We start from the raw sequence: 55,813 nt of genomic DNA on the forward strand, positions 1-55,813 counted from the left end.
GCTCGCTCGCCGGCGAATGGGGCCCGAAAGGCATCCGCGTCAACTGCATCGCGCCCGGCCTCGTCAAGACCGACTTCGCCCGCGCGCTGTGGGAAGACGAAGCCATGCTGAAGCGCCGCACCGCCACCACGCCGCTGCGCCGCATCGGCGAGCCCGACGAGATCGCCGGCGCCGTGGCCTATCTCGCCTCCGACGCGTCGAGCTTCATGACCGGCCAGACCATCGTCATCGACGGCGGCGTGACGACGGCGGCGGTGTAGCCGTCACTTGTCCCGGCGTAGGCCGTCGCGTTCGGCGAGCGCGCTTTCGATGGCGCGCACGACGATCAGAGCCGATCGCTCGTCGAGATGCACACCATCGGCCCAGCGCAATTGGCCCCGCGGCGGATTGATCGGTAGCCACAGCGACTGATCCGGAAAAGCTGCGTGGACAATCGCCTTGCTCATGGCGACGAGGCGGGAGTCCTCGATCCCGGCCTCGAACGGAATCTCGATCAGGAAGGCACGGGATCCACGCCGCTGGACGTCGTCGATCAGCTCTCTGGTGCGCGCGACATTGACGCGCACCGGCCCTGTCGCCTCACCTTCATTCATCTGTCGCAGCGCCAGGTCGAGATAGGCCTTGTTGTCGAACGTGCTCGGCGGTTCCTTGAGCAGGCGATCCTGCTCGGCGCGAGCCTGTGCGGGATTGGGCGGCGCGTGATTCCACCTCTCATAGGCCGCAACCGCTGTGCGCACGGGGCGCAGGAACGGCGCTTCCGCGCGCGCGCTACCGGAGAATTGTCCGATCAGCTCGCTGTCGGGCTCGCGCGATAGGACGTTCGTCTCGATCAGGATAATCTTCGGCAAGCTCGGCTGTTTCGCGAGGATCTCGAGGACGGTGACCGGCGAGCCTCCGGCCAGCGCGAGATTGCGGAAGCGGGGAAGCGAGAAATATTCCTCCTTGAGACGCCAGGCGACCGAGCTGCCGACCAGCACGACGTCTGGGACCGGCTCTCTCAGATAGCGATTGAGGGTGATGCGGCTGCCGTCGCGGGTCGTGACCGACGGCTGCTCGAGCGCGGAGCCGAACCGCGCGGTGGCAAGACCGCAGACCAGCAGCAGCGCGACGGCTGCAGCCGCACATCTGATCAACCATGGAAGTCCGGACATCTGTGCCATCATCAGAACTGGAAATAGATGAAGGCGGCGTCTGGCCCCGCCTCGAGATAGGCCAATGCCGCAAGCGCACCATAGAGATACGGCTCCCATCGCCGCAACCTGCCACTGGCGAGCGCACCGAGGCCGAGATGCTGGATGAGAACGGGAAGGGCGTAGAGCAGGGCCATGCTACGAAACAGTTTTGTCGGATTGGGATTGTCCGTCGGCGTGAACATGCCTGCGAGGTAGCCGAGCGCGTGATCGAAGCTCGGCAGCTTGAAGAAGATCCACAGCATCGTCACGCAGAAGAAGACGACGCCCACGCGGGCGACGCGCACGACAGGGCCGGCTTCGCCCAGCACCTTCAGAAACGGCCGCTCGACGACGAGCAGGAGGCCGTGCAGCATGCCCCACAATGCGTAGCTCAGGCTCGCGCCGTGCCAGAGGCCGCCAAGCGTCATCACGATCATCAGATTGAGGCCGGTTCTAGCCGGTCCCTTCCTGTTGCCGCCGAGCGGGATGTAGAGATAGGTCCTGAGCCAAACGGACAACGAGATGTGCCAGCGCGTCCAGAACTCGGAGAACGAAGCCGAGATGTAGGGCAAGTCGAAGTTGACCGGCAGGCGGTAGCCGAACAGCAGCCCGAGGCCGAGCGCGATTGCCGAATAGCCGAAGAAGTCGGCATAGATCTGGTAGCTGTACAGGAACACGAGCAGCCAGCGGTCCTGCGTGGCCACCGTCTCGTAGAGCGGATAGTCCATGTAGGACGTCATCTCGTTGAGATTGTTGGCGACGTAGAGCTTGAAGAAGAAGCCGGTCAGGATCCATTTGGCGGCTTCCGCGAAATCGACATTGGAGAGCTGTTTGGGGACGATCTGCGGCATAAACTGGCCCGCGCGCGTGATCGGTCCCGACACCAACTGCGGAAAGAAGATGATGTAGAGGAAGACGTCCCGCAGCGTCGGCGGCCGTTTCTCGCGCGTGAGGTCGACCAGAAGGCTGATGTTGTGGAACACGAAGAAGGAGATGCCGATCGGCAGCGGCAGCCGCAACAGGAAATCCACCGGCGCGAAGCCGATCGGGTAAGCCGTGGACGCATCGACGAGCAGAAATTTGTATTTGAAGAACGCCAGCAGCGCGAGATTGAAGACGATTCCAGCCGGCATCCAGATCGCGCGGTTGTCGAAGGCCAGCACCAGACAGAGATGGGTCCCGAGCACGGCGAGGAGCAGCAGAGGCAGCAGCGCTGGCTGACCCGAACCATAGAACACCAGGCTCGCAAGCACCAGCAGCTGGACCTGGAAGCGGCGTAAAGGCGGCAGATAATAGGCGCCGAACACGATCGCGACGAAGAGGCCAAACTGAAAGGAAGTGAATGTCATGTCGCCCCGATTTACCCGGCCCGGCATGTATCATCTTCGCTCCCGCTGTCCTAGCCTCCCGGCTCGCCCGGGCGGTGCACCGTCAACCGCCTTGGCGGGCGTGGCGGCCTTGACCTTCCCGCTCTAATCCGCTCCTTTTGGCGCAACACAATGAACGCCACCAAGAGAACGCCAAGGTAGCTACCATGTCTTTCGTCCTCGCCATCGACCAGGGCACCACCTCCTCGCGCGCGATCGTGTTCCGCAGCGACATCTCGATTGCTGCGCGTGCGCAAGCCGAGTTTCCGCAGCATTTTCCGGCCTCGGGCTGGGTCGAGCACGAGCCGGAGGACATCTGGACCTCGACCGTGATGGTCTGCCGCGATGCGATCGCGCAGGCTGGCATCAGCGCGAAGGACATCGCCGCGATCGGCATCACCAACCAGCGCGAGACCACCGTGGTGTGGGACCGCGCCACTGGGCAGGCCGTGCACCGCGCCATCGTCTGGCAGGACCGGCGCACCGCCGACATCTGCGCGAAACTCAAGGCCGACGGCCGCGAGCCTGTCATCTCCGAGAAGACCGGCCTGATTATCGATCCCTATTTCTCCGGCACCAAGGTCGCCTGGATCCTCGACCACGTGCCCGGCGCGCGTGCCCGCGCCGCGCGCGGCGAGCTGATGTTCGGCACCGTCGACTGCTACCTGCTCTGGCGCCTCACCGGCGGCAAGGTCCACGCCACCGACGCCACCAACGCCTCGCGCACGCTGCTGTTCAACATCCACACTGGCCAGTGGGACGACGAGCTCCTGGAGATCATCGGCGTGCCGCGCTCGATGCTGCCCGAGGTGAAGGATTCGTCCGCCCGTTTCGGTGAGAGCGTGCCCGACCTGTTCGGCGGCGCGATCGCGATCTCCGGCATCGCCGGCGACCAGCAGGCCGCGACCATCGGCCAGGCCTGCTTCCGCCCGGGTATGATGAAGTCCACCTACGGCACCGGCTGCTTCGCGCTGCTCAACACCGGCACCACGCCCGTGGTGTCGAAGAACAAGCTGCTCACCACCGTCGCCTACCAGCTCGACGGCAAACGTACCTATGCGCTCGAAGGCTCGATCTTCGTCGCCGGCAGCGCGGTGCAGTGGCTGCGCGACGGCCTCGGCATCATCAAGCACGCCGCCGAGACCGGACCTCTTGCTGATCAGTCCGACTCCATGCAGAGCGTCTATCTGGTCCCCGCCTTCGTCGGCATGGGCGCGCCCTACTGGAATCCGCGCGTGCGCGGCGCGCTGTTCGGCCTCACCCGCAACACGGGACCTGCCGAGCTCGCGCATGCAGCGCTGGAGAGTGTCTGCTACCAGACCTTCGACCTCTGGGCCGCGATGCGCGCCGACTGGCCGAGCTCGGAAACCGCCAGCGTCGTGCTGCGCGTTGACGGCGGCATGACCGCGTCGGACTGGACCATGCAGCGCCTCGCCGATCTCCTCGATGCGCCGGTCGATCGCCCCGTGATCCAGGAGACCACCGCCCTCGGCGCCGCCTATCTCGCCGGCCTCAATGCCGGCGTCTATCCCGAGCCGACCAAATTCGCCGACAACTGGCGCCTCGAGCACCGCTTCAAGCCGAACATGAGCGAGGCGACGCGCGAGCGGAAGCTCGCGGGCTGGGCGCGGGCGGTGAAGGGCGTGCTGGCGAGCGACGAGGGGGCGTGAGCGCGCCTAAAGCCGCGATGAAAGTGCGGCGAAGGAACGCGGCCCCAAACCCTACCGTCGTCTCGGCGAAGGCCGGGACCCATACCCGCAGGGAGAAGTTTTGCGAAAGCTCGGAGTGGGCGTCTTCGCGCCACGAACAGTCGTGGTTATGGGGCCCGGATCTGCGCTTACGCTTGTCCGGGACGACAATGGAGTGTGTAGCGCCGCTCTGGAGCCTCTCGCGATGAATCGGAACAAGCACGAATGATCCTTCCCGACGGTTATTCCGACATCCCCGCCGGCAAGATCGCCGCCGTCGTCACGCATCTTGAGATGACCGCACCTCCTGCGCGCCGTGACGATCCTCCCGGCGCCTGGACCCTGCGCAAGGCCGACGCGCCCGCGCTTCATTGGTATCGCGATCTCTTCCGCCGCGTCGGTGAGGATTGGCTGTGGTTCTCGCGACCGCGCATGAACGATGCCGAGCTCGCCGCAGTCATCCACGCGCCGGGCGTCGAGGTCTACGCCCTGGTCGCGGACGGCCGCGACGAGGGCCTGCTGGAGCTGGATTTCCGCGAGGCCGGCCAGTGCGAGCTGGTCTATTTCGGCGTCACCGCCGGCCTGATCGGGACAGGCGCCGCCCGCTTCCTGATGAACCGCGCACTGGAGCTGGCCTGGTCGCGCGAGCTGCACCGCGTCTGGGTGCACACCTGCACCTTCGACCATCCCTCCGCCGTCGAATTCTATCAGCGCTCCGGCTTCCGCCCCTTCCGCCGCCAGATCGAGATCGCCGATGATCCACGTCTCGATGGCACGGCGCCGCGGATGGCGGCGAAGCACGTGCCGATTATCGAATAGTGCGCGGCTGCCGCCCCACCGTCATTGCGAGGAGCCCTTGCGACGAAGCAATCCAGGCTGTTTCCGCGGAAAGATCCTGGATTGCTTCGCTGCGCTCGCAATGACGGAGTGTGGGCGCCGCCCTCGCTCTTCGAATCGGCACATCAACGCGTGATGGCGCCGTAGCCCCGACGGAGCCAAGCGTAATCCCAGACGATGTCCCCGCATTCCGCTCCATGCGCGCTACGCCTCGCTCCTCGCCGTCATTCCGGGGCGCGCCACTTGGCGCGAGCCCGGAATCCATTTTGTCCGCATGAGACGGTGCACGATGGATTCCGGGTTCGCGCTCCGCGCGCCCCGGAATGACGGCAAGCCGCGAATTCGTAGCCCGATGGAACGCAGCGAAATCCGGGGCGGTTTCCCCGCATTCCGCTCCGCTCCATGCGGGCTACGGCTCGTCAAAACAACTCCTGCTTCCCCCTTGCCAGCGAGAACCCGTGCTGCATGGCGTTGAAGCAGGTGAGCCCCGCCTGCTCCGAGCGGCACGTGAACCCCGCCCGCCGCCACACCTCGCCATAGGCGAGCACCGGCAGCGATGGGTCCATCACCGTGTCGCCGGCGCAGATGCGCTCCGCGTTGCCCTTCGCGCTCATCTCGAAGGCGTGGCCGTAATCGAGATCGCAGTCAGCGGGCCGGCGCGGGCGCGTCTCCATGTTCAGGATGTCGCAGCGGAGCACGCCTTGTCCGTTGTCGATGAAGAACTGGCAGACGATGTTTTTCGACGGCCCTCGGCGCTTGCGGCGCCGGCTCCGATCAACAGAAGCAGGGTCGATGCCAGGACGACGGCGCGGAGCCCGATCATGCAATCCCGCTTGAGACTAGCCGTCGAACTTCACCGCCGTGGTGTTGGCGCCGCAGAGCAGCACTGCGACGCGTTCGCCGGGTGAGGGACGATAGCGGCCGGACAGTAGCGCGGCAAATGCGGCTGCGCCGCCGGGCTCGGCCACGAGACGCAGGCTCGACCACAGCGCTGCCTGCGCCTGCCGGATCGCCTCGTCGCTGACCAGAACGACCCGCTCGACATGGGCCTGCGCGATCGGGAACATCAATTCACCGACGCGCCGCGGCGCGAGGCTGTCGGCGGCGAGGCCGCCGGCCGGCGCATCGACCGGTGCTCCCGCCGCGATAGCGGCGTGCAGGGTCGGTGACTGCTCCGGCTCGATCGCAACAACACGCGTCCTGCCAGCGTACCACGCCGCGATGCCGCCGATCAGGCCGCCGCCGCCGACCGCCACCAGCAGCGTATCGATGCCGGGCGCGTCCTGCTCCAGCTCCAGGGCGACGCTGCCCTGGCCGAGCAGGGTTTCGGCCTGGTCGTAGGCGTGAACGGCCATCGCACCGGTCCGTGCGACATGCGCTTCGCTCGCGGCGAGCGCATCGGCGTAGCGGCTGCCCGCGATCACGAGTTTCGCACCATTCCCCTTGATCCGCTCGGCCTTGGCTGGCGAGGTGATGTCGGGCACGAAGATCGTGGCGGGGATGCCGAGCCGCTGCGCCGCGTAGGCGACCGCCGCCCCGTGATTGCCGCCGGATGCGGCGACCACGCCCGCCTCCGGCACCGGCCGCAGCAGCAGGTTGGCAAAAGCGCCCCGCGCCTTGAAGGATCCGGAATGCTGCAGCATCTCGAGCTTGAACGTGATGGGTGCCGCCGGCAGGCCGAAATCGGCAAGATCGGCCATAACGAGTGGCGTGCGCCTTATGTGCGGACGAATGACGGCCTCGGTCGCCGCAATCCGCTCCCGCGTGATGTCCATTGTCGCTGTCATGATGCCGTTCCTTATAGCGCATCGGAGAGTTGACATCAATTAGGTAATTAGCAAAATGACTAAATGAAAGTCACTGTCGCCCTGCGCGCGCTGGCCAACGAGCGCCGCCTGCAGATCCTGGACTGGTTGCGGGATCCGCGGAAGCATTTTCGCGAGCAGGCCGATGGCGATCTGGTCGATGACGGCGTCTGCGGATTGCTGATCGCAGAGAAGCTCGGTGTCAGCGCGCCGACCCTGAGCGAGCACATGCGGGTCCTGACCGCCGCAAAGCTGGTGCGCGCCAAGCGGATCAAGCAGTGGACGATGTACAGGCGCAACGAAACCGCGATCGCCGCCATCAAGCGCTCGATCCAGGACGGCCTTTGATCGCGCAGATGTTGCTGCAGGCGACGTTGCACCCGACGCAATGCTCCATTTCCATCTTCTTTCTTGCGCCGCGCCGATCTTGTCGTGGAAACTGACCGGCCCTGCCGTGTTCCAACGAGTGAGCGCGAACCATGTTCCTGATCGGCCAATACGACTCCCCCTTCGTCCGCCGCGTCGCGATTGCGCTACGGCTTTACGGGCTCTCCTTCGAGCACAGGCCGTGGTCCACCTTCGGCGATGCCGACAAGATCGCGCCCTATAATCCGCTGCGCCGCGTCCCGACGCTGGTGCTCGACGACGGCGAGGCGCTGATCGAGAGCGCGATCATCCTCGAATATCTCGATGAGCTGGTCGGCGAGGGCAAGGCGATGCTGCCGCGCAGCGGCGCCGAGCGACGACAGCACCTGCGCATCTGCGCGCTCGCTTCCGGTCTCGGCGACAAGGCGGTGAGCCTGCTCTATGAGCGCGTGCTGCGGAAGGAGCAGCTTGCGCTGTGGGTCGAGCGCTGCCAGGCGCAGATCGGCGACGTGCTCGGCGTGCTGGACGCCGAGCGCGCCAAGGTGACGACGCCATACTGGCTGGGCGACCGCATTGGCCACGTCGATATCGCGGTGGCCTGCGTCGTGCGCTTTACCCGCGAGGCGCATCCGCAATTGTTCGACGCGGCGCGCTATCCGGCGCTCGCGGCGCATGCCGAGCGCTGCGAGGCGCTGACGCCATTCCAGGAGATCGTGCAGCCGTTGGCACCGCCGAAGGGGTGAGCCGCATCAAGCGCCTCTATGCGAACCCGACCTTGATCAGGATTGTCAGGAAAAGACCTCCGACGACCGCGCAGACCGCGGCACCGATCAGCGGCCCCAGCGCGCCCTCCCGGCTCGCAGGCTCCAGCACCGCATGTCCCGGTCGTTCCGGATCGTAATAAACTTTGACGTTCTGCCCGGGACGATATTTCGCTGCGGCCTTTTCGGCGACCTCGCGCAGCCCGGAGATCATGGTGCCGCCCCAATCGACCTCGGTGCCGATGAAGTCGCGCTTGTCGACCCTGTAGGCGTAGCGCAGGTCGACCTGATAGCGGTGCTGGAGCTTGCTGGACCGCGACTTGTCGTCGTCGTCGCTCTTCTCCTCGATGATTTCCTCGATCACGTCGCAACGGGTGACCCTGCCAGCCGCGGTCGGCCAGCGCAGGCTGGCGCTCGCCAGCCGGCGCGTCCGGACATACTCTGCGACGCAGAACACGCCGCCTACGAGCACGATGATCGGCAACGCGAACGCGAACAGCGGAACGCCGTTGTTTGTGTAGAGCACGTGACCCGCGAGCGAATGCGCGGTGAGGGTGGTGGCAATGAAGCCGAACACGATTGTGAACGCCACCAGTGCCGCGACGTTCTGCGCGGCAGCAGGTTCGAGCAACGCCTCGGTCGGTTGCTTCGGATCGACATGGACGTCGACATGCGCGCCGACCGGATATCGTCCGATCAGTTTTGCGGCCAGTACCCTCGTCGTGATGGCGGGGCCGCCGACAAAGACCTTGTCGCTTTCCAGCTCCTGGCCGCCGGCCTGATAGCGATAGCGGATGACAGGCTTGGCGTCGTTCCGATCGTCCGAGGCGTGCGTCGCCGGCTGATCGACCCTTGAGATCGTGATGATGCCCTCCACCTTGTCCCAGCTCCGCGCGGCCTGCATCCGGCCCCGCATGCGGACCAGATTGAACAGCATCAATCCAAACAGCAGCACCGAGATGCCGGCGGCGATCTGCGTCCACATCAATTGTTGGGCGTCCAGCATCCGATTCCCGGCTCCTCGGCGGCGATCGCCATTGGTCGCGGCGAGCGCGCGTTGCGTTCACGGCACTGCCGCCTTTTCGGGAGATCGTGCAATCGCTGCTGCCGCCGAAGGCAGGACTATCGCATGTGACTTCCTGGCGGGGGCCTGAGCGCACGCCTCGTCCTTCGAGACGACTGCTTCCAGCGGTCTCCTCAGGATGAGGCTGAGGGGCATCTTTGCCGGTCGAAATTGCTGCCGCGCACTCCGTCCTCATCCTGAGGGCCCGCCAAAGGCGGGCGTCTCGAAGGATGGGCCGCAGCGCAACGGCCTTAAATGCGATTGCCCTGCCGCCGAGGGGATGAAGCGCGGAACGCAGGCCTTATTTCCGCGAACAGGGCTTGATCTCGCCAGCCGCGGTGTTCAGGACGATCGGATTGGGCGACAGTCTTATGCCGAAGAACAATTGAGAGCCGGACACCTTGTCGTCCGCGCCCTGATGGACGTCCAGGTCGAGTTTCGCTGCGATCTCGGATGTCAGCTTGGCCTTCTCCTCCATCGAGATCTTGTTGTGATATTTGATCTCGTAGACGACATCGGCCTCCAGAACGGACCGCGTCTGGCACACGACGCCGCCACTCGACACGTTCTGGGCCACCGCGTCCTCGCATTCCGCCTTCAGCAATGCGTTCCGGGCCGAGATCAGCGACTCGTCGGAAATCAGCAGGATGTTGGCGTTCTCGAGCTTGAGGTTGACCGCTTCGACCTGCTGCATCCCGGCGACAGCCGACAGCTTCTCCCTGACCTCGGCCGAAACGTCGAGTTTCTTCTCGAGCGTTTGCTTCAAGTCCCGGTCGACGGTCCGTGATTTCTGGATCTTGCTGGCCAGGAGCGCAGGGTCGACATCGCAGGTCGGATGCAGTTCCAGCCGGCCGTTGCTCAGATACTCGATCGTGTTGATCGTGCCGGGACCGCCGAACGTGCTCGGCGGCACCACCTCGAAATATCCGGTCTCGGAGAGGATGGCCGTGATCGTCTGCTTCTTGCGCGGGATTCCGACGAAGACTGCGACCATCACCAGGCCGATCGCGACAAATACCCCGCTACCAAGCCAAAGCCATTTGCGGCTGGCTATTTTCCCGGGCAGCACAACTGACTTCGTTCGCCGCATGGCACGTAGCCTTTCGGACAGTCCGCCGCGGCAATCGTGGGCAGGACGACAAGGGCGATCGCGGCGACGAACAGTGCAATGAACTGCTTCATATGTTCGATCCCAAGCAAACCGTCGGTTTGAAGGTAGTAGGCCGATAGATTAGCGAATCAAGGTTGAGCGGACAAGTGAACGAGTTCACACGCGGCGGGTTCCGTTGATGCGTGGGCCGTTGAGGCGGAGCGTTGCCAAGGGACACCGCGTCCAAGAATTCGTGCAGCGGTTGGCGCTACATGTAGGCTCCCCAATGTCGTCCTGGCGAAAGCCAGGACCCATTACCCCAGGGAGCAGTTTGGCGAAGATTCGTTGTTCGGTATTGCTAGCGATACCCACCGATGGATCACGCGGTATGGGTCCTGGCTTCCGCCAGGACGACACCGAAGGTGTGGTGCGCGCTTCCAACCGACGACGACAGGCACGGTTGACGATGATCGCATATTACTGGTGTTTTGCCCGACGTCGCAAGCCGCTTCGGTAAGACCGAAATTCCTCAGGCCTTTCAACCCCATCCCTACTGTGCATGGGGTTGTTTTCGCATTTTTGATTTAGAGGCGGGTCTATCCCGCTCCCGCGCGCTTCTTCTGCCAGACGAGGTGCACCGCGCAAGTGCAGCCCGGCGGATGCGAGGCGAGGTCCTTTGACGTCTCGTCGTTCGCCGGCGTCGCCGCGAAGGCCTTGTCGGTCCCCTCTCGCGCCGGGATGTAGTTCAGCACCGGCGCGAGCCAGCGCTCGGCCTCCGTGACCGTCATGCCCTTGCGCGCGGCGTAGTCTTCGACCTGATCGCGCTCGATCTTGCCGACGCCGAAATAATAGCTCGCGGGGTTCGCGAAATAGAGCCCGGACACAGAGGAGCCCGGCCACATCGCAAAGCTCTCGGTCAGCTTCACGCCGGCCGTGGCCTCGGCATCGAGCAGCTCGAACAGCGTCGCCTTCTCGGTGTGATCGGGCTGCGCGGGATAGCCCGGCGCGGGACGGATGCCCCGGTATTTTTCCAGGATCAGATCGTCGCAGGAGAGCGCCTCGTCCGGCGCATAGGCCCAGAACTCGCGGCGCACGCGCGCGTGCATGCGTTCGGCAAAGGCCTCGGCGAGGCGATCGGCCAGCGCCTTGCACAGGATCGAGGAGTAGTCGTCGTTCGCCATCTTGAAGCGGTCGGCGACCGCATCCTCGCCGATCCCGGCGGTGACGACGAAGCCGCCGACATAATCGGGCACGCCCGTGTCGACCGGCGCGATGAAGTCGGCGAGCGCCGCGTTGAAACGGCCCTCGCGCTTCTCGAGCTGCTGACGCAGCGTGTGCAGCGTCGCGATCTGCTTGGTCCGGCTCTCGTCGGCGTACAGCGCGATGTCGTCGCCGACCGCGTTCGCCGGCCAGAAGCCGACGGTGGCGCGCGCCCGGAACCATTTCTCCTTGACGATCAGGTCGAGCATCTTGCGCGCGTCGTCATAGAGCGAGCGCGCGACCTCGCCGACCTTGGCGTCGTCGAGGATCGCGGGGAAGCGGCCGGCGAGCTCCCAGGTCTGGAAGAACGGCGTCCAGTCGATATAGGGCACGAGCTCGGCGAGATCGTATGCGTCAAAGCTCTTGGTGCCGAGGAAGGTCGGCTTCACCGGCTTGTTCGCGGCAAAATCGACCGGCACGCGGTTCTTGCGGGCGTCTGCCAGCTTCAGCCGCTTCTTGTCGGCCTGCGCGCGCAGATGCGCGTCGGAGATCTTGGCGTATTCGGCGCGCACCTCGGCGGCATAGGCCACGCGCTTCTCCGGCGAGAGCAGCGCGGAGGCGACGCCGACGGCACGGCTGGCGTCGTTGACGTGCACGACGGGACCGGCGCGGTAGCTCGGGTCGATCTTGACCGCGGTATGCACGCGGCTCGTGGTGGCGCCGCCGATCAGCAGCGGCAGCTTCAAGCCCTCACGCTGCAATTCGCCGGCGAAGAACGCCATCTCGTCGAGCGAGGGCGTGATCAGGCCGGACAGGCCGACGATGTCGGCCTTCTCCGCCTTCACGGTCTCGACGATCTTGGCGGCGGGCACCATCACGCCGAGGTCGATGACCTCGAAATTGTTGCACTGGAGCACGATGCCGACGATGTTCTTGCCGATGTCGTGGACGTCGCCCTTGACGGTCGCGAGCACGATCTTGCCGGCGGACGAGGAGCCTTCGGTGCCGATGCCGTTGGCGAGGTTGCGCGCCTTCTCTTCCTCCATGAACGGCATCAGCCAGGCGACCGCCTGCTTCATGACGCGGGCGGACTTCACCACCTGCGGCAGGAACATCTTGCCGTCGCCGAAGAGGTCGCCGACGACGTTCATGCCGGCCATCAGCGGGCCTTCGATGACGTCGAGCGGACGCGACGACGCCTTGCGCGCTTCCTCGGTATCCACTTCGATGAACTCGGTGATGCCGTGCACCAGCGAATGCGACAGCCGCTTCGCCACCGGCCATTCGCGCCAGGCGAGGTCGGCCTCCTTGGTCTGGGTCTTGTTGCCGCGGAATTTTTCCGCAAGCGCCAGCAGCCGCTCCGATGCGCCCGGATCGCGGTTGAGGATGACGTCCTCGCACACCTGGCGCAGCTCCGGATCGATGTCGTCATAGACGATCATCTGCCCGGCATTGACGATGCCCATGTCCATGCCGGCCTTGATGGCATGATACAGGAACACCGAGTGCATGGCCTCGCGCACCGGCTCGTTGCCGCGGAACGAGAACGAGAGGTTGGACACACCACCAGAAATGTGGGCGCCCGGCAGGTTCTGGCGAATCCAGCGCGTCGCCTCGATGAAGTCGACGCCGTAATTGTTGTGCTCCTCGATGCCGGTCGCGATCGCGAAGATGTTCGGATCGAAGATGATGTCTTCCGGCGGGAAGCCGACGCGGTTCACCAGGATGTCGTAGGCGCGCTTGCAGATCTCGGTCTTGCGCGCGAACGTATCGGCCTGGCCGACCTCGTCGAAGGCCATGACCACGACAGCCGCGCCATGACGGCGGGCGATCTTGGCCTCGTGGATGAACTTCTCCTCGCCTTCCTTCATCGAGATCGAGTTGACGACCGGCTTGCCCTGCACGCATTTCAGGCCGGCCTCGATCACCGAGAATTTCGAGCTGTCGACCATCACGGGGACGCGGGCGATGTCGGGCTCGGCGGCGACGAGGTTGAGGAACGTCACCATCGCCGCTTCGGAGTCGAGCAGGCCCTCGTCCATGTTGACGTCGATGATCTGCGCGCCGTTCTCGACCTGGTCGCGTGCGACTTGCAGCGCGGCCGTGTAGTCGCCGGCGGTGATCAGTTTGCGAAAGCGTGCGGAGCCCGTGACGTTGGTGCGCTCGCCGACGTTCACGAAGGGAATGGCGTGGGTCAGAATGAAGGGCTCGAGGCCGGAGAGCCTCAAGCGAGGCTCGATCTCCGGCACGATGCGCGGCTTGTGCGGGGCAACGGCCGCGGCGATTGCGGCAATATGATCCGGCGTGGTGCCGCAGCAGCCGCCGACGATGTTGACGAGGCCATCACGCGCGAACTCGCCGACCAGGCGCGCCATGTATTCCGGCGTCTCGTCATACTGGCCGAACTCGTTGGGCAGGCCGGCATTGGGGTAAGCGCAGACAAGCGTGTCGGCGACGCGCCCGATGTCGGCGATATGGGCGCGCAGATCTTCGGCGCCGAGCGCGCAGTTGAAGCCGATGGTCACAGGCTTTGCGTGCCGCACCGAATTCCAGAACGCCTCCGGCATCTGGCCTGAGAGCAGGCGGCCGGATTTGTCGGTGATGGTGCCCGACACCATCACCGGCATGTCGATGCCGCGCGCTTCGGTGATCTCGGCGATGGCGTAGAGCGCCGCCTTGGCGTTCAGCGTATCGAAGATGGTCTCGACCAGCAGCAGGTCGACGCCGCCGTCGAGCATGCCGTTGATCTGCTCGCCATAGGACTTGCGCAGATCGTCGAAGGTGACGGCGCGGTAGCCGGGGTTGGACACGTCAGGCGAGATCGAGGCGGTGCGGTTGGTCGGACCGATCGCACCGGCGACGAAGCGCGGCTTGCCGTCCTCAGCCTCGACGCGGCGTGCGGCATTGCCGGCGAGGCGGGCGCCTTCGCGCGCCATCTCGTAGACGATGTCGGTGAGGTCGTAATCGGCCTGCGCGATCGACGTGGTGGAGAAGGTGTTGGTCGCGACGATGTCGGCGCCGGCGCGAAGGTACGCGGCGTGGATGTCCTCGATCGCCTGCGGCTGGGTCAGGATCAGCAAATCGTTGTTGCCGCGCAGGTCGCGGTGGAAGTTCTTGAAGCGCTCGCCGCGGAAGGCGGCCTCGTCGAGCTGGAGGTTCTGGATCATCGTGCCCATGGCGCCGTCGAGCACAAGAATACGCTCGTGCGCGGCGTTGAGCAGGGCAGTTCGCTTGGGAGAGGTGGGTACGGTCATGTTGTCTTACGCCGCCTTCTGCGCGCTCTTGGCGCGAATGCCGAGCAAATGGCTGATCGCGAACACGAGATCGGCGCGGTTCATGGTGTAGAAATGGAAGGTGTCGACGCCGTGCTTCGCCAGCTTCTGCACCTGGCCGGCGGCGACGGTGGCCGCCACGAGCTTGCGGGTCTCGGCGTCGTCGTCCAGGCCCTCGAATTTCTCCGCGAGCCAGTCCGGCACGGATGTCCCGGCGCGCGTGACGAAGGCTCTCGCCTGCTTGAAATTGTGCATGGGCATGATGCCCGGCACGACGGGGATGTTGATCCCGCGGGCGCGGACGCGGTCGAGATAGCGGAAGTAGAGGTCGTTATCGAAAAATACCTGCGTGATCGCGCGGGTCGCGCCTGCATCGACCTTGGCCTTGAGCGTGTCGATGTCGGCGTCGAAATCGCGCGCTTCGGGGTGCTTCTCGGGATAGGCGGACACCGACACTTCGATGTCGGCGTGGCGTTTCTTGATGCCCGCGACGAGATCGGCGGAGCTCTGGTAGCCGTCGGGATGGCTGGAATAGGGCGTGCCGATGCCGCCGGGCGGATCGCCGCGCAAGCCGACGATGTGGCGGACGCCGACCTCGTGGTAGCGGTCGACGATCTCGTCGATCTCGCCGCGCGAGGCGCCGACGCAGGTCAGGTGCGCGGCCGGCAGCAGCGCGGTCTCCTTGAGGATGCGGGCGATGGTCGAATGGGTGCGCTCGCGGGTCGAGCCGCCGGCGCCGTAGGTCACCGAGACGAATTTCGGGTCGAGCGGGGCGAGCCGGTTGATGGTCTCCCAGAGATTGCGCTCCATCTCCTCGGTCTTGGGCGGAAAGAACTCGAAGGAGATCGCAGGCCGCTTCAGGTGCCCGTCTTGCCCGTCGGCTGTCGCAGGCTTCGTCAGATCAGTCATGGCACCACTCACTCCGGGTCTTCGCGGCCTGCGGTCAGGTCTAGATCAGGAGCTGCTAAGATAAGCCAACGCGGCCGCACTCGACAGCCCATCGGGGATGGGAAATGGCCCACTTGGCCCGAGATGTGTTGAATTTTTGTGCCTTCGGAATGAATTGTGGGAAGTGCGCAAATTCAATAAACTATGCAAAATCAATAATATATTTCGAATTGCGGTAGTCAAATGGTTGATCGTCGCGATGGGCAGGATGGAATCCAACGTCACGCCAATGTTGTCTGTCCCAACGCTTCGTCTGGCGGGGCGTATCGGCTCGCGGTCCGCACACGCCAGACCTGCGCTGTCTGCCCATTGCCGCCGCGCAGCCCTCCACTACGTTAGCGCGCCATGATCCCGCTCTCAGTCCTTGACCTCTCCGTCGTCACCACAGGCACAAAACCCGCCGCGGCGCTGCGCAACAGCATCGATCTGGCGAAGCATGTCGATGGGCTCGGCTATGTCCGCTACTGGCTCGCCGAGCATCACAACCTCGCCTCCGTCGCGAGCCCGGCGCCCGACGTGATGATCGGGCAGATCGCGGCGGTGACGAAGCAGATCCGCGTCGGCTCCGGCGGGGTAATGCTGCCCAACCACGCGCCGCTGGTGGTGGCCGAGCGCTTCAAGATGCTGGAGGCGCTGTTTCCCGGCCGCATCGACCTGGGCCTCGGCCGCGCGCCCGGTACCGATGGTGCCACGGCCTACGCGCTGCGCAGCCGGCTCGATCGCCGCGAGGGCGACGATTTTCTGGAGCGGCTGCACGAACTGATCTTGTGGGAGACGAGAGAATTTCCGTCGGGCCATCCCTACAACAACGTCGTCGCGATGCCCGACGACACCAAGCTGCCGCCGATCTGGCTGCTCGGCTCCAGCGATTATTCGTCGGAGCTCGCCGCGCAAGTCGGCATGGGCTTCGCCTTCGCGCATCATTTTGCGTCCCATGATGCGATCGATGCGATGGTGCATTACCGCAACCGCTTCCAGCCCTCGGCCTGGCGCGCCACGCCGCACGCGATCCTTGCCGTCGCCGTCATCGCGGCGGAGACTGACGAGGAAGCTGAAAAGCTCGCGACATCCTTCGACCTCAATCGCCTGCGCCGCGACCGCGGCCAGTATCTGCCGCTGCCGAGCGTCGAGGAGGCGTTGGCCTATCCCTACTCCGACGCCGAGCGCATCTCGATCGCCCGCAACCGCTCGCGCCTGTTCGTCGGCAGCCCTGCGACCACGCAGAAGAAGCTCCAGCCGCTGATCGATTCCAGCAAGCCGGACGAATTGATGGTGATCACGGCGGTGTACGACCACGAGGCGCGAAAGAAGTCGTATTCGCTGCTGGCGGCGGCGTTCGGATTGGCGAAGGCGGCGTAAGCACTCACCGTCATTCCGGGGCGATGCGAAGCATCGAACCCGGAATCTCGAGGTTCCGGGTTCACGCTTTGCGTGCCCCGGAACGACGGCATCAATCCTGCTGCGTCTCGCTGAACGTCGCGCGGAACGGGTGCCCCGGATACACGCCGACGATGCGGAATTCGCGCGAGAAGAATTTCAGCTCCTCGATCGCGAAGGCGAGGCCCTTGTCTTCAGGATGGCCGTCGACGTCGGCATAAAACTGCGTGGCGAAGAAATTGCCGTCGACCATGTAGCTCTCGAGCTTGGTCATGTTGACGCCATTGGTGGCAAAGCCGCCGAGCGCCTTGTAGAGCGCGGCCGGCAAGTTGCGCACCCGGAAGACAAACGTGGTGACCAGCGGGCCCGACCCTTGCGCGGCCCATTTCGGCTCGCGCGCCAGCACCACGAAGCGCGTGGTGTTGTGGGCCTCGTCCTCGATATCCTCGGCGAGGATGTCGAGGCCGTAGATCTTTGCGGCCAGGCGCGAGGCGATCGCGGCGACCGTCTTGTCCTTGCGCTCGGAGATGTCGCGTGCGCTGCCGGCGGTGTCGGCGTGCACGATCGGCTTGATGCCGAGCTTGCGGATGATGCGCCGGCACTGGCCGAGCGCATGGACATGGCTCTCGACGGACTTGATGTCGGAGATCTTGGTCCCCTTCACCGCCATCAGCTGATGGCGGACCGGCAGAAACCATTCGCCGATGATGAAGAGGCCGGAGGCCGGCAGGAGGTGATGGATGTCGGCGACGCGGCCGGCGACCGAGTTCTCGATCGGGATCATGCCGAGATCGGCCTCGCCCGACGAGATCGCCGACAGGGCGTCCTCGAAGGTGGCGCAGGGCATCGGCTCGGCGTCGGGATAGGCCTCGACGATGGCGATGTGGGAATTGGCTCCGGGTTCGCCCTGGAATGCGATTTTCAGCTTGCTCATGATCGGCCTTGTAGCAGCGGCTCAGGATTTGGAAAGGATGCTGCGGGCGGTTTCGAGATCGGGCGGTGTGTCGACGCCGCGGGGCACGCTGTCGACGATCATGATGTCGATGCGCATGCCGGCCTCCACCGCCCGGAGTTGTTCCAGGCTTTCCTGAAGTTCTAGGGGCGAAGGCGGCAGCGACACGAACCGCTCCAGCGCAGCGCGGCGGTAGGCGTAAAGGCCGATGTGGTGGTAGCGCGGTCCGTTGCCGTAAGGGGCCGTGGCGCGGGTGAAATATAGTGCCCGCAGCCGCCGCGGCCCGATCGGCGAGCCGACGGCCTTCACGACGCTCGGCGCGAGGTCCTCCTCCTCGGTGTGGATCTGCGAGGCCAGGGTCACGATGTCGACCGCGGGGTCGGCAAAGGGCGGCAGCACCTCGCGGATGGTCTGCGGCGTGATCGTCGGGAAATCGCCCTGGAGATTGATCACGATCTCCGCCTTGCCCTCGGGATCGAGCTTCTGCATGGCCTCGTGGATGCGGTCCGAGCCGGAGGGGTGTGTGGTGCGGGTCATCACGGCCTCGCCGCCATGGGCTGCTACGACGGCCGCGATCTCCGGCGTGTCGGTAGCCACAGCGACCCGGCCGATGCCGGCGGCTTCCGCACGGCGCAGCACATGCACGATCATCGGCAGGCCCGCGATATCGGCGAGCGGCTTGCCGGGCAGGCGGGTGGCGGCCATGCGGGCCGGGATCAGCACCAGGATGCGGGGATCGGTCATCGGGTCAAGAGCCTGGAAACGGGGCGTTTTCCGCGCCGAGAAATGGGGTGGGGACGGGTTCAAAGCCGGGTCGCTTATACGGGTTGCCAGACCCCGGGCAAACCGATATCTCAATGGCAAAACTCGGGGGAAAGACAAGGAACGTGTGATTCTCCCGGGGCTCGTCCTGGCGGCCGCCCGGCCGCTCAATCCTTCTCAGCGGTGTGGGGCCTGGCCGGAAATGGACTCTTTCGAACTCAATAAGATTCTCGGTGCCGTGCTCGGCACCTGTCTCATCCTGCTGGTCACGAGCTTCACCGCGAATGCGCTGTTCTCGCCCAAGATGCCGGAAAAGCCGGGCTTCGAGATCGCCGTGAAGGAAGACGCCGGCCACGGCAAGGAAGGCGGCGCTGCCGCTGCGGCTTCCGAACCCATTGAGAAGTTGCTCCAGACCGCCTCGGTCGAGAAGGGCGCTGCCGCCGCCAAGAAGTGCGGCGCCTGCCACACCTTCGAGAAGGGCGGTCCGAATCGCGTCGGTCCGAACCTCTATGGCGTCGTCGGCGAGGCACGGGGCGAGGGCCGCAATGGCTTCAACTTCTCGGCGGCCATGAAGGGCAAGGGCGGCACCTGGACGTTCGACGACCTCAACAAGTTCATCGCCAATCCGAAGGGCTTCATCCCGGGCACCGCGATGGGCTTCGCCGGCATTCCCAAGGATTCCGAGCGCGCCGATGTCATCGCCTATCTGAATTCGCTGTCGGAGCATCCCAAGCCGCTGCCGACGGCGTCGAAGTAAGGCCTTAAAAACCTGTCTTGGAATATGCGGCCAGGCTGAAAAGCCTGGCCGTTTCCTTATCCGGGCCTCGCGAGGTCGTTATCGGGGCGTTTGGCCGCAGCGAATGGCGCGGCCGGCTACCAAGATGAGGAAAAAGCAACATATTCCGTCGAAACCTCGCCTATATTGGGAACTTAAAGGAGTAGCCTCCTTCAAGACAGGAATGTTGATTTGGCCATTACCCGACGCGATCTCCTGCTCACCGGCACTGCGGCTGCAGCGCTCCCCGCCCTCGGTTCCGTCGCGGGCGTTCCCGTCATCGGCACGGCCGCGGCGCAATCTGCCGGAGAAGCGGCTTCAAGCGCGTTCCCTTGGCGCCATGCGTTGTCGCTGTTCGGAAAGGTCAAGTACCCCGCCGACTTCAAGCGCTTCGACTACGTCAATCCGGAAGCGCCCAAGGGCGGGGTCGCGCGCCAGATCGCGGTCGGCACGTTCGACAATTTCAACATCGTCGTCTCCGGTGTGAAGGGCCAGGTTTCCGGAGCCGTCGCATTCATCTACGAATCCCTGCTGACGCCCGCGCTCGACGAAGTCTCGACCGAATACGGCGCGCTGGCCGAAGCCGTCAGCCACCCGGACGATTTCTCCTTCGTCACCTACCGGTTGCGGTCGCAAGCCAAATGGCATGACGGCAAGCCGGTGACCGCGGATGACGTGATCTTCTCGCTCGATTCCTTCAAGAAGCACCATCCGATGTACTCGGCGTACTACAGTCATGTGGTGAAGGCCGAAAAGGTCGGCGAGCGCGAGGTCAAATTCGTGTTCGACGCGCCGGGCAATCGCGAGCTGCCGCAGATTGTCGGGCAGCTCACGGTCCTGCCGAAGCACTGGTGGGAGGGAACGGACGCGCAGGGCCGCAAGCGCGATGTTTCCGCCACCACGCTCGAAGTGCCGCTTGGCTCCGGCCCCTACAGGGTCAAGGAATTCGTTGCCGGACGATCGATCGCGCTCGAGCGCGTCAAGGACTATTGGGGCCGCGACCTGCCCGCCAATGTCGGCCGCAACAATTTCGACGAGCTGCGCTACGAGTATTTCCGCGACGCCACCGTCGCGATCGAGGCTTTCAAGGCTGACCAGGTGGATTGGCGCACCGAGAACAGCGCCAAGAACTGGGCGACTGCCTACGACTTCCCGGCCGTCACCGAAAAGCGCGTGATCCTCGAGGAGTTCGCAAATCGCAGCTCGGGCGTGATGCAGGCCTTCGTGCCGAACCTGCGCCGCGCCAAGTTCAGCGATCCCCGCGTGCGCCGTGCGCTCAACTACGCGTTCGATTTCGAGGAGATGAACAAGCAGATATTCTACGGTCAGTACAAGCGCATCAGCAGCTATTTCGACGGCATCGAAGATCTCATGGCGACCGGCTTGCCGCAGGGCAAGGAGCTCGAGATCCTCGAAACCGTCCGCTCCGAGGTCCCGCCCGAAGTCTTCACGACGGCCTATACCAATCCGGTTGGCGGCAGTCCGGAAGCCGTTCGCGACAATCTGCGCGAGGCGCTGCGCCTGTTCAAGGAGGCCGGCTATGAGGTGCGCGACCGCAAGCTGATCGACGTCAAGACCGGCACACAGTTCTCCGTGGAATTGCTGAATTCCGATCCGAGCTTCGAGCGGATCACGCTGTTCTACAAGCCGTCGCTGGAGCGGCTCGGCATCGCCGTCAGCGTGCGGACGGTCGATCCCACCCAGTACGAGAACAGGACACGCGAGTGGGATTTCGACATCGTCACCAACTCGTGGGGCGAGTCGCAGTCGCCGGGCAACGAGCAGCGCGAATTCTGGTCGTCCAAGACGGCCGACATCGCCGGTTCGCGCAACATTGCCGGCATCAAGAATCCGGCGATCGACAAGCTGATCGAGCGGGTGATCTACGCCAGGGATCGCGACGATCTCGTCGCAGCGACCAAGGCGCTCGATCGCGTGCTGCTGTGGAATCACTATGTCGTGCCGCAGTGGACCTATACGAAGGTGCGCACCGCGCGCTGGGACCGCTTCGGCCGGCCGTCGGAATTGCCCAGATACGGTCAGTCCGGCTTCCCGTTCATCTGGTGGTACGACGCAGACAAGGCGGCGCGGATCGCAAAGAAGTCGTGAAGGACATTTCCCGCATGACGCAGATGTCACGCCGCCATGTGCTTGTTTTGGGTGCCGGCGGCGCCCTCGGTGCATCCCTTGGCGCACCGCTGCTGCGCGGCGCGCGTGCTTCGGAGGCGGGGACCGAGGCGCACGGCATTTCGGCATTCGGCGATCTCAAATATCCCGCCGGCTTCCGTCATTTCGACTACGTCAATCTGGACGCGCCGAAGGGCGGCACGTTCTCGCTCATCCCGTCGGTGAAGGCGTACAACCAATCCTACCAGACCTTCAACTCGCTCAACGCCTTCATCCTGAAGGGTGATGGCGCGCAAGGCATGGACATGACGTTCGTGCCGCTGATGGTGCGCGCCAACGACGAGCCGGACGCGATGTACGGCCTTGCCGCCAAATCCGTGCGGATATCGCCGGACAGGCTGGTCTATCGCTTCACGATGCGGCCCGAGGCGAAATTCCACGACGGCACCAAGCTCACTGCTCATGATGCGGCGTTTTCGCTGACGGCGCTGAAGACCAAGGGCCATCCGCTGATCATCGTGCAGATGCGTGACATGGTCAGCGCGGAGGCGATCGACGACGCGACGCTGGTCGTCACCTTTGCCAAGGGACGCGCGCGCGACGTGCCGCTCTATGTCGCGAGCCTGCCGATCTTCTCGAAGGCGTACTATGCGTCCCGCCCGTTCGACGAAACGTCGCTGGAGATTCCGCTGGGCTCGGGTCCGTACAAGGTCGGCAGGTTCGAGGTCAATCGTTACATCGAATACGAGCGGGTGAAGGACTGGTGGGCCGCCGATCTGCCGGTTTGCCGCGGCAGCTACAATTTCGACGTCGTGCGCTATGAGTTCTATCGCGATCGCGATGTCGCCTTCGAGGGCTTTACCGGCAAGAGTTATCTTTACCGCGAAGAGTTCACCTCCCGCATCTGGGCGACACGCTATGACTTTCCGGCCGTGAAGGATAATCGCGTCAAGCTCGAAACCGTACCCGACGACACGCCGTCCGGCGCGCAAGGCTGGTTCATCAACACGCGGCGCGAGAAGTTCAAAGACCCGCGCGTGCGCGAGGCCCTGATCAATGCCTTCGACTTTGAATGGACCAACAAGACCATCATGTACGGCGCCTATGCCCGTACGGTATCGCCGTTCCAGAACTCCGATCTCATGGCGGGAGACAGCGCGCCTTCGCCGGAAGAACTGAAGCTGCTGGAGCCGTTTCGCGGTCAGGTTCCCGATGAAGTGTTCGCAGCACCGTTCACGCCGCCGGTCTCGGACGGCTCCGGGCAGGATCGAAGCCTGTTGCGCAAGGCGCAGCAACTGCTGAGCGAGGCCGGCGTGCCGATCAAGGACGGCAAACGGGTGCTGCCGAACGGCGACGTCTTCAGGATCGAGTTCCTGCTGGACGAGCCCTCCTTCCAGCCGCACCATGCGCCCTACATCAAGAACCTGGGCACGCTCGGCATCGAAGCGAGCGTGCGCCTCGTCGATGCCGTGCAACACAAGGCGCGCCAGGAAGATTTCGACTTCGACATGACGATCCAGCGTTTCAGCATGTCGGCGACGCCGGGCGATGCCATGCGCGCGTTCTTCTCATCGCAGGTTGCGAACACCAGGGGCTCGTACAATCTCGCCGGCGTTGCCAGCCCGGCCATCGACGCCATGATCGAGAAGATCATGGCGGCCGACAACCGCGAGGACTTGACGATCGCTTGCCGGGCCTTCGATCGGCTGTTTCGCGCCGGCCGCTATTGGGTGCCGCAGTGGTATAACAAGACGCACCGGCTCGCTTATTGGGATCTATTCGGTCATCCGCCGAAGCTGCCGCGTTACGCCAACGGCGTAGGCGCTCCCGACATCTGGTGGTCCGACCGCGCCAAGGCGGCCAAGCTCGAGCAGGCGAAATAGTCATGAGCGCGTATATCGCCCGCCGCATCCTCCTGATGATCCCGACATTGCTCGGGATCCTCTTCGTCTCCTTCGTCGTCGTGCAGTTCGCGCCTGGCGGTCCTGTCGAGCGCGTGATTGCGCAACTCTCCGGCGCCGATACCGGCGGCACCTCGCGCATTTCGGGCGGTAGCGACTTTGCGCAGCGTGCGCCGGGGCAAGTCGGCGCGGGCGGCGATTCCATCAACTCGAAATATCGCGGCGCGCAGGGGCTCGATCCTGATTTCATCAAGAAGCTGGAGGCGCAATTCGGCTTCGACAAGCCCGCACCGGAACGCTTCGCGCTGATGGTGTGGAATTTCGCCCGCTTCGATTTCGGCAAGAGCTATTTTCGCGACGTCAGCGTGATTCAGCTGATCAAGGAGAAGCTGCCGGTCTCGATTTCGCTCGGCATCTGGTTGACGCTGATCACCTATCTGATCTCGATTCCGCTCGGCATCCGCAAGGCGGTGAAGGACGGCACGCGGTTTGACACCTGGACGTCGACCATTCTCGTGCTGGGCTATGCCATTCCCGGCTTTCTGTTCGCAATCCTCCTCATCATCCTGTTTGCCGGCGGCTCCTTCTTTAACTGGTTCCCGCTGCGCGGACTGACTTCGGACGGCTGGTCGCAGTTTCCCTGGTACTGGAAGATCCTCGATTATTTCTGGCACCTGACGCTGCCTCTGATCGCCATGGGGCTCGGCGCGTTCACCACCATGACGTTCCTGACCAAGAATTCGTTTTTGGACGAGATTCGCAAGCAATACGTCATGACCGCGCGCGCCAAGGGCTGCAGCGAGGGCCGGGTGCTTTACGGCCACGTCTTCCGCAATGCGATGCTGATCGTGATCGCCGGATTCCCCGGGACCTTCATCCACGCCTTCTTCTCAGGCTCGCTTCTGATCGAGACCATCTTCTCGCTGGACGGGCTCGGGCTGCTGAGCTTCGAGAGCGTGCTCAACCGCGACTATCCCGTGGTGTTCGGCACGCTCTACATCTTTTCGTTGGTCGGCCTCGTGATCAACCTGATCTCCGACCTGACCTATATGTGGATCGACCCCCGGATCGATTTCGAGGCGCGGGAGGTCTGATGACGGTTATCGCGCCGACGCCGATCGAGACCACGACCCAGTCTCCGCTGGGCGAGATCGTTCCGATCACGCGAAAGCCGTTCGCGCCTTCGCCGCTGAACAGGCGGCGATGGCAGAACTTCAAGGCCAACCGCCGCGGCTATTGGTCGTTCTGGATATTCATCGCCCTCTTCGTGATCTCGCTGTTCGCCGAGCTGATCGCCAACGATCGACCTTTCCTGGTCAAATTCGACGGCCGTCTCTATTGGCCCGCCTTCGTGACCTATTCGGAAACCACCTTCGGCGGCGATTTCGAGACGGCGGCCGACTACCGCGACCCCTACTTGCAGAAGCTCATCAAGGACAAGGGCGGCGCCATCGTCTGGCCCCTGATCCGCTATTCCTACGACACCCACAATCTCGACTTGCCGACGCCGGCGCCGTCGCCGCCGACCTGGATGCTCACCGAAGCGCAATGCAAGCCGGTGGTCGAGAAGAAGGGGCTGAAGAGCTGCCGCGACCTCGAATACAACTGGTTAGGTACGGACGACCAGGGGCGCGACGTGGTGGCGCGGCTGATCTATGGCTTCCGCATCTCGGTGCTGTTCGGCCTTTGCCTCACGATCATCTCATCCGTCATCGGCATCGCAGCGGGAGCGGTGCAGGGCTATTTCGGCGGCCGGGTCGATCTCATCTTCCAGCGCTTCATCGAGATATGGACGGCAATTCCGTCGCTCTATCTTCTCTTGATCCTGTCCTCGGTCCTCGTGCCCGGCTTCTTCGTGCTGCTCGGCATCCTGCTGCTGTTCTCCTGGGTCTCGCTGGTCGGTCTCGTGCGGGCCGAGTTCCTGCGCGGGCGCAACTTCGAATACATCCAGGCCGCCCGCGCGCTCGGCGTCTCCAACCCGGTCATCATGTTCCGTCACCTGCTGCCGAACGCGATGGTCGCGACCATGACGTTCCTGCCGTTCATCGTCTCCTCGTCGGTGATGACGCTGACGGCACTCGACTTCCTTGGCTTCGGCCTGCCGCCGGGCTCACCATCGCTCGGCGAGCTGCTGTCACAGGCCAAGTCCAACGTGCAGGCGCCGTGGCTCGGTTTCTCCGGCTTCTTCTCGGTCGCGATCATGCTGTCGCTCCTGATCTTCATCGGCGAAGCCGTGCGCGACGCCTTCGATCCGCGCAAGACGTTCAGGTAAGCCAATGGACGCGATCAACCAGCCCCTGCTTGCCGTGCGCGACCTTTCGGTGGCCTTCCACCAGGGGGGTGCCACGACACTCGCGGTCGACAAGGTCTCGTTCCAGATCAAGCGCGGCGAATGCCTGGCGCTGGTCGGCGAATCCGGCTCCGGCAAGTCCGTGAGCGCGCTCTCGATCCTGAAGCTGCTGCCCTATCCGAACGCCTCGCATCCCTCGGGAAGCATCCGCTTCAAGGGACAGGAGCTGATCGACCAGTCCGAGCAGCAGATGCGGGAGGTCCGCGGCAGCGACATCTCCATCATCTTCCAGGAGCCGATGACCTCGCTCAATCCGCTGCACACGATCGAGGCGCAGATCGGCGAGATCATCCAGCTGCACAATCCCACCAGCAACGCGCTGGCGCGCAAGCGGACGCTGGAGCTGCTGACCCAGGTCGGCATCCCCGATCCGGAGACGCGGCTCAACAGCTATCCGCACCAGCTCTCAGGAGGCCAGCGCCAGCGCGTGATGATCGCGATGGCGCTCGCCAACGAGCCCGATCTGCTGATCGCCGACGAGCCGACCACGGCGCTCGACGTCACCGTGCAGGCGCAGATCCTGGCGCTGCTCGCCGAGATCCGCGCGCGGCTCGGCATGAGCCTGCTCTTCATCACCCATGATCTCGGCATCGTGCGCCGCATCGCCGACCACGTTTGCGTCATGAAGAGCGGCGAGATCGTCGAGCAGGGGCCGGTCGAGCAGGTGTTCAAGACGCCGAAGCATCCCTATACGCGCGACCTGCTCGCGGCCGAGCCGAAGCCGGATCCCGCGCCGCCGCAGCCGAATGCGCCGGTGGTGATGTCGGCCGACGATCTGAAAGTGTGGTTTCCGATCAAGCGCGGCTTGATGCGCAAGACGGTCGGCCACATCAAGGCGGTCGACGGCGTCAGCCTCGCCGTGCGCAAGGGCGAGACGCTCGGCGTCGTCGGCGAATCCGGCTCGGGCAAGACCACGCTGGGGCTGGCGCTGCTGCGGCTGATCTCCTCGAACGGGCGCATCGTGTTCCTGGGGAGAGACATCCAGGGCCTGCGCTTCAAGGAGATGCGGCCCTTCCGGCGCGACATGCAGATCGTGTTCCAGGATCCGTTCGGCTCGCTCAGCCCGCGCATGTCGGTCGCCGACATCATCGCCGAAGGCCTCACCGTGCATCAGCCGAAACTGTCGGGCGAGGAGCGTGAGGTGCGCGTCGTCAAGGCGCTCGAGGATGTCGGACTGAAACCAGACACCCGCTACCGCTATCCGCATGAGTTTTCCGGTGGCCAGCGCCAGCGCATCTCGATCGCGCGCGCGGTGGTGCTGGAGCCGGATTTCGTCGTGCTGGACGAGCCGACCAGCGCGCTCGACATGCTGTTCCAGGCGCAGATGGTCGATCTGTTGCGCGAGCTGCAGCGCAAGCGCGATCTCACCTACATGTTCATCTCGCACGATTTGCGCGTCGTCGCCTCGCTCGCCAGCCATCTGATCGTGATGCGCGGCGGCAAGGTGGTCGAGGAGGGGCAGGCGGCCGAGCTGTTCAAGAACCCGAAGAGCGATTACACGCGCGCGCTGTTCGCGGCAGCCTTCCGGCTGGAGACGGCCGGGAATGGATCGGTGGCGACGTAGCCCGGCATTCCGGTCGCGCGACAGCGCGAGCCCCAGGGACGCTTCTGCTGGTGGCCGAAGCGGACCGCACCTACCAGTTGCGTTGATCTACGCGGCGCGTTCCTTGTCTAATTGTTCCTCGACCGTGGTCGCTGTTTCTTCCAACTTCTTTTCGTAATTGCCCGCGAGCTTCTCAATACTATCGGCCCACATCCTCAGCATTGAGACCTGAAAGTGGATCATCGGCATCAAGGCATTCATGCCGATTGCTGTCGCTGCGGCGATGCGCCGTTGTGGGTCGCTCGCGAGATGGTTTGCAGTAACGGTCTTGTCTGCCATGCTGTTCGCTCCTTCGCGCTGGTGTTATGGCCTAAAGTCACCTCTCGGGTTGTGAATTGCGTGCTTCCAAACACTCGGCCAAAACTTGATCTGCCGCGAGTCGCGCACATTGGTCGTCATGCAATTCATCCAGTTTTTTCAAGTAGGCGACTGCGGCGATTTGCAGGAGATCGAAATCATCTTCGCCGGTATCGCGAAGACTGGCGATGTAGCGATAGAGGGCGGAACGCCTGTTATCATTCTCGCTGATGCCGCTGTGGAGCAGCAGGTAGTTCCGCCAAGCGAACGCACACGCGCCTTCTCTGGCCTGAGAACTCATGGGGCACCTCCCAAAGGCAGAAAGACTGACGACATGTTTCGTTCCGCAATTCTCCCAATTGTAACGTTGTTCCGTAGTTGCGCCGCGAGATGCCTATCAGCCGGGGCGGGTTGCCTTTCGAGTGACGGGTTGCCCGAATGATCGTGCGTGTATTCCCTGGAAAATGAGCCTGGGGAACGTACGAGACTTCCGGTTCTCTCTGCGCTGGAGTGTCGCAGCCCGCTTCGCTCAAATATGTCGATATCCACGGTAATATCTGGCCGTCGAGCTTACCGCGGAGGCGGTGATGGCTTCAAAGCTGTCTTCTGGCACCGTTGTCTTGCTACTGGTTGGAGCAACGGTGCTTTTGATCGCAAGGCCACCTGTGTGGATGCTGCTGCTGCTCGGTTCCTTCGCGCTGGCGGCGCTGTATATCGTCGTGCGAACAAAGTCGCGTTACGATCCGCTCGATCCACGCTTCGGCAGCTGCATCCCTCCGATTTCCAAGCCGAAGGCCAGCGCCGGTAATGTGCCCAAGCAACGTGGCGACGTCTGACATCCATCAGATGCGGATCCGCTTCCAAGACCGACATTCGGCCATACCGGTTTCAACGTCGCCTTCGGAGAGTAAAGCGGACGCGGCAAATTAGCGGTGAATTATGAGCACACGCCCTAGTCATCTGGAACGCAAGTTCGTCACATTAGTTGATAGCTCGAATCTCTACAGAGGAGAGAGCTCGTGGCGAATGCAGGTGAGCGAGGCCGGCCGATCGCGCCGCTGGTTCTTAGCCCGCAGGAGCGGGCGTACTTGGAGAGGCAGGTTCGTCGTCATCGCGTTGCCCGATCGCTATCTGAGCGCTGCCGCGCGATCCTGCGGTGTGCGGATGGCTTGCCAAGCAAGTCGGTAGCTGCCGAACTCGGCCTCCACGAACACACGGTTGGCAAGTGGCGCCGCCGATTTTTGAAGGACCGCTGTGATGGCCTGCTTGACGAAGCCCGCCCTGGCCGTCCTCGAACCATCAACGACGATCAGGTTGCTGAGGTAATCGAGCGGACATTGCGTACGACGCCGCGCGACGCGACGCACTGGTCGATCCGCTCGATGGCCGCCGAAACTGGCTTTTCTCACACCACGATCCGCCGAATGTGGACGGCGTTCGGCTTGCAGCCGCACCGCAGCCAGACATTCAAGCTGTCGAGCGATCCCCTATTCGTCGATAAGGTGCGCGATATTGTCGGGCTTTACCTGTCCCCACCGAACCGAGCCCTTGTCCTCAGCATCGACGAGAAGAGCCAGATCCAGGCCCTGGATCGCGAGCAGCCGGTCCTGCCGATGATGCCGGGCGTGCCGGAACGTCGCACCCACAGCTATGTGCGGCATGGTACGACCACGCTGTTTGCCGCGCTCGATGTCGCTTCCGGCTTTGTCATTGGCAAATGCTACAAGCGCCATCGGGCGGTCGAGTTCTTGAAGTTCCTCAAAGAGATCGACGCTCAAATCCCTGAGGGGCTCGCTGTCCATATCATCATGGACAACTACGCCACCCACAAGACACCCAAGATCAAAGCGTGGCTCGCTCGCCGGCCGCACTATCATGTCCACTTCACGCCGACTTCCGCGTCATGGATCAATCAGATCGAGCGCTGGTTCGCTGAGCTCACCAGAAAGCAAATCCAGCGAGGTGTTCACACCTCCGTCAGGCAACTCGAGGCCGACATCCGTACCTTCATCGAACTGCACAACAATAACCCGAAGCCCTTCAAATGGACCAAGTCCGCAGACCAGATCTTGGCTTCCGTCAAACGCTTCTGCCACAAAGCCCAGCAGACTTTATGTGGCGAACTTTAGATTCACGTGACTAGAGCCGCTTGATCGCCACGACCTCGCTGCCGGCCTGCTTGATCCGTGCAATGGCCGGCTCGATCGGCTCGATCACCGTCGCCATATGATGCGCGTTGGCGTGAACCATGGTGCCGGCGTCGCGGACGATGGCGACGTGGCCCTTCCAGAAGATTAGGTCGCCGCGTTGCAGCTTGCTCTGCCCGTGAGGCTCCAGGGCTCGTCCAAGGCCGGCCTGCTGCATGTCGCTGTCGCGCGGGCAGCCGGTGCCGGCCGCCGTCAGCGAGACCTGCACGAGACCCGAGCAATCGATGCCGAGGCTGCTCTTGCCGCCCCAGAGGTAGGGCGTGCCGACGAAGCGTTCGGCCACCGCAACGAAGTCCGGCTCGCGATGATCGAGCGGGCCGAGATGCGCCTTCGGCAGATAAGCTCCGTCGCGCGTCACCGCGAAGCTGCCGTCCTCGCGCGCCACCGCAATCTTCGATCCCATCACGAGCGTGCCGGCTGGCGGCAGCTTGATCGAGGGGCCCGGGAACGCAAACGTCCGCAGCGCGCTGACCTTGTGCGTCGGGGCGGCCGTCGGCTTCGTGAGCGCCGCATCGGGAAGCCAGCCGACATAGCCGTCACTTCCCAGCTGGCCCCAGGCCCAGCCCTCGCCATTGCGATCGTAGACCGTGACGCGCTCGCCGCGCAGCGCCTCCGTCATCAGCATCGCGTCCGAGGACGGCTGTTCGCGCACCGCTGCAATTGCGTCCGTCACCTCGAATTCCTCGCCGGTGACGAAACGCTCCGCCTGCACCTTGCCTTCGAGATATTTGGCGGCGAGGTCGGCCCGCGCCGGTGTCAGCCTTGGATCGTGTCCTGGATCATGCATAGCGCTCGCTCAGCAATGTGTAGATGGCGCGCGCGGCCTGGCACTCGCCGCCTTCGGGGCGCGCAGGCTTCGCCGACGGCGTCCAGCCATAGATGTCGACATGCAGCCAGCTCTTGGCCTGCTCGACGAAGCGTTGCAGGAACAGCGCGCAGGTGATCGAGCCGGCAAAGCCGCCGGACGGTGCGTTGGTGATGGTGGCGGTCTTGGAGTCCAGCCACGCATCGTAGGCCGGCCACAGCGGCATGCGCCACAACGGATCGTTCTCCTTGACGGCGCAGCGCGCGACGTCGGCGGCAAGCGTCTCATCATTGGTGTAAAAGGGCGGTAAATCCGGCCCCAGCGCGACGCGTGCAGCTCCCGTCAGCGTGCCGAGATCGATCAGCAGGTCGGGCTTCTCCTCGTCGGCGAGCGCCAGGGCATCGGCGAGCACCAGCCGCCCTTCAGCATCCGTGTTGCCGATCTCGACCGTGATCCCCTTGCGCGATGTAAAAATGTCGAGCGGGCGGAAGGCATTGCCGGCGACCGCATTCTCGACCGCCGGAATCAGCACGCGCAGCCGGACCTTCAGCTTCGCGTCCATCACCATGCGCGCGAGCGCCAGAACGTTGGCGGCGCCGCCCATGTCCTTCTTCATGATCAGCATGCCGCTCGACGGCTTCAGGTCGAGCCCGCCGGTGTCGAAGCACACGCCCTTGCCGACCAGCGTCACCTTGGGATGGGCGGGATCGCCCCAGCCGATGTCGATCAGTCGCGGCGCGCGGTCCGAGGCCATACCGACGGCGTGAATCAGGGGAAAATCCGTCCTCAGATCCTCGCCGATGGTGCAGGCAAAGCTCGCGCCGAATTCGCTGGCGAGCTCTTGGGCGGCTGCGGCGAGCTCCTCCGGCCCCATGTCGTTGGACGGCGTGTTGATGAGGTCGCGCGCCAGCATCGCGGCATCGGCCATGCGGCTGATCTCGACGGCGTCGACGCCGTCAGGCGGCACCAGGCGGACATCGGGGCTATCCGCCTTGCGGTAGCGGGCGAAGCGGTAGCAGCCGAGCGCGAAGGCGAGTGCGGCGAGCCGTGCATCGTGCGGTGCATTGGCAAAGCGATAGGTGCCCGGCGGCAACAGGCCGGGCAGGGCGCCCGGCCGGAACAGGTCGCGGGATCTTGCGCCCTCGTCCTCGAGGCCGAACAGCACTTGCGCGATCGTACCGTCGGGGGCGGGCAGGGCGAGATAGCCGCCCGGCTTGGCGGCGAAGGCGTTCGCCGTGGCGAACTGGCGTTGCGCCGGCGGCAGCGTCTCGGCGACCTGATCCCAGCTCGACTTGGTGACGAAGGTGATCGGGATGGCGGTCGGCGACGTCTCGAAGACAGAAGGCATTGGCGGGTCCAGGTCGTCAGATCAAGCTGGTTATGCGGATGAGGGAGACTTCGCAGAGTTTTGCGGTGGCCGCAATCGGCTTTGCCGTCACCGTTGAGCGAGCGGCTACTCGCAGCAAGGGGGCCATGCTAGGTTCCGGCAACGGCCGCCAGGTGCAAGGAGATCGCCGGTGGCCGAAAGCGAAGCCTGCCGGGAGGAAATGCAATGGACGTCGTGTGGAGTATGGTCACTTTCATCGGCCAGGTCGTCGAGGCGATTTTCAGCTATGTCGAGCATCATCATTGGATCTTCGCGTTCCTTGCCGGCGGCTACGTCTTCTATCTCCACGACCGCTCCGTCCATGCGCGCTTCGACGCGCTCGACAAGCGCGTCGACGAAATCCGCAAGCGGCTTGCCATCGAATATTGATCGGGTGAAACGAAACCGGCGACGGGCAGATCTCCAGACCTGAACGAGCAGGTGAAGGCGTTCGGCCTCGACCTCGGTCTCGGCGGAGAGGTGCCGCCGCAGACGCCGTCGTGAGGGGCATCCCGGCGTTAACCGGCCATTAGGGTTAACAGTCTATTGCTGGCGCGTTCGGCTCGATCCATCCGCTCGAGAGTCAAAGCGTCATGCGTCAACGGTTCAGTCCTGCCCGGCTTCTCGCATCTGCCTCGCTCGTTGCGGTGGTGGCCATGAGCCTCGGCGGCTGCACGGCAATGTCAAAGCTCTCCGACGTCACCGGATCGATCGGGTCGCGCGCGGAGGCCCCCCCTCCAAGCGATCCCGCAGGCGCCGTCGAAGTCTATGGCGAGCGTTACCGTGCCAATCCCAAGGACGCCGAGGCCGCGCTCGGCTATGGTCAGGCCTTGCGCGCCAACGGCCAGCGCGCCCAGGCCGCCGCCGTTCTCGAGCAGGCGACCATCGCCAATCCCGGCAACAAGGCGCTGCTCGCCCAGTACGGCCGTGCACTCGCCGACAACGGCAATTTCCAGCAGGCCTTCGACGTGCTGTCGAAAGCGCATTCACCCGACAATCCGGACTGGCGTCTGCTCTCGGTGCAGGGCACGGCGCTCGATCAGATGGGCCGTCACGATGAGGCGCGTTCCTATTATGCGAGCGCGCTGAAGATCGCGCCGGGCGATCCCGGCGTGCTGTCCAATCTCGGCCTGTCCTACATGCTGTCGAGAGACCTTCCCAAGGCCGAAGAGGCGTTGCGGCAGGCCTACGCCTCGCCGCGCGCGAGCGCGCGGGTGCGGCAGAATCTCGGCCTGGTCGTCGGTCTCCAGGGCCGCTTTGCCGAAGCCGAGACTATCGTGAAGGCGGACCTGCCGCCGGAGCAGGCCGCAGCCAACGTCGCCTATCTCAAGGAAATGCTGAGCCGCAGCGACGTCCCACGCGGCGCACCGAAGCGGACGCCCGTCGCCGCGCTCAGCCGACCCGACTGATCCGACCCGATCGTCTCATCCTGAAGCCGCTCGCGCGAACCGCACGCGGCTCAAGTCTTGCGTCACTGCATCTCGGAGATCTTGATGCCGGTCGGCCCGAGAATGACGACGAACAGCACCGGCAGGAAGAACAGGATCATCGGCACCGTCAGCTTCGGCGGCAGCGCAGCGGCCTTCTTCTCGGCCTCGGTCATGCGCATGTCGCGGTTTTCCTGCGCCATGACGCGCAGGGAATGTCCGAGCGGAGTGCCGTAACGTTCCGCCTGCTGGAGCGCCAGACACACCGACTTGACGCCCTCGAGCCCGGTGCGCCGCGCCAGGTTCTCATAGGCGACCTTGCGGTCCTGCAAATAGGACAGCTCGGCGGTGGTCAGCGTGAACTCTTCCGACAGCGCGATCGACTGGCCGACGATTTCGGTGGCGACTTTCCGGAATGCCATTTCGACCGACATGCCGGATTCGATGCAGATCAGCAGCAGGTCGAGCGCGTCGGGAAAGGCGCGCTTGATCGAAAGCTGGCGCTTGGAGATCGCGTTCTTGAGGAACAGCATCGGGGCCTGAAGCCCGAGATAGGCGGCGCCGATGCAGATGCCGATCTTGACCGGCACCGGTTTCTCCATATGCGCGATCAGGAACACGTACAGGACCGAGCCCACGAACAGGGTGATCGGAGCGACCATGCGCGCAAACAGGAAGGTGATGTAGGGCGCCTGACCGCGGTAGCCGGCCATGATGAGCTTGTCGCGGGCAGCTTCCTGCGCGAGCCATTTGGTGAGGTTGAAATCCTCGACGACCTTGGAGACGAGCTGCTTCGGGGTCTGGCGCAGCGAGACCTTCTCGCTCTTGTTGAGGCGCTCGCGCTCGCGCTGCCGGATCCGCTCGCGCTCGCTCGCCACCGCCTTCATGCGCTTGGAGAGGCCTTCGCCGGCGAACAGCGGCATCACCAGCGTATAGACGGTAGCGCTGGCGGCGATGGCCGCCAGCAGCATGGTCATGAAACGGACGTCATGCAGTTTCGAAACCAGAAATTCGACCATACGCCACCGTCAGAAATCGAAGTTGATCATCTTCTTCATCACCATGATGCCGACCGACATCCAGACGACGCAGCCGACCAGCATGAGCTGGCCGGTAGGATGGGTCCACAGCAGGGAGATGTAGTGCGGCGTCGTGAGATAGACGAGAAACATCACGATCGGCGGCAGCGAGCCGATGATGGCGGCCGAAGCCTTGGCCTCCATCGACATCGCCTGGATCTTTTCCCTCATCTTCTTGCGGTCGCGCAGCACCTTGGAGAGGTTGCCCAGCGCTTCGGAGAGGTTGCCGCCCGACTTCTGCTGGATCGAGATGACGATGCCGAAGAAATTGGCTTCCGGCAGCGGCATGCGATCGTAGAGGCGCGAGCAGGCTTCGCCGAGCGGCATGCCGATCGCCTGCGTCTCGATGATGGCCAGGAACTCGCTGCGCAGCGGCTCGGGCGAATCGGCGGCGACCACCTTGATCGATTCGAACAGCGGCAGGCCCGCCTTGATGCCGCGGACGATCACGTCGACGGCGTCGGGCAGCGCGGCCAGGAATTTGCTTTCGCGGCGCTTCTTCAGGAAGCTGAGTGCCCAGCGCGGCAAGCCGAAGCCGCCGGCGAAGGCGAGGCCGGCGCCGCCGAGCAGGCCGCCACCGACGAACATGGCGGCTACGAACAGCACGCCCGCCACGACGGCGGACACGATCCAGAATTTCTGCGGCGTCCAGTCCAGCCCCGCCTGCGACAGGCGGATGTTGAGCGGAACGCTCTTCTCCTGCTGACGTCGTGCCTCGAGATCCTTCAGCGAAGTCTCGACCTGCTCACGGCGCGAGCGCTGGCTCTTTTCGGTCTGCTTGGCCGCGGGCGCGTCGGCGCGCGCGATCGAGGCACGGCGGTTTTCCGCCTTCCGCTCCCCGGACAGCAACGGATAGAGGAAGACCCAGGCGATGCCGCCGACAGCGGCGGTGGCGAGGAACGCGAGGGCGAGGACCTGCATGTTCATGGCGGCGCTGACCTGCTCACGTCGTTGGCGCCACTTCCGCCGCATCGAGTGCGGCGGCAAGGCGCTTCTCGTCGCCGTAATAGCGAGCGCGTTCCCAGAACTTCGGACGGCCGATGCCGGTCGAGCGGTGCCGCCCGATGATCTTGCCGTTCGCGTCCTCGCCGATCATGTCGTAGAGGAAGATGTCCTGGGTGATGATGGTGTCGCCTTCCATGCCCATCACCTCGGTGATGTGCGTGATGCGGCGCGAGCCGTCGCGCAGGCGCGCGGCCTGGACGATGACGTCGATCGAGGCGCAGATCATCTCGCGGATGGTCCGCGACGGCAGCGAGAAGCCGCCCATCGTGATCATGGATTCGCAGCGCGACAGCGCCTCGCGCGGGTTGTTGGCGTGCAGCGTGCCCATCGAGCCGTCATGGCCGGTGTTCATGGCCTGAAGCAGGTCGAACGCCTCGGGTCCGCGGACCTCGCCGACGATGATGCGTTCGGGGCGCATACGCAGGCAGTTGCGCACCAGCTCGCGCATGGTGATCTGGCCCTCGCCCTCGATGTTGGGCGGGCGGGTTTCGAGCCGCACCACGTGGGGCTGCTGGAGCTGAAGCTCGGCCGCGTCCTCGCAGGTGATGATGCGCTCGTCGTGCTCGATGTAGTTGGTGAGGCAGTTGAGCAGCGTGGTCTTGCCCGAGCCGGTACCGCCGGAGATCAGCACGTTGCAGCGGACGCGGCCGATGATCTGGAGGATCTCGGCGCCCTCCGGCGAGATTGCGCCGAACTTGACGAGCTGATCCAGGGTCAGCTTGTCCTTCTTGAACTTGCGGATGGTGAGTGCGGGCCCGTCGATCGACAGCGGCGGCACGATCGCGTTGACACGGGAGCCATCGGCAAGGCGCGCGTCGCAGATCGGCGAGGATTCGTCGACGCGCCGGCCGACCTGGCTGACGATGCGCTGGCAGATGTTGAGGAGCTGCTGGTTGTCGCGGAAGCGGATACCGGTGCGCTGGATCTTGCCGCCGACTTCGATGTAGACGGTGTTGGCGCCGTTGACCATGATGTCGGCGATGTCGTCGCGCGACAACAGCGGCTCCAGCGGGCCGTAGCCGAGCACGTCGTTGCAGATGTCGTCGAGCAGCTCTTCCTGCTCGGCGATCGACATCACGATGTTCTTGATCGCGATGATCTCGTTGACGATGTCGCGGATTTCCTCGCGGGCCGATTCCGAATCGAGCTTGGCGAGCTGGGCGAGGTCGATGGCCTCGATCAGCGCGCCGAAGATGGTCGCCTTGACCTCGTAGTAATTGTCCGAGCGGCGGGTTTCCATCGCCGGCGCAGGCCTCGCCGGGGCAAGCGGCGGCGAGGCGACGGCCGGCGGGGGCGGCGCGCGCGACACCGTCGGCGCCAGAGCCGGGGCAGGCTCTGGCGACACGGCGCCGGGCTTCGGGGCCCGAAGGTCGGTGTCTGTTCCGCTACGCTTACCGAACACTTAACGACTCCATGCGGCGGCTTATTTTCCCCGCAACTTATCAATCAGGGGTGAAAGCAGGGACGACTTTTGTTTCTTCGTTTCGCTGCGGCCGGTCAGGCGCTGGGCGATCTGGAGGAACATCTCGATCGATTTGTGGTTGGCGGAGATCTCCGCGATCATCTGGCCGTTGTTGGCCGCCGAGCCGAAGATCTGCGGCTCGAACGGGATCGAGACGACCGGCTGGCTCTCGATCGCCTTGGCGAACTCCGTAGCGGCGATTTCGGGACGTTTCGGCACTCCGACCTGGTTCAGGCAGTAGAGCGGCGGCCGGTCGTTGGGGCGCGAGGCCTTCAGCAGGTCGAACAGGTTCTTGGTATTGCGCAAATTGGCGAGGTCGGGCGCCGCCACGATCAGGATGTCATCCGCCCCGATCAGAGCGCGCTTGGTCCAGCCCGACCATTGGTGCGGGATGTCGAGCACGATGCAGGGCATGGTGGAGCGCAGCGTGTCGAACACGGAATCGAAGGCGTCGGTGCCGAAATCATAGACCCGGTCCAGCGTCGCCGGCGCCGCCAGCAGGCTGAGGTGGTCGGTGCATTTCGACAGCAGGCGGTCGATGAAGGCGGTATCGACGCGATCGGGCGAGAACACGGCGTCCGCAATGCCTTGCGGCGGGTCCTGGTTGTAGTCGAGCCCGGCGGTGCCGAAGGCGAGGTCGAGATCGGCGACGACCGCGTCCATCGCGAGGTCGCGCGCGATCGCCCAGGCGACGTTATGGGAGATGGTGGACGCGCCGACGCCGCCCTTGGCGCCGACCACGGCGATGATGCGGCCGACCGCCTTGGCTTCCGGCGCGGAGAACAGGTTGCAGATCGAGCGCACGACGTCGATCGCGCCAACCGGCGCGAGCACGTAGTCGCTGACGCCGCGGCGCACCAGCTCGCGATAGAGCATGACGTCGTTGATGCGGCCGATCACGACCACGCGGGTGCCGGCGTCGCAGACGGTGGCGAGCTGGTCGAGCCCGCCCAGGAGGTCGTTGCGGCCGTCGCTCTCGAGCACGATCACGTTCGGCGTGGGCGCCGAGCGGTAGGCTTCGACCGCAGCCGCCATGCCGCCCATCTGGATCTTCAGGTGGGCCTTGCCGAGACGGCGATCCTCGCCGGCCGACTGTACCGCGGCAGCAGTTTCCACGGTCTCGCAGAAGGCCTGGACCGAGACGCGCGGCGCAGGCGCGATATGCTCCTCGGCCGGCGGCGGAGCTGCTTCCGGCTGCTCTTCGTGTGTTTGCCTGGCGTAGCTGATCATTTGCCGGTGTCGCTGAGTTTGGCCCTGTCGGCCTCAGGATAGGAGACCGCCGTCGGTACTCCCTTGCGATACTTCTCGAACGCGGCGGTGCGCCGTGTCGTATAGGAAGGTGTCTCCGGCCGCGGCTGCTCGAGGTCCGAGGGATTGTCGACCATGGCTGCGAGGTTGCGCTGATAGGCGCAGCCGTAATTGTAGTATTCCTTGTTCTCGAACCAGCCCTTGTTCTTCATCGAGGGGCCGATGTCCTCCGGCCACAGGCCGCAGGGGCCCGCGACTGCGGCGATCTTGGAATAGGTCAGCCGGATCGGCGGCAGGAAGCGCTTGTCTTCCGGCTGGTAGGGGCGGGCGATGATGCCGCGCGGCGGAACGCCCGCCGCCGCCAGCATCGCCTGGATCTCACGCATCGACTCCGCGACCGGACGCGCGTTGGGCGTGCCGGACGGCACGTCGATATGGATGGCGCCGGTGCCCTCATGCAGCCAGGCCGATGCCAGGCCCATCACGTCGGCGCGCTGGGCCGCGGTCAACCCGCCGCGGGCGTGGCCGACGAAGACGACGATCGAGCGGTTCTGCTCCTCGATCGCGATCGGATGACGCTGCTTGTAGCTGTCGGGAATGGAGGCGGTGACCGCTTCGTCGTGCTGGCAGCCGCCGAGCGCAAGCGCGATGCCGACGAGCGCGCCACCGAAGCCGATGGCGCCTCTGCGAATCTGGGGTGGTCTTGTGGTCATAACGAAGTCCCCGTTCCGCCTTAGTCGGTGATGAAGCCGTAGGTGCCGCGGTAGTTCCGGCCCGGCTCGGTCCGGCCAGGCACGCCGTAGATGCGGTTGATGTTGCCGAGCAGCTCGACCTGCGGATCGGCAGGCGCGGAGAATCCGTCATCCGGCCGCGACAGATCCTTTTGCGCCACCGCGCGAACGATATAGGGCGTCACGATCACGACCAGCTCGGTCGCGTTGTTGACGAAGTCGCGGCTGCGGAACAGCGTGCCGAGGATCGGGAGCTGCATCAGGCCCGGCAGCCCGCTGACCGCCTGCTTGGTCTGCTGCTGGATCAGGCCGGCCATCGCCATCGCGCCGCCGGAGGGAATCTCCAGCGACGTCTCCGCCCGGCGGGTCTTGATCGAAGGCACCGTGAGCGAGTTCACCGACGTCGAGGTCACGGCCTGCGACAGCGTGATCGCATTCTCGTTCGACAGTTCCGAGACCTCGGTCATCACCCGCAGGCTGATCTTGCCCTCGGTCAGCACCACGGGCGTGAAGTTGAGCGAGATGCCGAACTTCTTGAAGCTGATCTGGGTTGTACAGACATGCGTCGTGGGATCGCACGCATAGCCCGCCGGTACCGGGAATTCACCGCCGGCGATGAAGGTCGCCGACTCGCCGGAGATCGCGGTCAGGTTCGGCTCGGCCAGCGTCCGGATCACGCCGGCGGTCTCCATCGCGCGCAGGGTGGCCTGCACCGACGGCGTCGCGCCGAACTTCGTGGTCAGACTGTTGCCGTCCACCAGATTTTTGCCGAGAGCGGTGAACGGGTTGGAGTTGCTGAAGGTCACCACGGAGGTGCCGTAGTTGAGGTTGGCGGTGAGGTCGATGCCGAGCTGCTTGACGATGCTGCGCGCGACTTCGGCGACCGTCACCTTGAGCATGACCTGGTCGCGGCCGCGGACCACGATCGAGTTCACGACCTTGTCGGCGCCGCCGGCGAGGCGCGCGGCGAGATCGTTGGCCTGCTGCGCTTCCATCGGATTCGCCGCCGTGCCGGTCAGCACGATGCCTTCGCCGAGGCCGTCGATCTGGATGTCGGAATTGGGCAGGATCTGCTTCAGCGCGGCGCGCACGCCGTTGAGGTCACGCTTGACCGCGATGTCATAGGCCGCGATCTGCTGGCCGGCGGAATCGAAGAACACGATGTTGGTCTGCCCGACCGCGGCGCCGATGATGTAGGCGCGCTGCGACGAGCGGACCACCGCATTGGCGATCTTGGGGTCGGCGACCAGCACATCCTTGATGTCGCGCGGAAGGTCGATCACGATGGACTTGCCGACGCCGAGCGAGAGGAAGCGCGCGTTCATCTGGCCGTCGGCCGCGACCGGCGCTGCGGGGCGGTAGTCGGCGGCGACCACGGGGGTCAGTGCCGGGTTGAGCACCAGCGCGAGGGCGGCCGAAAACGACAGGGCGCGGACCATTGAGGTTCGCATCGTCGCCAAATCTGCCCTGCATTTCATATCGACTGACCTCATCGTGCCTTCGCCGTCGAGCTTGGGATACCGTAGCGAATGATCGAAACGCCATCGCGCCTCTGTGCGGGATCATCGAGCGTGATCTCGCTCATCTTGACGTCGACGATGCTGCGCAGCGCCAGCGACAGCGTGCCGCTCTGGCGGGCGGCGGAAAGCGTCGCCGTCTGCGTGGGGTTGAGCTCGAGGGTGGCGGTCTTGCCGACCACCGTATTCTGGCCGTCCTTCTCCTTCGGCGCCTGGTCGATGGCCAGGACGCGGATGTTGGCCAGGATGATCTCGGACGTGACGATATCGGGGGCGCCGTTGCTCGGGTCCGGGTTCTTGAGGCGGCGCGTCAGAAGCACGTCGACGCGATCGTTGGGCAGGATGAAGCCGCCTGCGCCGGTCTCCGGCGAGATCTCGGTCGAGATCGCGCGCATGCCGGTGGGCAGGATTGCCGCCATGAAGCCGGAGCCTTCGGCCTTGACCAGTTTCTGGTCGCGGATCGGCTCACCCTGGATGAAGGGGGCGCGCGCGATCGAGCCGGTCACCTGGGTCACGCCCTCGGGGCGCTCGTTGCGGCGGATGAAGGTGGCGCTGGCGGTCGCGGCCGGCCAGGTCTGCCATTGCACGTCTTCCGGTTTCACAGTCTGGCCGAGGCCGATGTCGTTCTTGGCCACCAGCACGTCGACGGTTGGAAGCTGCGCGACCGGAGCCGCCGGAGGCGGCGCAGAATTGTCCGAGCCGCTCGCCAGGTACGCGGCGACACCGCCGGCGCAGATGGCGACCGTCAGGACGACAATGCGTGCCCTATTCATACGCTTCACTTTCCAACAAACGCCGCGACGCAGCCGCCGCCGTAATCGGCAGTTGACCAGCTATTCGTCAAAGCATGGTTAATGAGGCGTATCTAAATCGCCTTAACGCCTGGTTTACCCGGAGCGTTCAACGCAGTGCGAGATGAGCGAGGTCGATCGCCTTCACCCACTCGGTTTCCGGGTAGACCATCAGCGCGCTCAGTGCGAGCGCGATGCCATAGGGAATGCCGCTCTCCTTGGCGTGCAGTCGCGCAAGCCAGGCCTGGCCCGCGAGGCCGTAGGGCAGCGGCCATTGCCGGAACTGGAGCAGGAGCAGCGTCAGCGCTCCGCCGAACAGCGAGGCGTAGAGCAGGAAGTTCATCAATGGCGCGAAGCCGAACCAGAGCGCGACGGAGGCCGCGACCTTGGCGTCGCCGCCGCCGACCCAGCCCATCGCAAAGCAGGTGAAGGCCACGACCAGGACAAGCGCGCCGGCGCCGACATGGCCCAGCATCTCGTAAGGTGCCATGCCACCGGAGAGGGCGAGCGCGAAGAAGCCTGCGACCAGCGCCAGCGAGACGCGGTTCGAGATCGTCATCGTGAAGAGATCGCTCGCGGCGGCGAACGCCATCAGGGCCGGGAAGAGCAGAAGGCGCGCAAGGTCGAGGATCATGGGCTGCGTCTTGAGGCCTGGGTTCGTCGCGATATCTGGCGTCGCCCGATGCTACCCTGCAGAGCTAAACAAACCGACAACGGCGGCTGTGGCCTCGACAGGGCGGATCGGGCGAGGCGTGCTCACCAGAGGCTGGCAATGCGCGCGGCGAGTGCGAGCGTCGCAAGCAGCAGTGCAAGGCAGACCCAGTAGGCCGGCGAGCTGGTCTGCGCCGCCTCCGCCTCGCTCGCCGCAACCGCGGCATCGGTTCTGTACTTGCGTGACGCCACTGGAACTCGCCGTACTCAGAAAAACAAAGGCCCCGGATGTCCGGGGCTTTTGCCGTCGCCTGTCGGTCGCTTACTTCAGCGAGGTGCTGATCGAGGTGAACTTGGTGTTCAGCGTGCTGCCGAGGTTGTTGACGACGGTGATGATGGCCAGCGCGATGCCGGCGGCGATCAGGCCGTATTCGATGGCGGTGGCGCCGGATTCATCCTTGGCGAAACGCGCAATCAGGTTCTTCATGAACAAACTCCATCTGGGGTTGGATCGCCTCGTTCGGCGCTGTCTTTGACGCTATGAGCATGAAAGCCGAGCTCTTTCGGTAGAGTTAATTCGATCGTGCAAACCCGATCCCTGCGCGATGCTTTTGCCCAGAGTGAATTTCGCCTTAAAGCCCGCTGGAATTCGCTGCGGTTCTAACGTACCGCAAGTGCGTCGCCGGCTTCACCCTCCCTTAAATTTCGCGGAGTAGGCGTAGGAGGAGGACCAGCAATCCGGAAGAGAGGCGACGATGTCGAGCCTGCCCATGCAAGTCGCCCTGATGCTCGGCGAGACCATCGCGAAGGTGGTCCCCATCACCCTCGCGCTCGCGGCGGTCTTCACCGTGCTCGAGCATTTCTGGGCCTGCAATCCCGGCACGCCCTGGTGGCGCAAGCGGGAGATCGTCACCGACATCTGCTATTGGTTCTTCGTTCCGGTGTTCGCCCGCACCATGCGGATCGGGCTCTTGATCGTCGGCGCGAGTCTCCTCTTCAACATCCACGATGCCGACGGTCTCATCGCCTTCTACGACAATGGCCACGGCCCGCTGGCGCTATTGCCACTCTGGGCCCAGGCTGTCCTCTTCCTGGTCCTGTCGGATTTCATGCTGTACTGGCTGCACCGGTTGTTCCACGGCGGCGAGTTCTGGAAGTATCACGCGATCCATCACTCCTCGGAGGAGATCAGCTGGATTTCGGCGGCCCGCTTCCATCCCGTCAATCTCGTGCTCGGCTCGATCGGGGTCGACGTCGTGCTGCTGATGGCCGGCATTTCCCCGAATGTCATGATCTGGCTTGCCCCGTTCACGACCTTCCACTCGGCCTTCGTGCACGCCAATCTGAACTGGACCTTCGGACCGTTCAAATACGTGCTGGCGACGCCGGTGTTCCACCGCTGGCACCACACCTCGCTCGAGGAGGGCGGCGACACCAATTTCGCCGGGACCTTCCCGCTCTGGGACGTGCTGTTCGGCACCTTCCGCATGCCGGAGGGGCAACTGCCGCAGGATTACGGCAAGGACGAAGCGACCATGCCCAGGGAGATCGCGGGCCAGCTCGCTTATCCGTTCCGCCGCTAGCACGACCGCGAGGACTTTAAAACGCCAGTCCGCTCAAACAATAGTCGGCGAATTTGCGGAACGTTCACGAATTGAGGGCAGGTTAGCGCGGTCGGGCACCGGCTCCGCTGTATCAATCGCTTCTGCCGGTTTGTGACGTCCCGGGGGTAAGAGTATGCGTAAAGAACTGCTGCGCCGCCATGCGCGCGTGTGTCTTCTGGTTGCGGCCGCGGTGCTGGCATCGCCGGCTGCCGGTCTTGCCGAATCCACCGCCGATACCATCGCCGTCAATGTCGACCAGGCCAAGCTGGTCCGGCTGCCCGGCAAGGTTGCGACCATCGTGGTCGGCAATCCCCTGATCGCCGACGTCACGCTCCAGCCCGGCGGCATGATCGTCGTGACCGGGAAGGGCTACGGCGCCACCAATTTCATCGCGCTCGACAGGGGCGGCGAGATCCTGGTCGACCGCCAGATCCAGGTCGAAGGTCCGAGCGACCGGCTCGTCACCGTCTACCGCGGGGTCGAGCGTGAGTCCTATAGCTGCATGCCGATTTGCCAGCGTCGCGTGACGCTGGGCGACAGCGACAACTTCTTCAACACCACGATGAGCCAGGCCGGTTCGCTGAGCAGCAATGCCAGCGGCAACGCCGGCGCGGGCGCCAAGACCAACTAGCAGGACCGCCCCGTTCTTCGAACATGAAAAAAGGCCGTGCGTCGCGCACGGCCTTTTCTGTTGCGTTGGCTCGTTCGCGCGAGCCGAAACTCCGTCGACTCAGCCAGCGGAGCGAAGATTGTCGGCGGCCGACTTGCCGGACCGGCGATCGGCAACGATCTCGTAGGAGATCTTCTGGCCTTCGCGCAGCGTGCCGAGGCCGGCGCGCTCGACGGCGCTGATGTGCACGAACACGTCCTTGCCGCCGTCGTCGGGCTGGATGAAGCCAAAGCCCTTGGTCGCGTTAAACCACTTCACGGTTCCCATGCTCACGGGGGTAGTTCCTTCTCAGATACACAATGTAAGAGCCCGCTCGCGCGGGCAGGTTAGATCGAATTTCTGGAAGGGTCGTCAGCGTGTCTGAACCGGCTGTACCGGTGGATGCCAATGTCGTCCGGCCGAAAATCGATTAATTCATTTTATTGGAAATGAGGCTTCAAAACAATCCTGACGCGCACGATTTTTTGATCCGCCGCGACGTGCGCGGCAGATCAGCATACAGGTCAGCATTTCGATTCCGCGCTTGCGCGCGGAATTGTCGTTCGCCGCCTAGCGGCGGCGGAACTGGCCACCGCGCTGCGCGCCACCCCGCGGCGGTCCGCCGGATGTTGCGGGACGTTCGTCCTTGTGGCGGAAAATCAGCCGGCCCTTTTCGAGATCGTAGGGCGACATCTCCACCGTCACGCGATCGCCCGCGAGCGTCTTGATGCGGTTCTTCTTCATCTTGCCGGCGGTGTAGGCAACGATCTCGTGTCCGGCATCGAGCTGCACGCGGTAGCGGGCGTCGGGGAGGATTTCGGTGACCAGTCCTTCGAACTGGATCAGCTCTTCCTTAGCCATGAATGTCTCCAGGTCGTGGACGGCTAGTGCGAATAGGGTTTGCGAGTTGGTTGGCCCATCGGCCGACTGTCCCGGCGCAAAAAGGCAACGCCTTGTATCCCATCAGGCGTCCCAGCGCTATGCGCGGAACGCTGTTCAGGGCGGTCGGTTTGCGAAGAGTGCATCTTGCCGCCGGAGCGGCGGCGACGAGACCCCTTTGAGGCCTTCGGGCCGCTGCCGGGCCTTCCGTCGACGTGGCGCGCGTCGCCATGCCGGCCTTCACCGGGCCGTCCATCACCCTGCTTGCCGGCGCTGTGGTGGCGTCCGTCGCCGTGCCTTTCGTCGGTACGCCGTCCGTCACCGTGGCGCTCACCATGCCTTGCGCCTTGCGGACGCTGGCCCGGGCGGCCCGGCCGGCCCTGTCGTTGCTGCGACGGGGGCGGACCCGCATCGCGGCGGCCGGCATCGGTGCGGAGGTCTTCGCGCGGCAGCGCCACCTTGATCAGCCGCTCGATGTCGCGGAGATAGCTGAGCTCCTCGCCGCCTGCGACCAGCGAGATCGCGGTGCCCTCAGCGCCGGCGCGCGCGGTGCGGCCGATGCGGTGGACGTAAGTCTCGGGCACGTTGGGCAGGTCGAAATTGATGACGTGGGTGATGCCGTCGACATCGATGCCACGGGCGGCGATGTCGGTGGCGACCAGCGTGCGGATGTCGCCGGAGCGGAACTGGGCGAGCGTGCGCTCGCGATGGTTCTGCGACTTGTTGCCGTGGATGGCGCTGGCGGCGATGCCGGCCTTCTCGAGCGTCTTCACGACCTTGTCGGCGCCGTGCTTGGTGCGGGTGAAGACCAGCGCGCGGTTGATCGGCTCGTCCTTCAGGAGCTTGGTCAGGAAGGCGGGCTTGGCCGAGAAGTCGACTTGGAGGATACGCTGGTTGATGCGCTCGGCGGTCGAGGAGACCGGGGTCACCGCGACACGGGCCGGATCACGCAGCATGGAGTCGGCGAGCTCGGCGATGTCCTTGGGCATGGTGGCCGAGAAGAACAGCGTCTGCCGCTTGATCGGCAGCTTGGCGACGATCTTCCGGATGTCGTTGATGAAGCCCATGTCGAGCATGCGGTCGGCCTCGTCGAGCACGAGGAATTCGACGCTGCCAAGCTTCAGCCCGTTGCTCTGCACGAGGTCGAGCAGGCGGCCGGGGGTGGCGACCAGCACTTCGACACCCTGCATCAGCGAGCGGACCTGGCGGCCCATCGGCACGCCGCCGATGGCGAGCGTCGAGGACAGGCGGATGTGGCGGCCATAGGCGTTGAAGCTGTCGAGGATCTGGCCGGACAGCTCGCGGGTGGGCGACAGAACCAGGACGCGGGTCGTCTTCGGCTGCGGCTTGATGCGGTGCTCGAGCAGGCGATGCAGGATCGGCAGCGCGAAGGACGCGGTCTTGCCGGTGCCGGTCTGGGCGATGCCGACGACGTCGCGGCCGGTCAACGCCGTGGGGATGGTCTGGGCCTGGATGGGGGTGGGGGTGACGTAATTCTCTTCGGAGAGAGCGCGAGCGATCGGTTCGGCGAGGCCGAAGTCCTGAAACGAAGTCAAAAGATGGGTTCTTTCCATGTCAAAGGCGGGCGCCCGGCGCATTCAGCGCGGCGCGCGCAAACGGGTGTCGAGAAGACACCTGCGTGTTTGGGGTGTCGGATGGCTTGGGAGATATGGGGCAAGCCAGAGGCCCGTAGAGGGCTTAAGAACACGCGGCTCGCAACGACCCCTTGATTCGCAAGAGGTCTCGACCGTCATATGGAACATTGAGCGGGCGCTTTCAAGGCAGGCGGGCCCTAAACGGCGATTGCAGTGCAGAAATAGTTATGCCGGAAATTTAGACAGAGGCGTCATTTTGCTCAATAAATGAACTGTCTGCCGCATTAGAATACAATTTCTTTGCACAAATCTTGAGCAATTAGCTCTCGGCGAAACTTCGATTTTTGCTAGATTATAAAGCAAAATCAATGTCTTGGTGCGTGTCTAGCCCATGGCATGGTTCTTGCGATTCCGTTAATCGCAGGCGGCCGTGGGGCCGTTTCGCAGCGTTTTTCACGTCTGCGTCAGGGAGATGATACACAAATGCGCACCAAATCCACTCACGATATAGCGGCGTCATTTAGCCGCCGCGGCGTGCTCGCCGCGACCGCCGGACTGATGCTCGGTCTGGCCTCCATTTCCGGCGCGAAGGCCGCGGACGACACCATCAAGGTCGGTGTGCTTCACTCTCTCTCCGGCACCATGGCCATCAGCGAAACCACGCTGAAGGACACCATCCTCTTCCTGATCGACGAGCAGAACAAGAAGGGCGGCGTGCTCGGCAAGAAGCTCGAAGCCGTCGTCGTCGACCCCGCTTCGAACTGGCCGCTGTTCGCCGAAAAGGCGCGCGAGCTGATCACCAAGGACAAGGTCTCGGTCGTGTTCGGCTGCTGGACCTCGGTGTCGCGCAAGTCGGTGCTCCCGGTCTTCAAGGAGCTGAACAACATCCTGTTCTACCCCGTGCAGTACGAGGGCGAGGAGAGCGAGCGCAACGTGTTCTACACGGGTGCTGCGCCGAACCAGCAGGCGATCCCCGCCGTCGACTATTTGATGAAGGACGAGAAGGTGAAGCGCTGGGTGCTCGCGGGCACCGACTACGTCTATCCGCGCACCACCAACAAGATCCTGGAAGCCTATCTGAAGTCGAAGGGTGTCGCCCAGGAAGACATCATGATCAACTACACGCCGTTCGGTCACTCCGACTGGCAGACAATCGTGGCCGACATCAAGAAGTTCGGCTCGGCCGGCAAGAAGACCGCGGTGGTCTCGACCATCAACGGCGACGCCAACGTTCCCTTCTATAAGGAGCTCGGCAACCAGGGTATCAAGGCGAAGGACATCCCGGTGGTCGCGTTCTCGGTGGGTGAGGAAGAGCTCGCCGGCATCGACACCAAGCCGCTGGTCGGCCATCTCGCCGCCTGGAACTACTTCGAGTCGATCAAGACCAAGGACGGATCGAACGAGAAGTTCATCAAGGACTGGCAGGCCTACACCAAGAACCCGAAGCGTGTGACCAACGACCCGATGGAAGCGCACGTGATCGGATTCAACATGTGGGTGAAGGCGGTCGAGAAGGTGAAGTCGACCGATCCGGACAAGGTGATCGACGCGCTTCCCGGCATCGAGGCGCCGAACCTGACCGGTGGCGTGTCGAAGATGCTGCCGAACCACCACATCACCAAGCCGGTGTTCATCGGCGAGATCAAGGGCAACGGTCAGTTCGACGTGGTCTGGAAGACCCCGGGTCTTGTCGCGGGCGATGCCTGGTCGAAGGAGCTCGACGGCTCCAAGGACCTGATCGGCGATTGGGTCGGCAAGAAGTGCGGCAACTTCAACACCAAGACCAACAAGTGCCTGGGTTCGGGCTCCTGATCCGGGCCTGACCGTATCTATGCACGCGACCGGAGAGGGCGGCGATCCCGCCGCCTTCTCCACTCATTTCTGCCGGGGTCATTCACAGTGCCAGCTAATTTGTCCGCCCGCCTCTGTTCGCTCCTGCTCTCGTTGTTCCTGATCGCGTTCGCACTGCCGGCCTTCGCCGGTCCGTTCGAGGATGCGGTCGCCAAATTCGCCAACGATGATTATTCCGACACGGAAGAGGCGATCGGCGTGGTCGCGAGCAGCGGCAATCCGCTGGCCTTCCCCATCATCAGCGCGCTCCAGGACGGCCGCCTCATGGCCGATCCGGACAGCAAGAAGGTTTACGTCACCGGCACCGACGGCAAGTCGATCGACGCCGCGACCGGCCAGGCGGTGGCCAGCGTTCCCGATAGTGCGAGCGCGGTCCGCCTCAACAACCGTCTGCGCCGCAGCGTCGATGCCGCGGTCGGCAGCCTGACGCTTCAGTCGCCGGACGTCGGAACGCGCCTCCAGGCCGCGCAATCCGTCTTCAAGTCGCATGAGGAGACCGCGCTCGAAGCCGTCGATGCCGCGCTCGCCAAGGAAACCAACAAATCAGTCAAGGCTACGCTCGGCGAAGCCCGCGCGGCGATCCTGCTGTTCAAGCCGGACGCCACCGAGGTCGAGAAGCTCGAGGCCGTCGCCACCCTCAGGGCGCGCGGCGACCAGGAGGCGATGGCGCTGCTCACCGGCATGGGCGACCAGCCGGCCTCGGTGACCAAGGCCGCCGCGAGTGCGATCGGCTCGATCCAGAGTTCGCTCGCGGTCTGGTCCACGGTGCAGAATGCCTGGTACGGCCTCTCGCTCGGCTCAGTGCTGCTGCTCGCGGCGATCGGGCTCGCCATCACCTTCGGCGTGATGGGCGTCATCAACATGGCCCATGGCGAAATGGTGATGTTAGGGGCCTACACCACCTTCGTGGTGCAGGAGGTGATCCGCACCCGCTATCCCGGTCTGTTCGACTATTCCTTGCTGATCGCCGTGCCGCTGGCCTTTCTCGTCGCCGGCGCGATCGGCGTGTTGATCGAGCGCAGCATCATTCGCTTCCTCTACGGCCGTCCGCTGGAGACGCTGCTGGCGACCTGGGGCCTGTCGCTGGTGCTCCAGCAGGCGGTCCGCACTATGTTCGGCCCGACCAACCGCGAGGTCGGCAACCCCTCCTGGATGAGCGGCGCCTTCGAGCTCGGCCAGATCACCATTACCTATAACCGGCTCTGGATCCTCTGCTTCACGCTCGCCGTGTTCGCGATCCTGCTCGCGATGCTGCGCTACACCGCGCTGGGCCTGGAGATGCGCGCTGTGACGCAGAACCGGCGCATGGCGGCCTCGATGGGCATCGCCACCTCGCGCGTCGACGCGCTCACCTTCGGCCTCGGTTCGGGCATTGCCGGCATCGCCGGCGTGGCGCTGTCGCAGATCGACAATGTCAGCCCCAATCTCGGCCAGAGCTACATCATCGACAGCTTCATGGTCGTGGTGTTCGGCGGGGTCGGCAATCTCTGGGGCACGCTGGTCGGCGCCTTCACGCTCGGCATCGCCAACAAGTTCCTGGAGCCGGTCGCAGGCGCCGTGCTCGGCAAGATCGCCATCCTGGTTCTCATCATCCTTTTCATTCAAAAGCGGCCGCGCGGTCTGTTCGCGCTCAAGGGCCGTGCGGTGGAAGCATGACCCCTCACATGCTGACGCGATCACTGGACCGCAGCGCGACGATCTTCCTGCTGGTTGTCGCCGCGCTGGGCGTGCTGATCCCGTTGTCCAACCTGCTGCTGCCCGCGGGCTCGTTCCTGCAAGTGCCGACCTATCTGGTCGCGCTCTGGGGCAAGTATGTCTGCTACGCCATCCTGGCGCTCGCGATCGACCTGATCTGGGGCTATTGCGGCATCCTCTCGCTCGGCCACGGGGCTTTCTTCGCGCTCGGCGGCTACGCGATGGGCATGTACCTGATGCGGCAGATCGGCACCCGCGGCGTCTACGGCAACCCTATCCTGCCCGACTTCATGGTGTTCCTGAACTATTCGAAGCTGCCCTGGTACTGGTACGGCTTCGACATGTTCTGGTTCGCCGCGCTGATGGTGCTGGTCGTGCCGGGCCTGCTCGCCTTCTGCTTCGGCTGGCTCGCCTTTCGCTCCCGCGTCACCGGCGTGTATCTGTCGATCATCACGCAGGCGATGACCTATGCGCTGCTGCTCGCCTTCTTCCGCAACGATTTCGGCTTCGGCGGCAACAACGGCCTGACCGACTTCAAGGACATTTTGGGCTTCAACGTGCAGGCGGAAGGGACTCGCGCCGCGCTGTTCGCGCTGAGCTGCCTGGCGCTGATCCTGGGCTTCCTGGTCTGCCGCGCCATCGTCTCGTCCAAGCTCGGCAAGGTGCTGATCGCGGTGCGTGATGCGGAATCGCGCACCCGCTTCCTCGGCTACCGGGTCGAATCCTACAAGCTGTTCGTGTTCACGGTGTCGGCTTGCATGGCCGGCGTTGCCGGCGCGCTCTACGTGCCGCAGGTCGGCATCATCAATCCGAGCGAATTCGCGCCGGGCAATTCGATCGAGGCGGTGATCTGGGTCGCGGTCGGCGGCCGCGGCACGCTGGTGGGCGCGGCGCTCGGCGCCGTCGTCGTCAATTACGCAAAAACGTTCTTCACCTCGGGCATGCTGGCGCCGTACTGGCTGTTCATGCTCGGCGCGTTGTTCATCCTGGTGACGCTGCTGCTGCCCAAGGGCATCGTCGGTACCTTCAACACCTGGTGGGACGCGTCGAAGGAAAAACGTCCCGCGGCGACCACGGCGAGTGCCGCGGCCGAGGACGGCGTCACCGAACCCAAGATGGCGGAGTAGGCGCAATGAACGTCATGGACACCCGCGCGACCTCCGCAATGCTCTACCTCGACGGCGTGCACGTCTCCTTCGACGGCTTTCACGCCATCAACAATCTGTCGCTGACGCTCGAGCCCGGCGAGATGCGCGCCATCATCGGCCCGAATGGCGCCGGCAAGACCACGATGATGGACATCATCACCGGCAAGACCAAGCCCGACGAGGGCACCGTACTGTTCGACGGCGTCACCGACCTGACGCGACTGGATGAGACCCGGATTGCCGAGCTCGGCATCGGCCGGAAATTCCAGAAGCCCACCGTGTTCGAGAGCCAGACCGTGCAGGACAACCTGCTGCTGGCGCTCAATGTTGATCACAGCGTCAAGGGCACGCTGTTCTGGCGTGGCAGCAAGGCCGAGTCCGAGCGCATCGACAAGGTGCTGGAGACGATTCGCCTCACCGAGGCGCGCAACCGGCTGGCCGGCAGCCTCAGCCACGGCCAAAAGCAATGGCTCGAGATCGGCATGCTGCTAGCGCAGGATCCGAAGCTCTTGCTGGTCGACGAGCCCGTCGCCGGCATGACCGATGTCGAGACGCATCTCACGGCCGAGCTGCTGAAAGAGATCAACAAGACCCACACCGTCATGGTGGTCGAGCACGACATGACGTTCGTGCGCGAGCTCGGCGTCAAGGTCACCTGCCTGCACGAAGGCTCGGTGCTCGCGGAAGGTACCATCGACCAGGTCTCGTCCAACGAGCGGGTCATCGAAGTCTATCTGGGACGCTGACCGATGCTCGAAGTCAAAGACATCAACCTGTTCTACGGCGCGGCGCAGGCGCTGCGCGGCGTCTCGATTGCGGCCGAGCCCGGCAAGGTGACCTGCGTGCTCGGGCGCAACGGCGTCGGCAAGACCTCGCTGCTGCGGGCCATGGTTGGGCAATATCCCATCTCCTCCGGCGCGATCGTGTTCGACGGCAGCGACATCACGGGCCTCAAGCCTTACGAGCGGGCGCGCAAGGGCATTGGCTTCGTGCCGCAGGGCCGCGAGATCTTTCCGCTGCTCACGGTCGAGGAGAATCTCAAGACCGGCTTCGGTCCGCTCAAGCGCGAGGACAGGCACATCCCGGACGACGTGTTCTCGCTGTTTCCGGTGCTGCAATCCATGCTCGGCCGCCGCGGCGGCGATCTCTCCGGCGGCCAGCAGCAGCAGCTCGCGATCGGGCGTGCGCTGGTGATGCGGCCGAAGCTGCTGCTGCTCGACGAGCCGACCGAGGGCATCCAGCCCTCGATCATCAAGGACATCGGCCGCGCCATCTCCTACTTGCGCAACCTCGGCAACATCGCCATCGTGCTGGTCGAACAATATCTCGACTTTGCCTGCGAACTCGGCGACAGTTTCGCCGTGATGGATCGCGGCGCGGTGAAGTTCACCTGCGACCGCACCAATCTCGACGCGAGCGAGATCAGCCGTCAGATGGCTCTGTAAGCCATTTGTGCCGCGACCGGCTGGGGAGGCGGATGCGCAGCGAACTATCAGTCACGTCCAGCATATTCGAGGCCAATCGCGCCCGCGGCGCGGTCAGGTTCGACGTGCACGCGCGCGACGGCGTGACGCGGCGCGGTGCGTTGCATGAATCCGGCTCGCTGCGCGTGCGCTTTCCCTCGCCCGAGGATGAAGGTCTGTCCGGCGTGTTCGTCAACACGGCCGGTGGCGTTGCTGGCGGTGATCGCTTCGATGTCGAGATATCGGCGGCCGATGCCGCGCGGCTGACGCTGACCACGGCGGCCGCCGAAAAGGTCTATCGCGCTCAGGGCCCGGCGGCGGAGCTCAATATCGCCCTGAAGGTCGGCGCAGGCGCGCATCTGTCCTGGCTGCCGCAGGAGACCATCCTGTTTGATCGTGCCCGTGTCCATCGTCGCTTCGACATCGCGCTCGATGAGGCGGCCTCGCTCCTGCTTTGCGAGATCGTGGTGTTCGGACGCACTGCGATGGGTGAGCGGATGGAGCAGGGCGAGTTCGTCGACCGATGGCGGCTCTCTCGCGGCGGTCGGCTCGTCTTTGCCGAGACCGTCAGGCTGGGCGGTGATATCGGCGCGAAACTCGCGAGGTCCGCGGCGGCCAAGGGGGGCGCGGCAATCGGCACGGCCTTGATCGTGCCCGGCGATGAGGCGCTCATCGAGCGCATTCGGGAGGCCTCGGAATCCTTCGCCGGCGAGGTCGGGATATCGGCCTGGAATGGCTTTGCAATGGCGCGGTTCTGTGCCCAAGATGCGGCGCGCTTGCGCGCCGACATGATGGCCGTGCTGGCGCGCACCGGTGCGGCGTTGCCGCGGCTGTGGTTGAATTGACGTGTTGAACGGAAGAGATTTCGCATGAACCTGTCTCCCCGCGAAAAGGACAAGCTTCTGATCTCGATGGCCGCCATCGTGGCGCGCCGCAGGCTGGACCGCGGCGTCAAGCTCAACCATCCCGAGGCGATCGCGATCATCTCCGATTTCATCCTCGAAGGTGCGCGCGACGGCCGTACCGTGGCCGAGCTGATGCAATCCGGCGCGCAGGTGCTGACCCGCGACCAGGTGATGCCGGGCATCCCCGAAATGATCCACGACATCCAGGTCGAGGCGACGTTTCCGGACGGCACCAAGCTCGTCACCGTGCACGAGCCGATCAGGTGATTTGAATTCGTCATTCCGGGGCGCCCGCAGGGCGAACCCGGAATCCAGAGATTGTTGATCGAGATTCCGGGTTCTCGTTCCGCGAGCCCCGGAATGACGGAGGAAGACAGAGATGATCCCCGGTGAACTCTTCATTCAGGACGGCGAGATCGAGCTCAATGCCGGCCGCAAGACCGTGACGCTGACGGTCGCCAACACCGGCGACCGCCCTATCCAGGTCGGCTCGCACTACCATTTCTTCGAGACCAACCCGGCCTTGAAATTCGAGCGCAAGAAGGCCCGCGGCATGCGCCTCGACATCGCCGCCGGCACCGCCGTCCGCTTCGAACCCGGCCAGACCCGCGACGTCCAGCTCGTCGCGCTCGCCGGCAAGAAGACCATCTACGGCTTCCGTGGCGACGTGATGGGGAAGCTGTGAGGCATGCTTTCCGCCGTCCGCCTCATCTCTGAAGCCGCTGACCTGGCCGCGCGCCGGCACAACGGCATGGCGCGCAAGGGGCGGGGGAACGAGCCTTACGTCAATCACCTTGCCGAGGTCGCGAACCTGCTCGCGACGGCGACCGATGGTGGGGATGCCGAGCTCGTGGCCGCCGGCTGGCTACATGATGTCATCGAGGACACCGAGACCACGCGTGAAGAGCTCGCGCAAAAATTCTCCGAGCGTATCGCATCTCTCGTCGTCGAGTGCACCGATGACATGAACCTGCCGAAAGCCGAGCGGCGCCGGCGGCAGGTGGTCGATGCGCCGAAGAAATCTGCGGGCGCAAAACTGATCAAGATCGCCGACAAGATCAGCAATGTCGGCGCACGCATTCATTCCGATCCGACCGCCGAAGAGCGTGACGATCTCGTCGACTATACCGGCTGGGCCGAGCAGGTGGTCGCCGGTTGTCGCGGCGGCAATCCGTGGCTCGATCAGAAATTCGACGACGCAGTGCGTACGGCGAGAGCTTCGCTGTGAGCACCATCAAGACATTCAAACGCAAACGGGGCCTGTGATGTCCGTCAAGATCAAACGTTCCGTCTATGCCGACATGTTCGGCCCGACCACCGGCGACAAGGTGCGGCTGGCCGACACCGATCTCATCATCGAGGTCGAGAAGGATTTCACCGTCTATGGCGAGGAGGTGAAGTTCGGCGGCGGCAAGGTGATCCGCGACGGCATGGGGCAGTCGCAGGTCACCAACAAGCAGGGCGCGGCCGACACCGTCATCACCAATGCGCTGATCGTGGACCACTGGGGCATCGTGAAGGCCGACGTCGCGATCAAGGACGGCATGATCTCCGCGATCGGCAAGGCCGGCAACCCCGACATCCAGCCGGGCGTCACCATCATCATCGGCCCCGGCACCGACGTGATCGCGGGCGAGGGTAAGATCCTCACCGCCGGCGGCTTCGACAGCCACATCCATTTCATCTGCCCGCAGCAGATCGAGCACGCGCTGATGAGCGGCGTCACCTCGATGCTGGGCGGCGGCACCGGTCCCTCGCACGGCACCTTTGCGACGACCTGCACGCCGGGCCCGTGGCACATGGGGCGGATGATCCAGTCGTTCGACGCCTTCCCGGTCAATCTCGGCATTTCCGGCAAGGGCAATGCCTCGCGCCCCGCGCCGCTGGTCGAGATGATCAAGGGCGGCGCCTGCGCGCTGAAGCTGCACGAGGATTGGGGCACCACGCCGGCCGCGATCGACAACTGCCTGTCGGTGGCCGACGATTACGACATCCAGGTCATGATCCACACCGACACGCTGA

At 64.4% G+C, this 55,813-nt stretch carries 56 protein-coding genes (2 of these 56 cut by a window edge); 28 read left to right on the forward strand and 28 right to left on the reverse strand.

Translation table 11 applies throughout. The features are described from left to right. Positions 1-260 carry the end of an SDR family NAD(P)-dependent oxidoreductase gene (locus ACE10W_RS03870; RefSeq protein ID WP_304550823.1) on the forward strand. 514 nt of this gene lie to the left of the window's left edge, so 260 of the gene's 774 nt are visible here — the last part of the coding sequence; its start codon lies off the left edge, out of view; it ends in the stop codon at positions 258-260. A gap of 3 nt (positions 261-263) precedes the next feature. Here the strand turns inward: ACE10W_RS03870 and ACE10W_RS03875 are convergent, their stop codons facing one another. Both ACE10W_RS03875 and ACE10W_RS03880 read right to left on the reverse strand, forming a co-directional pair. Next, positions 264-1,151 (reverse strand): hypothetical protein, encoded by an 888-nt coding sequence (locus tag ACE10W_RS03875; protein ID WP_304550824.1) that lies wholly within the window; start codon positions 1,149-1,151, stop codon positions 264-266. A gap of 11 nt (positions 1,152-1,162) precedes the next feature. Next, complete coding sequence (locus ACE10W_RS03880) at positions 1,163-2,521, reverse strand: MBOAT family protein (protein WP_304550825.1); 1,359 nt, start codon at positions 2,519-2,521, stop codon at positions 1,163-1,165. 185 nt (positions 2,522-2,706) lie between these two features. On the opposite strand from ACE10W_RS03880, the gene glpK reads away from it, so the two are divergent. After that, positions 2,707-4,209, forward strand: a complete 1,503-nt coding sequence (gene glpK, locus ACE10W_RS03885) for a glycerol kinase GlpK (protein WP_011084227.1) — start codon at positions 2,707-2,709, stop codon at positions 4,207-4,209. Between the two features lie 243 nt (positions 4,210-4,452). Further along, a complete protein-coding gene (locus tag ACE10W_RS03890) occupies positions 4,453-5,046 on the forward strand; it encodes an N-acetyltransferase (RefSeq protein ID WP_304550826.1) in 594 nt (197 codons plus the stop codon). Positions 5,047-5,483: 437 nt separating this feature from the next. Here the strand turns inward: ACE10W_RS03890 and ACE10W_RS03895 are convergent, their stop codons facing one another. Together ACE10W_RS03895 and ACE10W_RS03900 are read right to left on the reverse strand one after the other, a co-directional pair. Then, positions 5,484-5,762 carry a DUF6636 domain-containing protein gene (locus ACE10W_RS03895; RefSeq protein ID WP_304550827.1) on the reverse strand — a complete coding sequence of 93 codons (279 nt, stop codon included), beginning with the start codon at positions 5,760-5,762 and terminating at the stop codon, positions 5,484-5,486. 141 nt (positions 5,763-5,903) lie between these two features. After that, positions 5,904-6,887 carry a threonine/serine dehydratase gene (locus ACE10W_RS03900; RefSeq protein ID WP_304550828.1) on the reverse strand — a complete coding sequence of 328 codons (984 nt, stop codon included), beginning with the start codon at positions 6,885-6,887 and terminating at the stop codon, positions 5,904-5,906. A 27-nt stretch (positions 6,888-6,914) separates the two neighbouring features. On the opposite strand from ACE10W_RS03900, the gene ACE10W_RS03905 reads away from it, so the two are divergent. Together ACE10W_RS03905 and ACE10W_RS03910 are read left to right on the forward strand one after the other, a co-directional pair. Further along, the gene (locus tag ACE10W_RS03905) at positions 6,915-7,217 is read left to right on the forward strand and encodes a helix-turn-helix transcriptional regulator (protein WP_011084231.1); all 303 of its coding nucleotides are present in this window, start codon (positions 6,915-6,917) and stop codon (positions 7,215-7,217) included. Between the two features lie 131 nt (positions 7,218-7,348). Then, positions 7,349-7,978, forward strand: a complete 630-nt coding sequence (locus tag ACE10W_RS03910) for a glutathione S-transferase family protein (protein ID WP_304550829.1) — start codon at positions 7,349-7,351, stop codon at positions 7,976-7,978. Positions 7,979-7,994: 16 nt separating this feature from the next. Here ACE10W_RS03910 and ACE10W_RS03915 read toward each other — a convergent pair whose 3' ends face one another. From ACE10W_RS03915 to metF, 5 genes are all read right to left on the reverse strand, one after another. Then, the gene (locus tag ACE10W_RS03915) at positions 7,995-9,002 is read right to left on the reverse strand and encodes a DUF3592 domain-containing protein (RefSeq protein ID WP_304550830.1); all 1,008 of its coding nucleotides are present in this window, start codon (positions 9,000-9,002) and stop codon (positions 7,995-7,997) included. Positions 9,003-9,360: 358 nt separating this feature from the next. Next, entirely contained in the window at positions 9,361-10,053 is a 693-nt protein-coding gene (locus ACE10W_RS03920) for a hypothetical protein (RefSeq protein WP_244423869.1), read from the reverse strand. A 56-nt stretch (positions 10,054-10,109) separates the two neighbouring features. Beyond that, complete coding sequence (locus tag ACE10W_RS03925; protein WP_277996652.1) at positions 10,110-10,241, reverse strand: hypothetical protein; 132 nt, start codon at positions 10,239-10,241, stop codon at positions 10,110-10,112. A gap of 504 nt (positions 10,242-10,745) precedes the next feature. Next, positions 10,746-14,603 (reverse strand): methionine synthase, encoded by a 3,858-nt coding sequence (gene metH, locus ACE10W_RS03930; protein ID WP_304550831.1) that lies wholly within the window; start codon positions 14,601-14,603, stop codon positions 10,746-10,748. Between the two features lie 6 nt (positions 14,604-14,609). Beyond that, entirely contained in the window at positions 14,610-15,530 is a 921-nt protein-coding gene (metF, locus tag ACE10W_RS03935; protein WP_304550832.1) for a methylenetetrahydrofolate reductase [NAD(P)H], read from the reverse strand. 384 nt (positions 15,531-15,914) lie between these two features. Between metF and ACE10W_RS03940 the strand changes: the two genes are divergently transcribed. Beyond that, positions 15,915-16,928, forward strand: coding sequence for an LLM class flavin-dependent oxidoreductase (locus ACE10W_RS03940; RefSeq protein ID WP_304550833.1), 1,014 nt, complete (start codon positions 15,915-15,917; stop codon positions 16,926-16,928). Between the two features lie 91 nt (positions 16,929-17,019). Here ACE10W_RS03940 and ACE10W_RS03945 read toward each other — a convergent pair whose 3' ends face one another. Both ACE10W_RS03945 and ACE10W_RS03950 read right to left on the reverse strand, forming a co-directional pair. After that, entirely contained in the window at positions 17,020-17,880 is an 861-nt protein-coding gene (locus ACE10W_RS03945) for a prephenate dehydratase (protein ID WP_028173517.1), read from the reverse strand. A 21-nt stretch (positions 17,881-17,901) separates the two neighbouring features. Next, positions 17,902-18,642: a 3-deoxy-manno-octulosonate cytidylyltransferase gene (locus tag ACE10W_RS03950; RefSeq protein WP_011084239.1), complete on the reverse strand. Its 741-nt coding sequence runs from the start codon at positions 18,640-18,642 to the stop codon at positions 17,902-17,904. Between the two features lie 220 nt (positions 18,643-18,862). Here ACE10W_RS03950 and ACE10W_RS03955 point away from each other — a divergent pair, with 220 nt between their 5' ends. The 6 genes from ACE10W_RS03955 to ACE10W_RS03980 all read left to right on the forward strand — a co-directional run bounded on the left by ACE10W_RS03955 (position 18,863) and on the right by ACE10W_RS03980 (position 27,377). After that, positions 18,863-19,417 carry a cytochrome c family protein gene (locus ACE10W_RS03955; RefSeq protein ID WP_011084240.1) on the forward strand — a complete coding sequence of 185 codons (555 nt, stop codon included), beginning with the start codon at positions 18,863-18,865 and terminating at the stop codon, positions 19,415-19,417. Positions 19,418-19,627: 210 nt separating this feature from the next. Continuing rightward, complete coding sequence (locus tag ACE10W_RS03960; protein WP_304550834.1) at positions 19,628-21,544, forward strand: extracellular solute-binding protein; 1,917 nt, start codon at positions 19,628-19,630, stop codon at positions 21,542-21,544. Between the two features lie 14 nt (positions 21,545-21,558). Then, positions 21,559-23,445: an extracellular solute-binding protein gene (locus ACE10W_RS03965; RefSeq protein WP_304550835.1), complete on the forward strand. Its 1,887-nt coding sequence runs from the start codon at positions 21,559-21,561 to the stop codon at positions 23,443-23,445. A gap of 2 nt (positions 23,446-23,447) precedes the next feature. Further along, complete coding sequence (locus ACE10W_RS03970; RefSeq protein ID WP_011084243.1) at positions 23,448-24,557, forward strand: microcin C ABC transporter permease YejB; 1,110 nt, start codon at positions 23,448-23,450, stop codon at positions 24,555-24,557. Beyond that, positions 24,557-25,735 carry an ABC transporter permease gene (locus ACE10W_RS03975; protein WP_028173513.1) on the forward strand — a complete coding sequence of 393 codons (1,179 nt, stop codon included), beginning with the start codon at positions 24,557-24,559 and terminating at the stop codon, positions 25,733-25,735. Before ACE10W_RS03970 ends, ACE10W_RS03975 begins: the two co-directional genes overlap by 1 nt. A gap of 4 nt (positions 25,736-25,739) precedes the next feature. Then, positions 25,740-27,377 carry an ABC transporter ATP-binding protein gene (locus ACE10W_RS03980; protein WP_038965361.1) on the forward strand — a complete coding sequence of 546 codons (1,638 nt, stop codon included), beginning with the start codon at positions 25,740-25,742 and terminating at the stop codon, positions 27,375-27,377. An 87-nt stretch (positions 27,378-27,464) separates the two neighbouring features. Here the strand turns inward: ACE10W_RS03980 and ACE10W_RS03985 are convergent, their stop codons facing one another. After that, positions 27,465-27,695, reverse strand: coding sequence for a hypothetical protein (locus tag ACE10W_RS03985; RefSeq protein ID WP_304550836.1), 231 nt, complete (start codon positions 27,693-27,695; stop codon positions 27,465-27,467). A 37-nt stretch (positions 27,696-27,732) separates the two neighbouring features. Next, positions 27,733-28,014, reverse strand: a complete 282-nt coding sequence (locus tag ACE10W_RS03990) for a hypothetical protein (protein ID WP_082755581.1) — start codon at positions 28,012-28,014, stop codon at positions 27,733-27,735. A gap of 286 nt (positions 28,015-28,300) precedes the next feature. On the opposite strand from ACE10W_RS03990, the gene ACE10W_RS03995 reads away from it, so the two are divergent. Beyond that, complete coding sequence (locus ACE10W_RS03995) at positions 28,301-28,549, forward strand: hypothetical protein (RefSeq protein ID WP_304550837.1); 249 nt, start codon at positions 28,301-28,303, stop codon at positions 28,547-28,549. A 183-nt stretch (positions 28,550-28,732) separates the two neighbouring features. Beyond that, positions 28,733-29,842 (forward strand): IS630 family transposase, encoded by a 1,110-nt coding sequence (locus tag ACE10W_RS04000; RefSeq protein WP_304548173.1) that lies wholly within the window; start codon positions 28,733-28,735, stop codon positions 29,840-29,842. A gap of 10 nt (positions 29,843-29,852) precedes the next feature. Here the strand turns inward: ACE10W_RS04000 and ACE10W_RS04005 are convergent, their stop codons facing one another. Further along, complete coding sequence (locus ACE10W_RS04005) at positions 29,853-30,707, reverse strand: C40 family peptidase (protein ID WP_304550838.1); 855 nt, start codon at positions 30,705-30,707, stop codon at positions 29,853-29,855. Then, positions 30,700-32,073, reverse strand: a complete 1,374-nt coding sequence (locus ACE10W_RS04010) for a M17 family metallopeptidase (RefSeq protein ID WP_304550839.1) — start codon at positions 32,071-32,073, stop codon at positions 30,700-30,702. The genes ACE10W_RS04005 and ACE10W_RS04010 overlap by 8 nt, the downstream gene beginning before the upstream one ends. 204 nt (positions 32,074-32,277) lie before the next feature. On the opposite strand from ACE10W_RS04010, the gene ACE10W_RS04015 reads away from it, so the two are divergent. Further along, positions 32,278-32,481, forward strand: coding sequence for a hypothetical protein (locus ACE10W_RS04015; RefSeq protein WP_011084249.1), 204 nt, complete (start codon positions 32,278-32,280; stop codon positions 32,479-32,481). Positions 32,482-32,684: 203 nt separating this feature from the next. Further along, positions 32,685-33,500 carry a tetratricopeptide repeat protein gene (locus ACE10W_RS04020; protein WP_028173507.1) on the forward strand — a complete coding sequence of 272 codons (816 nt, stop codon included), beginning with the start codon at positions 32,685-32,687 and terminating at the stop codon, positions 33,498-33,500. Positions 33,501-33,562: 62 nt separating this feature from the next. Here ACE10W_RS04020 and ACE10W_RS04025 read toward each other — a convergent pair whose 3' ends face one another. The 10 genes from ACE10W_RS04025 to ACE10W_RS04070 all read right to left on the reverse strand — a co-directional run bounded on the left by ACE10W_RS04025 (position 33,563) and on the right by ACE10W_RS04070 (position 42,489). Continuing rightward, a complete protein-coding gene (locus ACE10W_RS04025) occupies positions 33,563-34,537 on the reverse strand; it encodes a type II secretion system F family protein (protein WP_011084251.1) in 975 nt (324 codons plus the stop codon). Positions 34,538-34,546: 9 nt separating this feature from the next. Continuing rightward, on the reverse strand, positions 34,547-35,524 hold the full coding sequence (locus ACE10W_RS04030) for a type II secretion system F family protein (protein WP_028173506.1): 978 nt from the start codon (positions 35,522-35,524) through the stop codon (positions 34,547-34,549). 16 nt (positions 35,525-35,540) lie between these two features. Further along, entirely contained in the window at positions 35,541-37,004 is a 1,464-nt protein-coding gene (locus tag ACE10W_RS04035) for a CpaF family protein (RefSeq protein WP_011084253.1), read from the reverse strand. Positions 37,005-37,025: 21 nt separating this feature from the next. Further along, a complete protein-coding gene (locus ACE10W_RS04040) occupies positions 37,026-38,294 on the reverse strand; it encodes an AAA family ATPase (protein ID WP_011084254.1) in 1,269 nt (422 codons plus the stop codon). Beyond that, complete coding sequence (locus ACE10W_RS04045) at positions 38,291-39,025, reverse strand: CpaD family pilus assembly protein (RefSeq protein WP_161536623.1); 735 nt, start codon at positions 39,023-39,025, stop codon at positions 38,291-38,293. Before ACE10W_RS04045 ends, ACE10W_RS04040 begins: the two co-directional genes overlap by 4 nt. A 20-nt stretch (positions 39,026-39,045) precedes the next feature. After that, positions 39,046-40,521 carry a type II and III secretion system protein family protein gene (locus ACE10W_RS04050; RefSeq protein WP_028173504.1) on the reverse strand — a complete coding sequence of 492 codons (1,476 nt, stop codon included), beginning with the start codon at positions 40,519-40,521 and terminating at the stop codon, positions 39,046-39,048. Between the two features lie 11 nt (positions 40,522-40,532). Further along, positions 40,533-41,333, reverse strand: a complete 801-nt coding sequence (gene cpaB, locus ACE10W_RS04055) for a Flp pilus assembly protein CpaB (protein WP_304550840.1) — start codon at positions 41,331-41,333, stop codon at positions 40,533-40,535. Between the two features lie 127 nt (positions 41,334-41,460). Continuing rightward, positions 41,461-41,985, reverse strand: a complete 525-nt coding sequence (locus ACE10W_RS04060; RefSeq protein ID WP_060909182.1) for a prepilin peptidase — start codon at positions 41,983-41,985, stop codon at positions 41,461-41,463. Positions 41,986-42,107: 122 nt separating this feature from the next. Beyond that, positions 42,108-42,254 carry a hypothetical protein gene (locus tag ACE10W_RS04065; RefSeq protein ID WP_304550841.1) on the reverse strand — a complete coding sequence of 49 codons (147 nt, stop codon included), beginning with the start codon at positions 42,252-42,254 and terminating at the stop codon, positions 42,108-42,110. Between the two features lie 70 nt (positions 42,255-42,324). Continuing rightward, positions 42,325-42,489, reverse strand: a complete 165-nt coding sequence (locus tag ACE10W_RS04070) for a Flp family type IVb pilin (RefSeq protein WP_011084259.1) — start codon at positions 42,487-42,489, stop codon at positions 42,325-42,327. Positions 42,490-42,757: 268 nt separating this feature from the next. On the opposite strand from ACE10W_RS04070, the gene ACE10W_RS04075 reads away from it, so the two are divergent. Together ACE10W_RS04075 and ACE10W_RS04080 are read left to right on the forward strand one after the other, a co-directional pair. Further along, positions 42,758-43,585 (forward strand): sterol desaturase family protein, encoded by an 828-nt coding sequence (locus ACE10W_RS04075; RefSeq protein ID WP_011084260.1) that lies wholly within the window; start codon positions 42,758-42,760, stop codon positions 43,583-43,585. Positions 43,586-43,739: 154 nt separating this feature from the next. Beyond that, complete coding sequence (locus ACE10W_RS04080; RefSeq protein WP_011084261.1) at positions 43,740-44,237, forward strand: pilus assembly protein N-terminal domain-containing protein; 498 nt, start codon at positions 43,740-43,742, stop codon at positions 44,235-44,237. A gap of 99 nt (positions 44,238-44,336) precedes the next feature. Here ACE10W_RS04080 and ACE10W_RS04085 read toward each other — a convergent pair whose 3' ends face one another. From ACE10W_RS04085 to ACE10W_RS04095, 3 genes are all read right to left on the reverse strand, one after another. Next, complete coding sequence (locus tag ACE10W_RS04085) at positions 44,337-44,549, reverse strand: cold-shock protein (RefSeq protein WP_011084262.1); 213 nt, start codon at positions 44,547-44,549, stop codon at positions 44,337-44,339. A 276-nt stretch (positions 44,550-44,825) separates the two neighbouring features. Then, a complete protein-coding gene (gene infA, locus ACE10W_RS04090) occupies positions 44,826-45,116 on the reverse strand; it encodes a translation initiation factor IF-1 (protein ID WP_011084263.1) in 291 nt (96 codons plus the stop codon). A 23-nt stretch (positions 45,117-45,139) separates the two neighbouring features. After that, positions 45,140-46,732: a DEAD/DEAH box helicase gene (locus ACE10W_RS04095; RefSeq protein WP_011084264.1), complete on the reverse strand. Its 1,593-nt coding sequence runs from the start codon at positions 46,730-46,732 to the stop codon at positions 45,140-45,142. 480 nt (positions 46,733-47,212) lie between these two features. Between ACE10W_RS04095 and urtA the strand changes: the two genes are divergently transcribed. The 10 genes from urtA to ureC form a co-directional block, all read left to right on the forward strand. After that, positions 47,213-48,541 carry an urea ABC transporter substrate-binding protein gene (gene urtA / locus ACE10W_RS04100; RefSeq protein ID WP_028173500.1) on the forward strand — a complete coding sequence of 443 codons (1,329 nt, stop codon included), beginning with the start codon at positions 47,213-47,215 and terminating at the stop codon, positions 48,539-48,541. Between the two features lie 87 nt (positions 48,542-48,628). Then, complete coding sequence (gene urtB / locus ACE10W_RS04105; protein ID WP_038965365.1) at positions 48,629-50,236, forward strand: urea ABC transporter permease subunit UrtB; 1,608 nt, start codon at positions 48,629-48,631, stop codon at positions 50,234-50,236. Next, positions 50,233-51,402 (forward strand): urea ABC transporter permease subunit UrtC, encoded by a 1,170-nt coding sequence (urtC, locus tag ACE10W_RS04110; RefSeq protein ID WP_011084267.1) that lies wholly within the window; start codon positions 50,233-50,235, stop codon positions 51,400-51,402. Before urtB ends, urtC begins: the two co-directional genes overlap by 4 nt. A 5-nt stretch (positions 51,403-51,407) precedes the next feature. Beyond that, positions 51,408-52,169 (forward strand): urea ABC transporter ATP-binding protein UrtD, encoded by a 762-nt coding sequence (gene urtD, locus ACE10W_RS04115; RefSeq protein WP_011084268.1) that lies wholly within the window; start codon positions 51,408-51,410, stop codon positions 52,167-52,169. 3 nt (positions 52,170-52,172) lie between these two features. Then, a complete protein-coding gene (gene urtE, locus ACE10W_RS04120) occupies positions 52,173-52,868 on the forward strand; it encodes an urea ABC transporter ATP-binding subunit UrtE (protein ID WP_011084269.1) in 696 nt (231 codons plus the stop codon). Positions 52,869-52,900: 32 nt separating this feature from the next. Next, positions 52,901-53,731: an urease accessory protein UreD gene (locus ACE10W_RS04125; RefSeq protein ID WP_161536619.1), complete on the forward strand. Its 831-nt coding sequence runs from the start codon at positions 52,901-52,903 to the stop codon at positions 53,729-53,731. Between the two features lie 24 nt (positions 53,732-53,755). Next, the gene (locus tag ACE10W_RS04130; protein WP_007605424.1) at positions 53,756-54,058 is read left to right on the forward strand and encodes an urease subunit gamma; all 303 of its coding nucleotides are present in this window, start codon (positions 53,756-53,758) and stop codon (positions 54,056-54,058) included. Between the two features lie 112 nt (positions 54,059-54,170). Then, positions 54,171-54,476, forward strand: coding sequence for an urease subunit beta (locus ACE10W_RS04135; protein WP_011084271.1), 306 nt, complete (start codon positions 54,171-54,173; stop codon positions 54,474-54,476). A 3-nt stretch (positions 54,477-54,479) separates the two neighbouring features. Then, entirely contained in the window at positions 54,480-55,019 is a 540-nt protein-coding gene (locus tag ACE10W_RS04140; RefSeq protein ID WP_304550842.1) for an HD domain-containing protein, read from the forward strand. Positions 55,020-55,056: 37 nt separating this feature from the next. After that, a protein-coding gene (gene ureC, locus ACE10W_RS04145; RefSeq protein ID WP_028173494.1) for an urease subunit alpha crosses the window boundary here: on the forward strand, positions 55,057-55,813 show its start. It continues 959 nt past the right edge of the window; 757 of the gene's 1,716 nt are visible here — the first part of the coding sequence; the start codon lies at positions 55,057-55,059; its stop codon lies beyond the right edge, outside the window.

Origin of the sequence: Bradyrhizobium sp. B025 (genome assembly GCF_042257955.1) — a bacterium.
In the GTDB taxonomy this organism is placed as follows: Bacteria; Pseudomonadota; Alphaproteobacteria; order Rhizobiales; family Xanthobacteraceae; genus Bradyrhizobium; species Bradyrhizobium diazoefficiens.

Excerpts from the sequence above, each read along its gene's own strand:
- ACE10W_RS04045 (WP_161536623.1), bottom strand. The coding sequence starts at position 39,025 with ATGACCACAAGACCACCCCAGATTCGCAGAGGCGCCATCGGCTTCGGT.
- ACE10W_RS03990 (WP_082755581.1), bottom strand. The coding sequence starts at position 28,014 with ATGAGTTCTCAGGCCAGAGAAGGCGCGTGTGCGTTCGCTTGGCGGAAC.
- glpK (WP_011084227.1), top strand. The coding sequence starts at position 2,707 with ATGTCTTTCGTCCTCGCCATCGACCAGGGCACCACCTCCTCGCGCGCG.
- ACE10W_RS04015 (WP_011084249.1), top strand. The coding sequence starts at position 32,278 with ATGGACGTCGTGTGGAGTATGGTCACTTTCATCGGCCAGGTCGTCGAG.
- ACE10W_RS03925 (WP_277996652.1), bottom strand. The coding sequence starts at position 10,241 with ATGAAGCAGTTCATTGCACTGTTCGTCGCCGCGATCGCCCTTGTCGTC.
- ACE10W_RS04005 (WP_304550838.1), bottom strand. The coding sequence starts at position 30,707 with ATGCATGATCCAGGACACGATCCAAGGCTGACACCGGCGCGGGCCGAC.
- ACE10W_RS04030 (WP_028173506.1), bottom strand. The coding sequence starts at position 35,524 with ATGAACATGCAGGTCCTCGCCCTCGCGTTCCTCGCCACCGCCGCTGTC.
- ACE10W_RS04080 (WP_011084261.1), top strand. The coding sequence starts at position 43,740 with ATGCGTAAAGAACTGCTGCGCCGCCATGCGCGCGTGTGTCTTCTGGTT.
- cpaB (WP_304550840.1), bottom strand. The coding sequence starts at position 41,333 with ATGAATAGGGCACGCATTGTCGTCCTGACGGTCGCCATCTGCGCCGGC.
- ACE10W_RS03995 (WP_304550837.1), top strand. The coding sequence starts at position 28,301 with ATGGCTTCAAAGCTGTCTTCTGGCACCGTTGTCTTGCTACTGGTTGGA.
- infA (WP_011084263.1), bottom strand. The coding sequence starts at position 45,116 with ATGGCTAAGGAAGAGCTGATCCAGTTCGAAGGACTGGTCACCGAAATC.
- ACE10W_RS03945 (WP_028173517.1), bottom strand. The coding sequence starts at position 17,880 with ATGAGCAAGCTGAAAATCGCATTCCAGGGCGAACCCGGAGCCAATTCC.
- ACE10W_RS03900 (WP_304550828.1), bottom strand. The coding sequence starts at position 6,887 with ATGTCAACTCTCCGATGCGCTATAAGGAACGGCATCATGACAGCGACA.
- ACE10W_RS04075 (WP_011084260.1), top strand. The coding sequence starts at position 42,758 with ATGTCGAGCCTGCCCATGCAAGTCGCCCTGATGCTCGGCGAGACCATC.
- ACE10W_RS03950 (WP_011084239.1), bottom strand. The coding sequence starts at position 18,642 with ATGACCGATCCCCGCATCCTGGTGCTGATCCCGGCCCGCATGGCCGCC.
- ACE10W_RS04050 (WP_028173504.1), bottom strand. The coding sequence starts at position 40,521 with ATGAAATGCAGGGCAGATTTGGCGACGATGCGAACCTCAATGGTCCGC.
- ACE10W_RS04135 (WP_011084271.1), top strand. The coding sequence starts at position 54,171 with ATGATCCCCGGTGAACTCTTCATTCAGGACGGCGAGATCGAGCTCAAT.
- ACE10W_RS04010 (WP_304550839.1), bottom strand. The coding sequence starts at position 32,073 with ATGCCTTCTGTCTTCGAGACGTCGCCGACCGCCATCCCGATCACCTTC.
- ACE10W_RS03890 (WP_304550826.1), top strand. The coding sequence starts at position 4,453 with ATGATCCTTCCCGACGGTTATTCCGACATCCCCGCCGGCAAGATCGCC.
- ACE10W_RS03965 (WP_304550835.1), top strand. The coding sequence starts at position 21,559 with ATGACGCAGATGTCACGCCGCCATGTGCTTGTTTTGGGTGCCGGCGGC.
- ACE10W_RS03980 (WP_038965361.1), top strand. The coding sequence starts at position 25,740 with ATGGACGCGATCAACCAGCCCCTGCTTGCCGTGCGCGACCTTTCGGTG.
- ACE10W_RS03910 (WP_304550829.1), top strand. The coding sequence starts at position 7,349 with ATGTTCCTGATCGGCCAATACGACTCCCCCTTCGTCCGCCGCGTCGCG.
- urtE (WP_011084269.1), top strand. The coding sequence starts at position 52,173 with ATGCTCGAAGTCAAAGACATCAACCTGTTCTACGGCGCGGCGCAGGCG.
- ACE10W_RS03985 (WP_304550836.1), bottom strand. The coding sequence starts at position 27,695 with ATGGCAGACAAGACCGTTACTGCAAACCATCTCGCGAGCGACCCACAA.
- ACE10W_RS03920 (WP_244423869.1), bottom strand. The coding sequence starts at position 10,053 with ATGGTCGCAGTCTTCGTCGGAATCCCGCGCAAGAAGCAGACGATCACG.
- ACE10W_RS04125 (WP_161536619.1), top strand. The coding sequence starts at position 52,901 with ATGCGCAGCGAACTATCAGTCACGTCCAGCATATTCGAGGCCAATCGC.
- urtA (WP_028173500.1), top strand. The coding sequence starts at position 47,213 with ATGCGCACCAAATCCACTCACGATATAGCGGCGTCATTTAGCCGCCGC.
- ACE10W_RS04020 (WP_028173507.1), top strand. The coding sequence starts at position 32,685 with ATGCGTCAACGGTTCAGTCCTGCCCGGCTTCTCGCATCTGCCTCGCTC.
- metF (WP_304550832.1), bottom strand. The coding sequence starts at position 15,530 with ATGACTGATCTGACGAAGCCTGCGACAGCCGACGGGCAAGACGGGCAC.
- urtC (WP_011084267.1), top strand. The coding sequence starts at position 50,233 with ATGACCCCTCACATGCTGACGCGATCACTGGACCGCAGCGCGACGATC.
- ACE10W_RS03955 (WP_011084240.1), top strand. The coding sequence starts at position 18,863 with ATGGACTCTTTCGAACTCAATAAGATTCTCGGTGCCGTGCTCGGCACC.
- ACE10W_RS03915 (WP_304550830.1), bottom strand. The coding sequence starts at position 9,002 with ATGCTGGACGCCCAACAATTGATGTGGACGCAGATCGCCGCCGGCATC.
- ACE10W_RS03940 (WP_304550833.1), top strand. The coding sequence starts at position 15,915 with ATGATCCCGCTCTCAGTCCTTGACCTCTCCGTCGTCACCACAGGCACA.
- ACE10W_RS04095 (WP_011084264.1), bottom strand. The coding sequence starts at position 46,732 with ATGCGCCGGGCGCCCGCCTTTGACATGGAAAGAACCCATCTTTTGACT.
- ACE10W_RS04070 (WP_011084259.1), bottom strand. The coding sequence starts at position 42,489 with ATGAAGAACCTGATTGCGCGTTTCGCCAAGGATGAATCCGGCGCCACC.
- ACE10W_RS03975 (WP_028173513.1), top strand. The coding sequence starts at position 24,557 with ATGACGGTTATCGCGCCGACGCCGATCGAGACCACGACCCAGTCTCCG.
- ACE10W_RS04140 (WP_304550842.1), top strand. The coding sequence starts at position 54,480 with ATGCTTTCCGCCGTCCGCCTCATCTCTGAAGCCGCTGACCTGGCCGCG.
- ACE10W_RS04060 (WP_060909182.1), bottom strand. The coding sequence starts at position 41,985 with ATGATCCTCGACCTTGCGCGCCTTCTGCTCTTCCCGGCCCTGATGGCG.
- ACE10W_RS04025 (WP_011084251.1), bottom strand. The coding sequence starts at position 34,537 with ATGGTCGAATTTCTGGTTTCGAAACTGCATGACGTCCGTTTCATGACC.
- ACE10W_RS03970 (WP_011084243.1), top strand. The coding sequence starts at position 23,448 with ATGAGCGCGTATATCGCCCGCCGCATCCTCCTGATGATCCCGACATTG.
- urtD (WP_011084268.1), top strand. The coding sequence starts at position 51,408 with ATGAACGTCATGGACACCCGCGCGACCTCCGCAATGCTCTACCTCGAC.
- ACE10W_RS03905 (WP_011084231.1), top strand. The coding sequence starts at position 6,915 with ATGAAAGTCACTGTCGCCCTGCGCGCGCTGGCCAACGAGCGCCGCCTG.
- ACE10W_RS04130 (WP_007605424.1), top strand. The coding sequence starts at position 53,756 with ATGAACCTGTCTCCCCGCGAAAAGGACAAGCTTCTGATCTCGATGGCC.
- metH (WP_304550831.1), bottom strand. The coding sequence starts at position 14,603 with ATGACCGTACCCACCTCTCCCAAGCGAACTGCCCTGCTCAACGCCGCG.
- ACE10W_RS03875 (WP_304550824.1), bottom strand. The coding sequence starts at position 1,151 with ATGTCCGGACTTCCATGGTTGATCAGATGTGCGGCTGCAGCCGTCGCG.
- ACE10W_RS03880 (WP_304550825.1), bottom strand. The coding sequence starts at position 2,521 with ATGACATTCACTTCCTTTCAGTTTGGCCTCTTCGTCGCGATCGTGTTC.
- ACE10W_RS04040 (WP_011084254.1), bottom strand. The coding sequence starts at position 38,294 with ATGATCAGCTACGCCAGGCAAACACACGAAGAGCAGCCGGAAGCAGCT.